We start from the raw sequence: 56,926 nt of genomic DNA, 5'->3' as shown, positions 1-56,926 counted from the left end.
CATGCGCAGATCGAGCTTGGTCAGGCCGAGCAGGTCGATGCGGCCATCGGCACGGGGCTTCAATTCGCGCGGGACGGGCACGGGATCGATATGCCCCGGGATGGGCATCAGGGTCGTCGCGGTGTTGGGCATGGGAACCATGTAGTCGAAAACGCGTGGCTTTTCCAGTTCAGCGTATGCACCCCAGGGACGCCGCGTCGATCGCCGTCGCCGCACCGCGCAGCGTATAGACGTCGGCGAACGGCACGCCTGCTTTGCTGAGCGATTCGACGCTCATGCTGCGGCCCGAGCGGATCGCCGCGACCACCGCGGCATCGGTCCGCCGGTCCGGCGACCAGGCGTCGATGCTGCCGGCGACCAAAGCGAAGCGGCGCTCGCCGACCGACAGCGTCACCCGCGCCCGCGAATCGCGTTCACGGCTCAGGCGGATGTTGAGCTGGTTGCGCGCCCCCTGCCCCGGCCAGGTGGCGATGCTGGCGAACGGGCGCCAGCGCGCGGCACCGGCAGCACGCACCGGCTGGGCAATGGCATAGCAGCGCCTGGGCGCCGCATCGGCGAACGCGCCCCAGCGGTCGAACACGCCGAGCGACGTCTTCGACGAAGGTTCCGCCACGGCCGGCGCGGCGAGCAAGGCGGCCGGCAGCAGCAGGCGGATCATGCCGGGGCGTGCCCGGTGCCGCGATGGACCACACGCTCGCGCCCGCCTTCGATCACCGTCACCGATCCTTGCGGCAACCCGGGCAGCGCCGGCGCGTCGAAGCCGGGCACGCTGGCCGCGCCGGTCATCACCCCGCGCATGACGCGGCTGGAGATGCCGTGCATGATCACCAGCCGGTCGCCCGCGTCGCTCGCGGTATCGCGCAACCAGCCCGACACGCGCGCGGCGATCGCCGGATAGTGCTCGCCGTCCGGCGCGCATCGCAGCAGGCCGCTGGCGGGATCGATCACCGGCCCCGCCTCGGCGACGACATCGGCATAATAACGCCCGCCCCAGCCGCCCATGCCGATCTCGACCAAGCGCGGATCGGTGTGCGCATCATGCCAGTCGAGTTCGAGATGCTCGGCGATCACGCTCAGCGTCTGCAATGCCCGGCCGGTCGGCGATGCCCACAGGGTCAATGCCGGTCTTGCCCCCAGTTCGATGCGCAGCGCCCGGCCCATTTCGTCGGCCTGGGCAAAGCCCGCGCGCGTCAATGGTGTGTGCGGCGCATCCCCCTGCAACCTTTTTGCGGCGTTGAACACGGTCTCCCCGTGCCGCGCGATGAAATCCCGCCCGCACCGTGCCGAGGGGAGCGATACTGCCTTGGAAGCCATGCCCCGCCAATCAACCCCGTGTGGCGCAAAAGCAACGTTTTTCCCTATTTATCTGGGGTTCATGCAACGCCTTGTCCGCCCACCTATTTAGCGATCCCCGGCCGAGAACATGGCGGGGTTGACCAATGGAGTTACACAATGCGTAAGTTTGCTCTCACCGCCGCCAGCCTGCTGGCACTCGGCATTGCCGCACCGGCGTTCGCGCAGGACGTGCCCGTCGAAGCCGCGCCGTTCACCGGCCCCCGTGTCGAAGCCGTTGCCGGGTACGATCATATCGGCGGCGAGAATGGCCGTGACGGCTTCGTGTACGGCGGCGTGCTCGGCTATGACGCGCAGGTCGGCGGCGTGATCCTGGGTGTCGAAGGCGAAATCACCGACGCCACCACCAAGGGCACCGACCGCGGCCTCGTCGCAGCAGGCGACACCTTCCGCATCAGCGCAGGCCGCGATCTGTATGCCGGCGCCCGTCTCGGCTATGCGATCTCGCCGGTCGCGATGATCTACGCCAAGGCTGGTTACACCAACGCACGCATCAACTCGCACTACACGCTCGGCGCCACAAGCGTGCGCGACCATGAGGATGCCGAGGGTTACCGCGTCGGCGCCGGCATCGAGTACAAGCTCGGCACCAACGCCTATGTGAAGGGCGAGTATCGCTACTCGAACTACAGCAACATCGATGGCGCGGATGTCGACATCGATCTGGACCGTCACCAGGTCCTGGCGGGCGTAGGCTTCCGCTTCTAAACCGAACCGGCGCCGGTCCGCCGGCGCGTATATTCGGACAGCAAGGAAGGGCTGGAGCGCTTGCTCCGGCCCTTTTTTTCGTTAAGGTTAGGAGACGGTCAACACCCCCGACTCTACACGGCTGGCGGGTTATAGATTTGGCGGCAGGCTCGACATTGGGCGGCCGGCCCGGGGGAATTTTCATGAAGGCGACGATCGAACGCGCAACCCTGCTGAAGGGGCTGAGCCACGTCCAGTCGGTGGTTGAGCGGCGCAATACCATTCCCATCCTCAGCAACGTGCTGATCGAGGCGACGGCCGAAGGCGGGCTGAAGCTGATGGCGACCGATCTCGATCTGCAGATCAACGAGACGATCGCGGCCGCGGTCGACCAGCCGGGTGCCACCACCGTGTCGGCACACACCCTGTTCGACATCGCGCGCAAGCTGCCCGAAGGCAGCCAGGTCAGCCTGGCCGCAGCGGACGGCAAGCTGACGATCATGGCCGGCCGCGCGCGCTTCCAGCTCGGCACGCTGCCGCGCGACGACTTCCCGGTGATCGCCGAGGGCGAATTGCCGGTGTCGTTCGAACTGCCGGCCGAGACGCTCAAGCAGATCATCGACAAGACGCGCTTCGCCATCTCGACCGAAGAGACGCGTTATTATCTGAACGGCATCTTCCTGCACGTCTCGGACGATCCGCTGCCCGTCCTGAAGGCCGCCGCGACCGACGGCCACCGCCTCGCCCGCGTGACGATGCCGCGGCCGGACGGCGCCGAAAAGATGCCCGACGTGATCATCCCGCGCAAATGCATCGCCGAGCTGCGCAAGCTGCTCGACGAGATCGACGGATCGGTCGGCGTCACGCTCTCGCCGACCAAGATCCGCTTCGATCTCGGCCAGGCATTGCTCACCTCCAAGCTGATCGACGGCACGTTCCCGGATTACAGCCGCGTCATCCCGACCGGCAACGACAAGATCCTCAAGATCGATCCGCGCAGCTTCGAGGAAGGCGTCGACCGCGTGTCGACCATCGCGACTGAAAAGACGCGCGCGGTGAAGATGGCGCTGGACCGCGACAAGATCACCCTGTCGGTCACCTCGCCCGAAAACGGCACGGCGGCAGAAGAAGTGCCCGGCGAATATGTCGCCAACGGGTTCGAGATCGGCTTCAACAGCCGCTATCTCCTCGACATTTTGGGGCAGCTGGACGGCGACACGATCGAGGTCCACCTCGCCGACGCCGCCGCCCCGACGCTGATCCGCGAGAACGACAAGAGTTCGGCGCTGTACGTCCTGATGCCGATGCGGGTGTAAGGGCGATTATCGGAGCGCCTAGCGAACGGATCACGGTCAGGGTGTCGCTGCTGTTCAGCTGATTGCAGCACGCGTCACCCGGCCGGCGCCGGCACGTGGATCGTTGGTCGACCATGGCTGGCAATCGTGGATCGGTCGGCTATGATGCGCCAGAGCGGGGCAGTATAGTTCCGCCGGAAGATCGCGGTGCGAATGCGCTCCGATCAAGTCGTCCGATGCACGAGTGGGAGTCGATCTTGGCCACTGTTCCAGACATCACGGTCTCCGGCCGCCGCCCGGATGGCTGGATCGACAAGACCATGATCATCTATTCGGCGCCAGCACAGCCGGGCCAGGCGATAGCGGCGAACATGCTGATCGCACGCGATGCGCTGGGCGGCCAGGAAACCTTCCGCGAATATTGCAATCGCCAGATCGACGGGTTCCGCACCACCCTGCCGCAGTTCCACCGCGAGACGGAGGGGCCGGGCCGCGTACAGGATCGCGACGCGTTCCAGATCCTGTTCACCTGGATGTCCGGCGCGGGCACGCTGCGCCAGCGCGTATTCTTCATCTCTGCCGGTTCTGGCGTGGTAGTGACCTTCACGGCGACTGCTGCGCTGGACGATTACGCCGCACACGAAGCGGCGTTCGACCGAGGGCTCGCCGACCTAGTCATCGCGCCTGCGCGAGACCTGCAGCATTGATCGACCCATGACGCCCGGACCCCATCGATGACGATGCAGCCCGCGGCCCGCGTCGGCGACGATATCGCGCACAGTAACGCCGGCATCGGCATGCTGCGCGGCGTGCTCGTCGGCGCAGCGGTGGGCGCGGTGCTGATCGGCGCGACGATCGCCACTGGCGGGCTCGCGCTGGTCGCAGCGGCGGGGGCGGCAGCGGGCATGGTCTCCGCCGGCGGCCTGGGCGGCATGTATATCGGCGAAGCATCAATGGGGCCGGCGTGCGGCAAGTTCGTCACCGGCTCGCCCAACGTGTTCATCAATGGCCGCCCGGCGACCTTCACCGCGGGATCGACAGCGTCGTGCAGCAAGGATGGCGGCAGCCCGATCCCGCTCGCCACCGGCTCCTCCACCGTGTTCATCAATTTCGGCATGGCCGGGCGGCAGACCGAGAAGATCGGCTGCAGCGCGCAATCCGTGCCGCAAGTCTCCCCCAACGTGTTCATCGGTGGTGCCAGCGCGCAGGATCCCCGCGTCGCGATCCAGCCCGAAGTGCCGGCCTGGGCAGTCACGACGCTGAAGGTGCTCGGCATCGCCGGCGCGGTCGCCGCCTTGCCGTTTGCCGTCGCGACGGCGGGCGTGGCGGCGACGTTGGCGATCGGAGCGGCATCGACAATCGGCAGCATCGGCCTGGCGATCGGCGGTCGTGCTTTGGGGGAAGCGCTGGGCCTGTCGGAGGCGAATACCCGCGCGCTCGAGGTCGGCGGGGGACTGGTTGGTGGCATGCTCGGCGGCAGGGCGGGTGTCGGCGCCGTGCGCGGCCAACGTGCAGCGGTCGCACAACGCTTCTACGAGGACCAAGGATTTGCACAGAAAGACATTCCTGGCCACATAAAGGGGATCAACTTGGACCGGCCGGTGAGCGTCGCGACGATCCCGAAGGACACTCCAGTAACCCAGTATCAGGTGCCCGGTGGCCGGCAGGGCAACTATTACGCGCCGCCGGGCACGCCGGCTTCGAAGCTTGGCATTTCGCCGGAAGGCGTCTCGCGCACCACCGGCGCCGTAGTCAATAAGACGCCGCTGACCTACACGACGACACGCGATGTCCAGGTACTGCGATCCACCGCTGCATCTGTCGACGACACTTGGTCGGTCCCGGGAACCACTTATCGCGCCGAAGGTGGCGGAACGCAGTATTTTGTCACTGACAAGGGAGCATTTGCACCATGACCAGCGATCTCAGTTTTACCCAAGCGCTGGATCTTGCGCGTGAGCACGCGGCTCGGGGACTGGAGACGTACCCATTCGATGCCATTTACCGGACGACGCTGGACAAAGTCCGTCTGATCGATGCGGTTCTGGCGGGGGGCGGGAGCTTGGCCGAAGTCCCGCGGGATCCTGATCTCGGCCTCATGGCAGCGAAGGAATTGGGCAATGACGAGGCGGCCTTTGCCCATGCCTTGCACGTGATCCAATACGAGATCGAACATTCAGCGCCGAGCCCGAGCTAAACGCGCCATGCGCACCGGCACAGTAAGCTCCGGGTGACGCAAGCCCATCCCCCGTGGCGATCAGATGGGATGGACAATAACAGACGCTCGAACAATTGCCGGCGCCGTACAACCAGGAAACTACGGCCATGGAATTAACGGAGAGGATTCTTCACGAGATCCAGCAGCATTGCTCCAAGGGAGACATATTGCTCGAGCGCAACGATGCGACCGCCGCGATCGCCGCTTACAACATGGCATGGGAATTGGTGGCCGAACCCAAGAACGAGTGGGAAGCCTCGACATGGATTTTGGCGGCGATCGCCGACGCCTCGTTCAAGGGCGGGTATCTGACATCGGCACGCAAGGCGATCGACTATGCGATGACGTGCCCTGGGGCGATCGGCAATCCCTTCCTGCACCTGCGCCGCGGTGAAATATTGTTGGACCAGGGCGAGAACGACGCCGCCGCCGACGAATTGATGCGCGCCTATATGGCCGAGGGCGACCATATCTTCGCCGACGAGGACCCTAAATACTTGAGCTTCCTGCGCACGCGGGCAGATCTTTAGCCGGATGGAATACGTCGATGCTGCTCCATCCATCCTTTCGCATCTTCCAATACGGTCCGCCCGCGCGGCCGGAAGATGTGCAGCGCGTGACCGAGCGCTACCCGGCATTGCCCGCCGGATATCGATCCGCGGTCGAGGAAGCGACGGCGGTGACGTTGCTGTGGAACGGTCGTGGCGAGCTGCGGCTGTGGGGACCGGAGGAAGTGCTGGCGATGGATGCGGCATACGGTGTTTCGGCGATGATCCCAGGCGCCATGCCGTTTGGCGACAATGGCGGCGGCGAGATCCTGGTCTATGGTGATGGGCTGCGCGGGCCAGGCCTGTACCTGCTGGAGGCGGGATCCTTGTTTCTCGATGAGGACGCCGAGTGGTTGGCGACCGATGTTGATACATTGCTGACGTCGGCCGAGGGCGCCGCAAAGATCTTCAAATCCGATCCGATCGACCCGGCCGACCTTGGCCCCCCGATATACCGCGACGGCGAGTTCCGCTGAGGGCCAGCAACAGCCGCATTCCGCTACAGTGCCACGAAAAACGACGCTCACGCTGGCGACAAGCGGTACATAGCCATGAGGACCATGATGAACTATCTTCCCCTGCTCGCAACACGCGCCGAGCCGGCGCCCGACGGCGACCGCGCCAGGCTAGAGGCGATGGTCGCAGCGGCCGTGCCGGAAAGCTATTGGTCGTTCCTGAGCCAGAGCAATGGCGGGCATTTCCGCGACAACATCGTGACCATTCCGGGCGACGACACGGTCCTCAGCTACATGTATTCGACGACGGCGCGGAGCTACAATATCTTCGATGATTACGAGATGCTGCGCGGCATGGACCGCATTCCGGTACAAGCCCTGCCGATCGCAGACGATCCGGCGGGCAATGTGTTCATCGTCAGCGTCGAACCGGACACGCATGGCCAGATCTTCTTTTGGGATCACGAACGAGAGCCCGAAAATGGCGGCACGCGCCTGGCCGATTTTCCCAACATGACGTTCGTCGCCGATGATTTCGCCACCTTCATCGCCAACCTGAAGCCGGACCAAACCGAACCATGACGCATCGCTCTGTCGCGCAAAGACGAGCGCGTCATCGTCATGTATCGGTAGCGACGAACAGACACTGGCGACAACAACCCATATGGCACGGACCATGATCGAGACGCTTGGAGAATTGCCGGCACTTTCCGCCAGCTGGCTTGCGCCGCTCGAGGCCGCCGATCCGGACCTGTATGCAGAACTCGCCGAATCGATCGTGATAGAATTGTCCCGTGACCGCTTTTCTGAGCCGCTGCCAGCGGACGCTGCAGCGGTGCTTTCGACCGTCGACCTGCGCGGCAAGGAGATTGGCGCGTTCCGTTTCGCGCCGGCCGCCGGCACTACCCCGGCCGAACAAATCGCGCATTACGATCGCGCTATCCGCCAGCGGTTCGAGGCGAGCGATGACATCCTCTTCATCGGCGATTATGGTGCCGGAAGCATCTTTGTGTCGCCGCAGGGCGTTGGTCTGCTCGACCCGACGGACGACCCCCCAGGCATTATCGCCCTGGCCGCTACCTTCTACTCGTTCGTCCTCGCGCAGGCCAATGCGTACGACGCGTACAAGATGTTCATCGTCAAGAACGACGATATCGGGGCGTATCGGTCGGCCCCGACCGCCTGCTCCCAATTGCCGGCCTTAGCGGATGCCGATGTCGGCCTGATATTCGACGCACAGCTCAAGGCGTGATCGGCGCATATTGCTCGCAGCGGGCCGCCGGCGCCCACGGAGGACCTCGATGGATTATCTCAGCCTGCTTGATACGCACGCGGCCCCGATATCGGACGCGGACGTCGCGAAACTCGAAGCGCTGATCGAGGCACCACTACCCGAAAGCTATGTCGAATATCTTCGTCAGAGCAATGGCGGCACGTTCCGGATCAACACGGTCGATCTGCCGCAGTTGGGCGATGAAACGGTGCTCAACTACATGTTCACGACGATCGACCCGAGCTACGATATCGTCGAGCAGTATCGCATGCTGCGCGGCATGGACCGCATCCCGGTCCAGTCTCTGCCGATCGCGGACGACCCGGGCGGCAACAAGTTCCTGATCAGCCTGGAGCCCGCCACGTATGGGCAGGTGTTTTTCTGGGATCATGAGGACGAGCCCGAGGATGGCGGCGCGCGCGTCGCGGATTTCCCCAACATGACCCATCTGGCCGATGACTTCGCCACCTTCATCGCCAACCTGAAGCCGGACGAGACCGGATCATGACGCTGCTCGACCGCTTGAACACGGTGCGCACCGCAATGGATCGGTCGATCACGCGGCCCGACAAGGCTCCTCTCCCATCGGTTGAACGCTCATGACATGGCAGGCCAGCATCAAGGATCACTATCGGAACGCCTGGCACGGCACGCCCGAACCATGCGACTTCACCGCCGGCCCGGCCCGTGATCTGCCGGACGGGTTCACGGTGCTGCGCTTTGCGCCGCATGGCGAGCGGACGATGTGGACCTATGCCACGCGGTGCATGTCCTCGCCTGCCGACGAGAATCCCATCGAACTGCACCTGTTCAGTCCGTGGCGGGCGGATGAACTGGTCGAGTTGCTTGTCGTCACCGCCCATTTCCATCGCACCGGCGCCACGCTCGATGTCGGCCATTCGGTCAATTACGGGCGCCCGTGGATCGCAGAGTCCGATTGCAGCTACGGGCTGATCTCGCTGCCCTATCTGGATGGCCCCATGCTGGAGACGCTGACCGTGGAGAGCCGCGAGATCAAAATCTATTGGCTTGTTCCGGTCACGTTCGCCGAAATAGCCTACAAAAAGGCGCATGGCGTGGAGGCTTTAGAGGAGGCATTCGAACAAGCCGCCTTCGACTATCTCGATCCGCAGCGGCGCAGCGTGATCTGAACACGAGCCGCTCGAGGCATCACGGTGCCGGCACAATGCCAGTCCGGCGTACGGGCTCCCCCGCGTAACACCACGCGACGGCGCGACGATCCGCCGCTAAAGGGGCGCGTTCATGCTCGCGCGCCTCGTCCTGACCGATTTCCGCAACCATGCCGACACGGTGATCGCGCCGGGGCCGGGCTTCGTCGTGCTGACCGGCGAGAATGGCGCGGGCAAGACCAATGTACTGGAGGCGGTGTCGCTGCTCGCGCCGGGGCGCGGGTTGCGGCGCGCGGCGCTTGGCGAGATGGCGCGGCAAGGCGGGCCTGGTGGTTTTGGCGTCGCAGCCTCTCTTATCCCCTCCCGCTCGCGGGAGGGGTCGGGGGAGGGCCTGTCGAACATACCCGACGCGATCGATGGACCGCCGATCCCACAAGCGGGTGCGGAGTTGGTCGAGTTCGCCACCGGCACCCTCCCCTCGGCGCCCGAACGGCGCATCGTCCGCATCCAGGGCGCGCCCGTTGCCGCCACCGGCCTCGCCGAATGGCTCACCATCCTGTGGCTCACCCCGGCAATGGATCGCCTGTTCGCCGAACCGGCCAGCGAACGCCGCCGCTTCCTCGATCGGCTGACGCTCGCGCTCAGCCCCGGCCATGCCGTGCACAGCAACCGCTACGAGGCGGCGATGCGCGCGCGCAACCGCTTGCTGGCCGAGGAGACGCCGCCCGATCCCGACTGGCTGACCGCGCTGGAAGCGCAGATGGCGGAACATGGCGCCGCGATCGATGCCGCGCGGCGCGACACCGTGGCGACGCTCGCCGATGCCATGGCGGACCAGCCGGAAGGCCCGTTTGCCCGCGCCGGGCTGGCGCTCGACGGGTGGCACGGCGGCGGCGACACGCTGGCCGCCGATCTCGCGGGCGGCCGACGCCGCGATGCCGCGGCCGGTCGCACGCTGGTCGGCCCGCATCGCACCGATCTGGCGGTCACCCATCTCGGCAAGGGCCAGGCGGCGGCGCTCTGCTCGACGGGCGAACAAAAGGCATTGCTGCTCGGCATCGTGCTCGCCCATGCCGATCTCGTCGCGCAGCGCACCGGCCGCGCGCCGATCCTGCTGCTCGACGAGGTTGCCGCGCATCTCGATCCGGTGCGCCGCGCGGCCTTGTTCGCGCGGCTGGCCGGCAAGGGCCAGGTGTGGATGACCGGCACCGAGGAGAGCCTGTTCGCCGCGATCGGCGATGATGCGTTCCGCCTGACCCTAGGCCGGCCGCCTGCCTGAACCTCAGCTCCCGGCAGGCGGCCTGAACCTCAGCTGTCGGCGCAACTCACCGGGCGTTCAAGCGTCTGGTGGCACCTCGCCGCCATCGGGCGGGGGCCTTGAGGAGATACGATCATGAAACGCAATGCCATCCTGCTCGCCACGTTGCTGGCGGCCACCGCCACGAGCGTCGCCGGAACCGCCTCGGCGCAGTCGCGCTGGGATTATGACGGCGGGCGCCAGGGCGACCGCGAATATCGCCTGGTCGGGGCCGGCGTCCCCACCCTCTACCGCGAGCTGCGCGCCACCAATCGCGGTCGTGCCTTCGTGATGCGCAATTTCGACGACAATCGCGATGGCCGCATTTCCCCGCGCGAGGCACAGGCCGCCAACCGCGCCTTTGCCGATGTCGCCGGCCCCCGCCGCGATCGCTTCGATTGGGATCGTCGTGACGGCATCCGCGGTGGTGGCACGACCATCGTCGAGACGACCACCTGGGATCGTGGCGCGATGCGCAACTATGGTTTCCGCCAGACCTCGCGCGGCGCGACGCTGAACCTGCAGGAAGACGTGCTGTTCAAGACCGACAGCGACGTGCTGCGCCCCGGCGCGATCGATAAATTGCGCCCGCTGGCCAATTATCTGCGGGCCGAGCCCGGCGTGCGCGTGGCGATCGACGGCTATACCGACGCGCGCGGCACCGACGCCCATAACCAGGATCTGTCGGAGCGGCGCGCCGCCAGCGTCCGCGCCGCGTTCGACACGATGGGCGTGACGCGCGCCCGCTTTGCGGTCGTCGGGCATGGCGAGGCCGATCCGGTCGCCAGCAACACCACGCCCGCCGGCATGCGGCAGAACCGGCGTGTCGAAGTGACCCTGCTCGGCCAGCGCGCCGACCGCTTCTGACGGTCATCCGTTTCTCCCTGGCGCGACGCGGAACAAGCGTCGCACAGGGTTCGTTATGCTGCCGTTCCAGAAATCCAGGAGTAAGATCATGCGCACTTTAGGACCAATCGTGCGGGCGTTGTGCGTCTCTGCACTGCTCGCAACCTCGGCCACGCCGGCGCTCGCCCGCGGCAAGATGGATCGCGCGCGCGAAGCCGTCGCTGCCGCACGCGCCAAGGTCGAGGCTGCCAACAAGCTCGGCGCATCGGGCGATGTGCCGCGCCTGCAGGCAGAAGCACAGGCAGCATTGCGCACGGCCGAAGAGGATGTCGCCAGCAGCCGCAAGGACCAGGCGATCGCCGAGGCCAACCGCGCATCGCAGCTTGCCGATACCGCGATCGGCATTTCCGAGCGTAACCGCAACGTAGAGGCGAACGTCAATGCAGCCGACGCCGCCAATGCACAGGCCGCTGCCGCCGACGCCAATGCCCGCGCCGCCGCCGCCGAACAGGCTGCTGCCTCGGCCCAGGCCGATGCCGCCGCTGCACGCTCGGCGCCGCCGATCGTCGTCGCAGCCCCGCCCGCCCCGCCGGTGACGACGATCACCACGGAAACGGTGAAGACCGCCGCCACCCCGGCACCGGCACGCAGCGCGGCCCCCAAGCGCGTCGTGAAGAAGACGACCCGCGCGCCGGCGCGTGCGCGCACCGCGGTCAGCGAAAAGACCACCACGACGGTGACGACTGCCCCGCAATAAGCGGACCGATCACGGCCGCGCGGCATAGGCGCTGCGCGGCCGTCATCAAACTGACCATTTCGCTTCCGTTTTCAGCCCTCAAACCCTATATGCTGGGCATGGCTGAAGACCCCAACACCAACGATTACGGCGCAGATTCCATCAAGGTCCTGAAGGGCCTGGATGCGGTGCGCAAGCGCCCCGGCATGTATATTGGCGATACCGACGACGGCTCCGGCCTGCACCACATGGTGTTCGAGGTATCCGACAATGCGATCGACGAGGCGCTGGCCGGGCATTGCGACCGGATCGACATCACGCTCAACGCCGACGGCTCCGTGTCGGTCACCGACAATGGCCGCGGCATCCCGACCGGCATCCATAGCGAGGAAGGCGTCTCGGCGGCCGAGGTCATCATGACCCAGCTCCACGCCGGCGGTAAGTTCGAGAACACGTCGGACGATAACGCCTACAAGGTGTCGGGCGGCCTGCACGGCGTCGGCGTCTCCGTCGTCAACGCACTGTCCGAATGGCTGGACCTCACCATCTGGCGCGACGGCCAGGAGCATTACATGCGCTTCGCATTCGGCGATGCGGTCGCCCCGCTCAAGATCGTCGGCCCCGCCGCGATCGGCCAGAAGGGCACGCGCGTCACCTTCTTCCCGTCGCCTGCCACGTTCAAGATCACCGAGTTCGATTTCGACAAGCTCGAACATCGTTACCGCGAGCTCGCTTTCCTCAATTCGGGTGTGCGGCTGTTCCTCAACGACGAACGGCATGAGGAAGTGAAGACGACCGAGCTCTATTACGAAGGCGGTATCGCGGCGTTCGTGAAATATCTCGATCGCAACAAGATTCCGCTCATGCCCGAGCCGGTGGCGATCAGCGGCACGCGCGACGACGTCACGATCGACGTCGCGCTGGAGTGGAACGACTCCTATTACGAGAACGTCCTCGCCTTTACCAACAACATCCCGCAGCGCGACGGCGGCACGCACATGGCCGCGTTCCGCGCCGCGATGACGCGCACGCTCAACAATTATGCCGAGAAGTCCGGGCTCCTGAAGAAGGAGAAGGTCACGCTCACCGGCGACGACATGCGCGAAGGCCTGACCGCGATCGTCTCGGTCAAGCTGCCCGATCCGAAGTTCAGCAGCCAGACCAAGGACAAGCTCGTCTCGTCCGAAGTGCGCCAGCCGCTCGAAAGCCTGATGGCCGACAAGCTCGCCGAATGGCTCGAGGAGAACCCGGCGCACGGCAAGGCGATCGTCGGCAAGATCATCGATGCCGCCGCCGCGCGCGAAGCCGCCAAGAAGGCGCGCGAACTGACCCGGCGCAAGGGCGTGATGGATATCGCCTCGCTGCCCGGCAAGCTCGCCGATTGCCAGGAACGCGACCCCGCCAAGTCCGAGCTGTTTCTGGTCGAGGGTGACTCGGCCGGCGGCTCGGCAAAGCAGGGCCGCGATCGCCACTATCAAGCCATTCTGCCGTTGCGCGGGAAAATCCTCAACGTCGAACGTGCGCGCTTCGATCGCATGCTCTCCAGCCGCGAAATCGGCACGCTGATCCAGGCGATGGGCACCGGCATCGGCCGCGACGACTTCAAGATCGATAAATTACGCTACCACAAGATCGTCATCATGACCGACGCAGACGTCGATGGCGCGCATATCCGCACGCTGCTGCTAACCTTCTTCTACCGCCAGATGCCCGAGATCATCACCGGCGGCTATCTCTACATCGCCCAGCCGCCGCTCTACAAAGCGAACCGCGGCCGCTCGGAGGTCTATCTCAAGGACGACAACGCCCTCGACGACTATCTGATCGAGAACGGCGTTGCCGCCACCGTGTTGGAAGGTCCGGGCGGCGCGCGCTCCGGCGCCGATCTGCGCTCGCTGGTCGATCATGCCCGCCGCATGCGCACGCTGATGCGCTACGTCCCCCGCCGCTACGATCCAACAATAGTCGAGGCGCTGGCCATGGGCGGCGCGCTCGATCCCAATGCCGCGCGCGGTGACCGCTTGCGCGAGGTTAGTGAAGTTACACGCGGCCTGATGGCCGCCGATCCCGAAGCGAAATGGACCGTCAGCCTGACCGAGGATGGCAGCGTGCACTTCGAACGCGCCTGGCGCGGCGTAACCGATCACCACATCATCGAAGCGGCGTTCTTGGCCTCGGCCGAGGCACGCAAGCTGCACGCCCTCGCGCTAGAGCAGAACGAAAGCTACACGCAGACCGCGCGGCTGGTCTCGACCAAAGCCGCGACGGCACAGGCCGAAGCGGAAGAAGCCGCAGCGGATGCCGCCGACGATGACACGCCCGTGATCGTCTCGAAGGGACAGACGATGGTCGCCCGCCCCAGCCAGTTGCTCGACGCGGTATTAGCGGCCGGCCGCAAGGGCCTCGCCATCTCGCGCTACAAGGGCCTGGGCGAAATGAACGCGGAGCAATTGTGGGAAACCACGCTCGACCCGCAAAACCGTTCGCTGCTCCGCGTCGAGGTCGAACAAGCCGACATCGCCGACGAGATCTTCACCCGCCTGATGGGCGACGTCGTCGAACCACGCCGCGAATTCATCCAGGAGAATGCACTGAGCGTCGCCAATCTCGACGTTTGAGCGCGAATCTGGAGCGAACCGATTGCCTGGATTCAGAACCGATTGAGTGGACACGAGAGCCGATTGGATGTTCGAAATCACCCTAGCTTGTCCTAGATTGGTTAGAACTTGAGGGCTGATAAAGCCGTCAAGGAGCTTCGTGCCCTTGCCGTTGCGCGGCGAGAGCGGAACGTTCGAGAGATCTCCGCCCTCGATTCCTTTCTTGAAACTTGCGAGTCCTTAATTTCACCAGACCCGGAAATCGTGTCGGATCCCCTTTGGATTGCATTGAAGGAAATCCACGGTTTAGCCGCGAGAGCGACGGCCACCGATGTTATCGTGGACGCTGCGGGCAAGATCCTTCGACAAGCAAATGAGCCACTAGCTCGCAATGAGATCCTCCGGCGGTTGCTTACCGCCGGAGTTGTTGTTGGCGGTGATGAGCCTGGAAAGCATCTCGGAACTATCCTTTGGAGATCGGGCGTCTTCGAATCAAAAGAGCGCCGCTATTGGTTCAAACACGAGGATCGCCCAAACGTCCCTTCTTACTGATCTAGAATGAGCCGGCTGCGTGTCCAACTTAATCGATTGCATGTCTGACCACCCCGATTGGGTGTCCATACGGCGTTGGAACGGCGTTATGGGACTCGACGGAGCGGACGAGCTTCGGGCAGAACTCGCCGGCGACGGCGTAACTTATATCGTCGGCTATCCGGGAACGATGATCCTGCAGGCAAACGCATAAGCGCATTCAGATACAGCGGTATCCCGACCAGATCGCGGACATGCGGGGTCCGCCAGGCTCGATCAAGTAATGCGGCACCCTCGTCACCACGTATGGCCTCCGCGATCGCGAGCTGTTGACGATCATCGAGCGGTGAGATGTCGACGCGGGTCCCGGAAAGCGGGACGTCCATCGCTTGCTGGCGGGTCGACAGGATCAGCGCCAGTTCGGGAATTTCCGACTTGAGACGCTCAATTTCTACACGTGCGCGCTCGCGACTATTGGGGTCTAGCTCGTTCCAGCCGTCGAGCAGCAACACGGACCGTCCTCGTGCCGCCGCATCGCGCAGCTGTACATCGGTGGCGTCGCGCCATGTCGAACGCTCAAGAACTGATCCCAAGAGCGTGCTATTTCCCGTGACCCAGTCGGCAAGCGCGACATAGATTGGAAAGCTCTGCTCGCCGTCGAGAACGCTCTGGCAAATTTGCAGCAGCGTCGTCGTCTTTCCCATACCCGGCGCTGCTACAAGGATCAGGTCATCAAGTTCCTGAGCGGCGGCGGCGAGCGCGAAGCTGGACAGCGGCGCTTCCATCCCATCGACTGTGACTGTCAATCCGACTGCACTTTGTGGCCAGCGGGACGTCTGCCGAATAGTCCCAAGGTCGGCTCGCGCACGTTCACGCAAGTCCGCATATTCGAGCGACACGCTGTGGAATATGAGCGGTCTGCTCTGGCTGACCCGCCTCCAGGACGCCCGCTCAGCGTCCCACTTCAGCTGGCGGAGGCGATCAACAGTGTAATGTTTCTCGTCATCATCCACCTCGTCGCCGTGATTGCGACAGAGCCAGATGCCATTGTCCGCGGCTTTGCGTTGCTCGCTCGACATCTTCTCGTCGTAGCGAGGACCGCCGATCGCCGCCGCGCAGATATGGGCTGCAGTGCCGACTGTGATTTCGCCGGAACCGTCGGCGTTGGCTCCCGAAGTGGGAACGCCGCAAATCGAACAGACATGCCCGGCCAGTCGCTCTAACTTGCGCTTCACGGCGGCCGGAAACTCGTCGCGACGCCTGGTCACGCCCTTTTTTCCAAACTTGATGAAACTCCCAAGTTGAACATGTTCATCACAAGAATACTTAGTCGAGCGCGCAATCAATCAAGTGGCTTGAGCAACTCTTCGATGCCGTCATCCCAGCATCAAGCATGAGATCAACGGTGCTCATCGATGATCGCATGAAGGCATTTGTCGGCGTTAGCAGTTCTCCCAGAGGCAGTCTCTCCAACGTCTCAAAACTCCTAGCTTGGGCACGTATGGCGCACCCGATGGGATTCCAACCTTTCCTCTCCCTTTGGAGGGCAGCGGCCTGAATGTCCGCTTTTGTGAGCGCAAAAGCTAGCGATGAACGACCGAAAGGGGCTGCTTAGCAGACATCTGAGTTCAAGATGAACGAGTGTCTGCTGCTGGGAGGCTGCTGGCGGTCGTATGCCGGCTCTCGGCCGGGTTTGCCAGCATCCAGCACGCTACGATTGACCTTGCCAGGTCAAGTTGAACGGACGTCCGCTCCTGGCGAGCGGCAAATGCGGACTGAGCGGCAGCTTCTGGGTCTTTGCGCCCATTTCGGGAGGCTTGAACGGCTAGTTGAGGGGTGATTGATACGACATCGACAGGTCCGATGCGTCCGCCAGCGCCCTAAGACGTCATGTGGGCTCCGTCACAGAACAAGTCGTGTTGTCTCGTTATCTGATCACTGAAAGCGAACCGCCTGATGAACGGGCTGCCCGCGGCGGACCGGCCGAGAAGAGCTCAGGTGAAAGCTACGCTGCCACCCTGTCACAGATGGTGCCGACGCCCGCGGTGACAATCGTTGCGCGTGCAGACGACGATGCCGAGCCTATGCGGCGCAAAAGTTCGGTGTGTTCGATGCAGTGTTCCTGACAGGTGCATCTGCAGCATCAGCAGCTTGTAGAGGTCTGTGTCGAGCAGGCTGCGGACGACCGGATCGAGGCGGAAGCCGTAGGTATAAGACCCGTGTTGCGATGTCGGTGAAGGCCGTTGCCGATTACTGGGGTAGGAGGCGCGGGAACTCGTCGGGCAGTTCGCGCGCGAGAAAGCCGATCGGGCCGCTCGTCGTGGCGACCCGCCGGCCGCTCTGCCCATGCAGCCAGACGCCCCAGCCGGCGGCGACCAGCGGGGGTGTGCCGCGCGAGATGAGGCCGGCGATCGCCCCTGCCAGGACGTCGCCCGACCCGCCGGTCGCAAGACCTGTCCCGCCGCCCGCATAGTGCAGCAGGGCACCCTCTGGATCGGCGATCACCGTACTGCTGCCCTTGAGCACGACGACAGCGCCGAACTTGACCGCAGCATCGTGCGCGACGGCTGCCGGATTGGCGGCGATGGCGTCTTCATCCCGGCCTGACAGCACGGCCATCTCGCCATAATGCGGGGTCAGCACAAGGCGGCCGGAAAAATGCGCCGCCTCGCTGCGAAGGTCGCGCAGGCCGCCGATCGCCATGGCGTCGATTACCAGCACGAGATCGTCGCGCTGCTGAGACATCACCTGTCGCAAGAGCTCCGCGGCGACATCGGCGTCGCCGATGCCTGGACCGATCACCGCCGCATCGCATTCGGACAATGCTTTTTCGAGCGCTGGGCCCAGCGTGGGAGCAATTTCACCACCAGTACCTTCGTCAACCGCGATCGACGCCGCCTCCGGCACGAGCAGGCCGAGCATTACCGCCGCGGAGCCCACCGTTGCCATCTGCAGTTTGCCCGCACCGACGCGCAGCGCCGCTTCCCCGGTGAGACGAAGCGCGCCGGGCACCATCCGCGATCCGCCGATCGCGAGCACGCGGCCACGACTGTTCTTGGTGGTGCCGCTGCTGTGGACGGGCACGGGATTGGCCGCGATCCAGGCGCTGTCGATCGGGGTAGCTTCGTGTGTCATCCTCGGACTCCGGCGGCTGCATCGGACTCGGCGGTGACGGTCGAGGGGCTGCTTTCCTCGAGATGCGTCACGACATTGTAGCTCTCCAAGACCAGCTTCCCTTCGCGTCCGCTGCCGGGGTCGAAGCGGTATTCTGTCACCGAGCAATTGGCGACGTCGCCCTCCCGATCGATCGCAAGGATCTCTTCCTCGGAGAGGTTCTCAATGATGTAGCGCAGGCACAGCACGACAACCTGGTGCGCGACGATCATAACGCGGCGCTCGGCATAATGAAGCGTGATCGTGTCGATGAGCGAGCGCAGCCGGAAGATGACATCGCACCAGCTCTCGCCGCCGGGCGGGCGATGGTAGAATTTGCCGAGGATGCGTCGGAACTCAGCCTGTTCGGGGAAGACCGATGCGATGCCGCTTGTCGTCAAGCCATCGAGAATGCCGAACTCCTTCTCGCGCAGGCGCTCGTCGATGCATATCGGCTCGTTGCCGGCGGTGCCGCGGCTGTCGCGGAACACGCGCGCAGTGTCCTGCGCACGGGCATAGGGTGATGCGAGCAAGATCTCGGGACGATCATCCGCGTTCCGCGCGGCGAACCATTCGCCGAGCAAGCGCGCTTGCGTCTTACCGCGCGGCGACAAGGCGATGTCAACGTCCCGCGCGGATAGCTCGATGCGCTCGGCGCCGCGGGCGTGCGCCTCGTCGCGCGCCACATTGCCCGCACTTTCCCCATGCCGAACGATCCAAAGCGTGCTCGGCCAGCGCGGCGCGCTCATGCGCTATGCCGTGCGACGTTCCGTCGCAGCAGCGTTGCCAGATCGCATGCTTTGCATTTCAAGACGATCATCCGGACGGCTCCCTGCTTTGCGCGAAGAACCCAATGACCGGCGATGCTGTTCCATGCGTTTGCAGATACAAGCACAATCAAGGTCCCGTTTGGAACCCTCTTCGGGAAGGCCGTCGTCTTGAGTATCGCGAGGGGGAGACCGCTACAACCGCTGGTTAAGCGTCTCCGCTGGGCACCGTCGATGATGGCTCCAGCTCGGAATTGAAGCCGACGTTGCAGCCGAGTGCCGCGGGACTAACCCTTTGCGAGCGGTGCCGCTCAGGAGGGGATGTCGCTCCTCGGGACGCCTGGCTCGGAGTAAAACTCAGTGCGTTTAAGCGCGATTACGAAAGGAGCGGCGCGATGCGCATACGCTAACCTAGGTTACTGAAAGATCCCTGACTTGTGCCCACGAAGCAACAACCTACCGCCCGCGAAGGGGGCGCGCGAACGCCGCGACGAACTCACCGTCACGTGCGCGCATGATCCGATCGAGTTGGAACGCTGCCAGGCGGGGCAGCCTTTGTGATGCCTCGAGCTATCCCACACTAAGAGTGAGCACTAGGTTCGCGATCCGGATCGGCGCGGCGACGGAGGTTGCCGCGCCAATTTTCTCCACAACCTTGTGCTATCGACTTGCAAGAATTTCATTCAACCGCAGCCGCGCGCCCGGATTCGGCTCAAGGTGTGGAAACCGATGCCCTCCTCGATAGTCCACATTGACTTCCCGGGTCCGAGACTGCGATCGTGCTTTCACCGTCAGTAGCAACGGACCACCGTTCTGCGCGGCCTGGATCGCGTCGCCGATCGCTTGCTCGCTATAATCCAGTCCGTTAACGGACTGGATCAGCGCCCCTGATGTCAATCCCGCGTCGAACGCCGGGCTTCCCCACATCACTTCCTGCACCGTCCCACTCGTGGCGATGTTCAGCCCGACCGAGAAGCGTAGATCGAGCTGGGCCGCCTGCGCGTCGAAGCTCTTGCAGAAATCAGTACGATAATCACGGTAGACTAGACGGTAACCGCCGCGCCCCAGTCCTTCAAGCGGTGCGCCTTCTTCGCGGCGGTGCAACTGCTTATCTAGAAAATCGGCCCAGTCATGCTCGACGACACCATTGAGGGTGTCCACGACATCGTCTAGATCATAGGTTCGCGTTACCATGCTACCCTCGTCGATGCCAAAGAAAGCGCTCGCGAAGTCGTCGAGCGAGCGCTGATCCTCTGAGGCTTCGCGGATGAGCGTGTCCACCGCCAGCCACATCAGTTGGCCTTCCGAATAATAATCCTCATTGCGCTGCCAGCTTGGCCACGGCAGTGGCGCGCGGCCGTTGATCACGGGATCCTCGGTGGTGTCGGCCATCGTCCGCCACAGGCCTCCGGGACGCACATCGTAGGTCGCTGAAATTTTGGCGAGCAATTCAAGCGACGCTTTGGTCGACCACATTCCAGCGCGCGTCGTCAGCACATGTCCCCAGTACTGAGTTTGACCTTCGTACAGCCACATGAGGCTGTTGCGGATGGGAACTTCAAAGCTGGGCGTCCATTAGTCCGCGCCCCGGCGAAACTTTCCGTTCCAGCTATGGGTGAACTCGTGCGCGAACACGTCGCGCTTGGTACGGTTGGCTTCCCACTGCGTGAAGTAAGTTGGCGGCACGATAATCTCAGCCGACCGATGGTGCTCGATCCCCCCGCCGCCCAATTCCTCACTGAGGGCCACCAGGAAACGGTAGGTGTCGAAGTGACGCGCGGCAAAGAGCGTGTCCGCTTGCTTTACCAGAGCGGCGTGCAGCGCGACCTGCTCAGTCGTGAGCTCCAGGTCATCTGCCTGGTGCGCGAACAGATTCATGCGAACGGCGCCATCGTCGGCAATCACCAGTTCGCGGCAATGTACCCCCGCCATCAAGGGTGAATCGACCAGTACGTCCAAGGCTACCGGAGCGAAGCGAACGGTGTCCCCATCTCGCCTTTCTACCTCCAGCACAGTCGCATACTGCCATCCCTTCGGTAGCGTCATGCTGGCCTGTACCTCAACCCGGCGTGCGAAATAGCCGGCGGGGTAGAGCAGCACCCGCCCCCATTGCAGGTTCAGCATGTCTTCTGTCACGACGACATCGCCTTGGTTCGATGTCGTCGGAGAAAGGAATTGGAAGCTCACGTCGAGCGTCGACGTTCCGGCCGGAACGTCGATGTGGAACGCATAGACTTCAACCGGATCGCGTATCCAGTCGAGCACGAGATCGCCTGCCTTGATCTCAAGCCCGGCGAAGAGCTCGATCGGGTTCTGCGGCGAATGATAGCCTGGCATCCATTTGGGGTAGAGCAACGTCATCCGCCCGCTATTAGCGACCGGCACCACGAGCCTCGCGGAAACTATGCCTCGCATTGTGTCCGTGGCATCGATTTCCAGCACAAGCACGCCGCAATAATCCACGTCCTGCGGTGCCGAAATTGCCTCGGGCTGCATCGCCGGGCGTGGCAGATGCCCTCGGTCCACTTTCGCATCCGACATAGCCATACCGCTCGCTGGCGCCAGCAAGTCTTCCGTTTCGGACTGAATGATCATGCCAACTTCCTAATTTGCTTACCAAATCATTTTCCGGACGGCGTCCGCACTTCGCTGCCGCGACCATGACGCTCTGGGGAATTGTCGGTTCCACGCTCGAGGATTTTGGCTGGACACCAGGCCTCGGCGCTAATTGATGCTCAAGCAGGAGGCTGGTGGCTTTGGCAGGAAGCTCAGCCGCCGCCGTAGGCAATTATGAATGAATGGTCGAGGTTGGGAAGCCGGAAACCGCTCACGAACGTCTGGCAATTGGGTCGTCGCGACCGCAAGTTCAGCAGACTTCGCTACGCGGTGTTAGATGCGCGTTGCGGCTGTCCCGCGGTGCTTGCGCGCGCGCGAACATGCCGTAGTCGCGGGACACCTCGGCAACGCGCAGTCGGTAATCCGAGAACACGCCGGCCCGACCGCGCGCCTGCGTGGCTCGATGGGCGGCCGTATTGCGCCAGGCCATCACAGCTTGCTCGTCTCGGAAGAACGAGAGCGACAGCATCTTGCCCGGATCGCTCAAGCTCTGAAACCGCTCGACCGATATGAAGCCGTCGACAACACTAAGCTCGAGCTTCAACGCGGCGGCGAGATCGAGGTAGCGCTGCTTGCAATTGGGGGCGGGAACAACCTCGAAGATGACGGCGATCACGCTGGCACCGACCGCGAATGCCGTGTGGATGCCAGTCGCAGGAAGATGCGTTCCTCGCGCGTGATGAACCGCTCTCGCCTGGCAAACTCATAGTTTTCCCGGCCCAGTGGGTCGTCGCACAGGCGTGCGCGATAGGCTTCGTACGCCGCCAAGTCTTCAATCGAGTAGACGCCATAAGCGGTTGTCGCCGAGCCTTCATGTGGCGCGAAGTATCCAATCAGGTCGGCACCGCAGCGTGGGATGGCCTCGCCCCAATTACGGGCGTACTGCTCGAAGGCATCTACGCGGTAGGGATCGATTTCGTATCGTATGAAGCATGTGATCATCAGTGTGTCTCCGTTTGCTGCCGCGTTGTAGCCGGGGAAGCGGCTGCGAAGCTTCGATCTCGATCGAAGCGTCCCGGCGGAACATGTGATAGCGCGCAGGCAATTAGATGGAGGGCCGCATGCTCACGACTAACGCCTTCGCCGGGATCGGCGCGCTCGTTGGCGACCCGGCGCGGGCGAGCATGCTGGTCGCCCTGATGGATGGCCGGGCGCTCACCGCTACGGAACTCGCTACTGTCGCTGGCGTGTCGCCGCAGACCGCCAGTAGCCATCTCGCGCAACTCGTCGCCGGGGAATTGGTCGCAGTGGAGCGCCAAGGTCGCCATCGCTACCACCGCGTGGCGACGCCCGCGATCGCACAGATGATCGAGGGCATGATGGCGGTCGCCGCCACCGGTTCTGCCAATCGTCGCGCGGCGACTCCAACCGGCCCGAAGGACCTGGCGATGCGTCGGGCAAGGACGTGCTACGACCATTTGGCCGGGCGCGTAGCCGTGGCGATCGCCGATAGTATGGTCGTGCGCGGTGAGATCAGGTTCGGTGTCGATGGTGGCGAATTGACCGGGCTGGGCGCACGTCTGTTGGTCAACGCTGGGTTCTACCTCCCTCAAGAAGATGGCCGGCGCGGTAGGAGAGCATTCTGTCGGCCATGCCTCGACTGGAGCGAGCGCCGCCCCCACATCGCGGGGCTGGTCGGGAGAGCATTGCTCCACCATTCCCTCGAATGGGCGTGGCTTCGCACTGTGGCCGGGTCACGAGCGGTCATCGTCACCCCGCTTGGCCGCCGGATGTTGGCAAGTCTGTTCGAACTGTCACCTGACTTATGGGAGGATGTGGTCTGAACGCTGTGGAGCGGCGCGGAAATGCGAAACCTAGCTCAGATTAACGAACATGGGGTAATTGCGGGAGCGAGTTACCTCGATCAGCGATGGCGCGGAAGGTGGCTGTTCCCCGATAGATGAAGGCGCGGGCTCACGACTGGTAGCCGGGCCCATACATCGCACGGAGAACAACCATGGGTGAGTATATCGGGTTAGATGTTTCGCTGAAAGAGACAGCGGTATCCATTCGACGTAGGGGCAAGCGTGTTTGGCGTGGCAAGTGCTTGTCGGACCCAGCGGCGATCGCCGCGTTGATCCGCAGGCATGCTCCATCAGTCGAGCGGGTGGTGTTCGAGACGGGGCCGCTCTCGGTCTGGTTCTACCATGCTTTGAGCGCGGCCGGACTGCCAGCGATCTGCATCGATGCTCGCCATGCCAAGGCCGCGCTCGACATGGCCGCCAACAAAACGGACGCCAATGATGCGGACGGCTTGGCGCACCTAGCCGAGGTCGGCTTCTACCGTGAAGTCCGGGTCAAGGGCTTCGACAGCATGCTCTCGCGTACGCTGGTTGGGGCACGCACCAAGCTCGTTCGGGCGACGCTGGACGTAGCGAACCAGATCCGTGGGTTGATGAAGACGTTCGGGCTGATCGTACCACGTGGCATAGGCGGCAAGTTCGAGGCGAACGTCCGCTCGCTGCTCGCCGAGCATGTCGATCTCGCGCGGATCATCCTGCCTCTGCTAGAGGCGTGGCGGAGCCTGCGCATCCAGGCGACCGAGCTAGGGCGCCAACTCCTCGCAGAGGCACGCAGGAACCAACAGTGTCAGTTGCTGATGTCGATCCCCGGCGTCGGTGCGATCACCGCTACTGCTTACCTGACCGCAGTCGAGGATCCCGCCAACTTCAGCCGATCGCGCTCGGTGGGCGCCTGGCTCGGGCTGACCACGCGGCGCTATCAATCAGGCGAAGTGGATTACGATGGCCACATCTCCCGACGTGGCGATGCACATGTCCGCTCGCTGCTGTATGAGGCGGCTGTCGTGATCCTTACCCGCTGCCACGCCGATAGTGATCTGCGGGTCTGGGGTATGAAGCTCCGCGAGAAGGTCGGCTTCAAGCGTGCCGCGGTCGCCGTTGCCCGCAAGCTCGCGGTCATCATGCATGCGATGCTTCGCTCCGGCGAACTGTTCACCAGGACGGCCGCGGCCGCCTGACCCAAGAGCTCGACAGCGCCAGATGGCGTAACGAGGCGTCCCTGCCGGGACGTAGGCTGGTCCATTCCGCTTCGGACGTTGCATCACGAGCCCGGCTCGGAGCGTGCGTAACGAACATTGGAAGATCCATCCCGCGAAGCCCCATGATGCGGCGGCTCATGCCGACCGCGAAGACGACCGTGCCCCGGCAAACACGTCCGACACCAAAAGGCGCTTGCAAAGCCCGCCATTAGACGACGTCTGGTTTTGGGAAGCGGCGAAGACAGCGTGCACGACCGGATGTGGGTCATCCGGTAATTAGCGCATCCAATCATAACCAACCGTTTTCGCGCGCGAGGCGGCTCGCCTCGACTCTGTTGGCGGCACCAAGCTTGCCAGCAGCCTCAGACAGATAATTGCGGACCGTTCCCGGTGCCAGCGCGAGGGCTCGGCCGATCTCCTTGTTCGAACGCCCCTCGTCGGCGAGCCGCAATACTGCGCGTTCGCGGTCACTCAGCGGATCGACAGGAGCGAAGGCCGTGGCGGCGGCGAGCTCCGGGTCGATCACCCGCGCGCCGCGTGCGACGCGACGGATGGCGTCGGCCAATTGGTCGGCGGGACTGTCCTTGAGAATATAGCCGCGCACGCCGGCATCGATCGCGCGGCGCAGATAACCGGCACGGCCGAACGTCGTGACGATCAGCACATGCGTGGCGAGCTGCAGGTGACGAACGCGCGCCGCGACTTCGATCCCGGTGAGGCCCGGCATCTCGATGTCGGACAAAAGCACGTCGGGTGCGAGCGCGTTCACCAACGCGACTGCCGTTTCGCCATCCGGCGCGCGGCCAACGACCTCGAAGTCGGGCTCGAGCGACAGCAGCGATGCGATGGCGCCGAGCACCAGCGCCTGGTCTTCGGCGACGACGATCCGGATCATCCGGTGGCGCCCGGCAAAAGCGCACAGACGCGCGTGCCGCTCGTATCGGCATGAATGGTCAAGGCGCCGCCCGCCGCTGGCAGGCGGGCGCGCATTCCGGCTAGCCCCGCGCCTTCGCGGAAATGTCCGCCTTGGCCATCGTCGCGAACGGTCACGCTGGTCACGCCACGATCCTCGTCCACGCTGATCCGGCAGTGGCGCGCGCCCGCGTGGCGGATCACGTTGGTCACCGCCTCGCGCAATGCCATTGCCAGCACCGCGCTGTCGGATTGCGCGATCGCCCGCTCGGCGCCGTCGACCTCGCACGCAACGCCACCTGCCGCGAGCGCGACGCGTGACGCCTGGAGCTCGCGCGCAAGACTCGCATGCGCCATGCCCGCAACCGCGGCGCGAACATCGGCGAGCCCGGTCCGCGCGGCGTCGGCGATGTCAACCATCTCGGCGCGCGCTTTTTCCGGATCCGGGCCGGTCAGCTTGACCGCCAGATCGGCCTTGAGCGCGATCAGCGTCAGCGTGCGCCCGAGCAGATCATGCAGGTCGCGCGCGATCCGCTCGCGTTCGGCGTCGCGGCTCAAGCGTCGAACCTCTTCTTGCGCGCGTACCAAGTCGGCATTTTTCTCGCCCAGGTTCAGGCCAAAGATCTTGCTGATCGCGACCATGCATTGGAACACGCCCATCATGACGATGAAATACCAGCTGAGCCCGATCAGCGTCGCGACCATCATCGATGCCGCGACGAAGAGAGCGACCATCCGCCATGCCGCGCGCGCAGGCCGCAACTCCACGGCAATCGACACCGCATAGACGGTCAGCACCGTCCAATTGCCGTGAAACGGGATCAGCGCAAACGAGAGCAAGAGAGCGAGAATCGCTGGCAGGATCACCGCACGCCCCTTGCGGCCGTCTGCCCAAATATACAGCGCGAGAAAGACGATCAGCCCAGCCAGCGACACTGCAAGATGGATTGCGCTCGGCCTATGGTTGATCCAAGGCGCGCCGAACAGCGGCAGATAGGCAAGCCAAACCCAGGGGCCCCGCACGTCGACGATACGACGCAGCCAGCTTTCGGTCTGATCAGTCGGGGCGGACTTTGTCATCGCAGCGATGCTGCTCACCGTGGCACGCTCGGTCAAGCGGCGCTGCGGCGCCAGCCGCTTGCGGCCGACCATGCCGCGACCAGCGTGATCATCCCCAACGCTGCGAGGTGCGCGCCGATCGACCCGCTGACAGGCATGGCGATCGTCCCGAGCGCCAATTGCCCGAGGTGGAACGAGGGCGTGATCCAGGCGGCGTGCTGGATCCAGCCGGGCAACACCGTGATCGGCATCCACAGCCCGCCGAGGATCGAGAAGCCCAGATAGAGCGCGTTGGCGGCCGCGATCGCGCCCTTCGCGCTCAGCCGCATGCCGACCGCAAAGCCGATCAAGGCATAGGGTATTACCGAGCCGAGATGGATGAGCACGAGCGCCGACCATTGGCCCGCGTTCAGCCGGACGCCGCCGATCAGCGCCAGTGCGTAGATCAGCAGCAAGGCGATCGCCGCCATCGCACCGGCCGAGACGAGCTTGGCAGTGAGATAGGCTCCGCCCGGCAGCGGCGAGACGCGCTTGAGTTCGATCAGCCCGTTCTCCCGCTCGATCGCGACCCCGGCGCCGAAGCCGAACAGCGCGGGGCCGGTTGCCGCGAACACCCCGAAGGTGGCGAGCGAATAGGCAGCGGCATCGGCACTGCCTTTGGCAAGGCCGATCGCGAACAAGGCATAGAAGACCGCCGGGGTGATGATCGTCGGTAGCGCGAACTGCGGCAGCCGCAGGTTCTTCTTGAGCTCGGCGATGCTCTCGCGGGCGAACACGCCGACTGGCGGGGCGATAGCGATTTCCATCAGGCGGCCCTTCGAAGATCGGTGGAGAGGTTGGCGAGCGCATCCTCGAGCGACGCGGCGCTGATCGTCAGGTCGGCGACATGGGCATCCGCCGCCAGAAGCGCGCGCGCGGTCGTGGCGCCATCGCGCCCGACCAACGTGACCGTACCGCCGCTGCGCGCGACGCTGTGCACCCCCGGCAACGTCGCCAGCACGCGATCGGGCAACTCGGTCCGGCAGCGGATGGTCGAACCGGCGACGCTCGCCTTGATCGCGGCAGGCGTGCCGTCGGCGATGATCCGGCCGGAGTCGATCACCACGATGCGATCGGCCAGTGCATCGGCCTCTTCGAGGTAGTGCGTCGTCAGCAGCACCGCGACGCCCGCATCGGCTTCGTCGCGCACCGTGGACCAGAGCCGGCGGCGCGCATCATGGTCTAGCCCGGTGGTCGGTTCGTCAAGGACGAGCAGGTCGGGCTTGCCGCAGATCGCGAGCGCATAGAGCAGGCGGCGGGCCTGCCCGCCCGAAAGCGCACTGGCGCGGCGCGTTTCGAGACCGTCGAGTCCCGCGAGCGCGATCGTATCCCCGACCTCACGCGGGCGTCGATAATAGCCCGCTTGCAGCGTGATCAGCTCCCGTACGCTCAGCACGTCCGGCAACCCCGCGCTCTGCAACATTACCCCCATCCGCGCGCGCGCCGCCGGACGGCTCGGATCGATCCCGAACAGCATGGCCTGGCCGGCATCGGCTTTCAGCCGGCCGGTGAGGATGCCGACGCTGGTGGTCTTGCCGGCGCCGTTCGGCCCCAGCAAGGCCGTCACTTCGCCGGCGTGCAGATCGAGCGAAAGGCCGTCGAGCACTGCGCGCCCGTCATAGCGCTTCGTCACCGCGCGCAATCGCGCGACCGCCGCCAAGTCTCCGCTTTCCATCGTCCGTCTCCTCTAAGATGCAGCGGTAGTGCAGCAGCGGTCGCAGCCCTGGCAGTGTTGCGCGTCATGCTGGCGAGATGACACATGTCACCTCGCAACCGGCCAGGGACGACCGACCTATAGCGCCGCGAGGAAGCGCTTGCTCGCCGCCCAAGCCTCGGCGCGCGCCTTGATCGTGCCTTCCGCTGTTCCGCCGAAATCGATCGAGAAGGTCGTGCCGGGGATCTGAAGCTTGGTCATCGCCGGGCCGGTGCCCATCAGCAAATGGCTGGCATCGGCATAGTGGAGGTTCTGCATTGTTGCCCGGCCTGATCGCTTCCCAAGGCGCGCGGCGGCCTCATCGGCATAGACGTCAGAAGGCCATAGCGCATCGGCGGTGCTCGACTGTAGCAGGACGGCCCCGCGAATGCGCTCGACGGGAATGCGCGCAGGCTCGGATGCAGGCGCGCGCAGGAACGCCTCGCGCATCGAGGTGCCGGGTGTGAAGCTCATCTGGCGAAAGGCGAGGGGACGGCCGCCGAGCGTCCACGCAGGCTTGACCGGCGCGTTCGCCACTCTGGGTGCGCTGGCGGCCGGTATCCCGCCCCACACCCAGTCACTTGGCGAGTAAGCGATCACGCCCGCCAGATCGGGACGCAGCGACCCGAGCAGCAACGCAAGCTCGCCGCCGCGCGACAGGCCCATGACGACGATGCGCGTAGGATCGACCTCGGGGCGCCGCTTGAGCCAGTCGATCGCGCCGAAGAAATATTCAAGCGGGATTTGCTCGAGGCTCGCGGGCACGCCCTCGGGTTGTGCGCGCCAGTCCTTGAAATAGGCTAGCGCCAGCACCGGATAACCGGCTTGTGCGAGGTCGTCCGCATCGCGCGCCGATGGCAGGCCGCCGTCGGACCCGTTGAGCATGATGACGGTCGTGCGGCGTTGGGCATCCGGGAGCGCGTGGAGGCGCCCCACCAGCCCCGCCTCCCGCACGTCCGAGCGTATGACCGCCTGTTGGGCGAAGGATGGCATCGGCATGCCGGTGATCGCGCCGACAGTGGCGGCGGCAAACCCGGCCTTGAGGAAGCGGCGGCGGTCGAGCATCGGATTTCCTTCAGCAATCTCTGAGATTGATTTCTGAAGCGCCTACGCCCGGCTGAGTAGTGACGAATGTCATGGAAGTTCTGTTATGATGTCACTGGTTAGACGGTAGAGGGGCTGACACATACCCGAGCTTCCCACGATCTCCTCATCCTGCTGCCTTGCCCTCGGCAAGCCGAAGACCAGCGGGTGGCGCCGGACCGCTTAAGCTGGCTACTGTTGGGTCCACGTCCCGGGGGCAGCTTACACGGTCGCAAGGAGGGCGCGGCATTGCACTAGATCGCGGAGCCTGTCGCCCGTGCGTTCGCCATTTCGAATGAGCGCGATCGAGGTGAAGCTCTTCGTCGAGAAGTAGTCGCCGAAATATGGGACGCGATCAGCCAACTTCGTGAGCTTGCGAGCTCACGGCAACTGGCAATCTCCTGACGTGATCGCAAAATTGCGATCCGCAGCATTATGAACGGGCGTCTGAAGTTGGAAGGACGGCGGAACGCTCTGAGTGTCGCCTATTGGGTCTCGTCGGACGCCTAAGGGGTGCCAGCCGTGCCTCTTCACTAGGTCATCGTTCTTTGCCGCAAGTGCGCGCTGTGTCGCTCGCCGGCGGCGATCGAATGAGGCCATACTCAAATGCGTGAAGCCTCAATCCTTTCGAAATGCCTCAGGATCGATGCCGTGTCGTTCGAGCTTGTCGTACAAGGTTCGTCGCGAGGTTTTGAGCAGGCCCAGCGCCTTGACTACGTTCCCGCCAGTCGCGGTCAGCGCGTCAATGATGATGCTTGCCTCGAACGTCGCCACGCGCGCGCGCAGATCGATCGGCTCTGACGAAACGCCACTTTGCGCTGAATTACACACCGCGAAGGCAAAGTTGCGCAGCTCGCGCACGTTGCCCGGCCAGTCGTGCGCCAGAAGGTGACGCCGATCCTGGTCAGTCATCGCGTATGGCGGCAGCCCTAGCTGCTCGCGCGCTTGATCAACGAAAACTGCAAACAGCATTAGCTGGTCCTGCTCACGCTCGCGTAACGGCGGGGGGCGGAGGCATGTCGCGGCAAGGCGGTGGTAGAGGTCGGCGCGGAATCGACCGTCGCGCACCGCACTCGAGAGGTCGCTGGCCGTAGCAACAAGGCGCAGATTGACCGCCTCGGCACGGACCGCGCCGACCGGTTGCACCTCGCGGTCCTCGATCACGCGCAGTAACCGCGCCTGCAGCGGGAGTGGCAATGCATCGATCGCGTCAAGCAGCAGCGTGCCGCCACTCGACGCGACGATCTGCCCAACGCGTGCGAGACGGGTGTGTGGGACGCTGTCCGCGGCGTGGCCGAACAGTTCGATCGCGGCCTGTTCGTCGGAGAGAGCCTCGCACGGTACAACGATCAGAGAACGCGCACAGCGGGACGACCCGCGGTGGAGCATCGTCGCGATAAGATCTTTTCCCGTGCCGGGTTCGCCCTCGATCAAGACGTCCATATCGGTGTCGGCAAATTGTCGGACCTGTTCCCGTAGCCGGGCCATCGCTCCACTCTCGTCGAGTAGCGGGCCAGCCGCCTCGCTGATCGCGGCGGCGGCGCGCAACCGGCGGTTCTCGATCAACAGTCCGCGACGTTCGAGCGCGCGGGTGACAGTGAGCGCGAGGTGATCCGCGGCGAACGGCTTAGTCAGGAAATCGAACGCGCCATCTTTAAGCGCCGCGACCGCCATCGGCACGTCGCCGTGGCCAGTGACCAGGATCACCGGCAGGTCGGGATCCCGCGCGCGAACTTGGGCAAGTAGCTGCAGGCCGTCCATCCGCGGCATGCGAATGTCAGAGACGATTACACCGTCGAAATTAGGCGGGATCGCTGTTAGCGCCGCTTCCGCACCTGAGAAGGCGCGCACCGCGAACCCAGCAAGTTCCAGCGCCTGCACGGTCGCTTGGCGCAATGTGTCGTCGTCTTCGACGAACAGGACGGTCTGCCCGGTCATGCGCGCTGTAGCGTCATGACGAACGCCGCTCCCGCTTCGCTGTCGACGAGGATGAGATCGCCGCCAAATTCACGCGCGATGGTCTGTGCGATGGCCAGGCCCAGCCCGAGCCCGTCGGCCTTCGACGACACGAATGGTGAGAACAATGTGTCGGTAAGGACTGGATCAATCCCGCCGCCATTGTCCGACACGCGAACCTGCACCATTTCGCCGATCGTTGCGGCGATCGTAATGCGGCCGTCAGGTCGATTGGCCAACGAGTCGAGCGCGTTGGTGACGAGATTAACCAATATCTGCTCGATGCGGATGCGATCCCCGACGATGCGCACACCGCGCTGTTCGGCGCTGACGCGGCTGTCAAGCGCGCGCCGCGCGGGTGCACCTATCAGCAGCATCAAGCCGTCGAGTACCGCGCCGAGCTCCGTCGTGCCAGTCGCCGGAGCCTTGCGGCGAGCAAAAGCACGTAGTTCGGCAGTGATCGCGCCGATGCGCTCGGTTAGGCCGACTATATGCGCCAAATTCTCTCGTGCGGTCTCGATCCGCCCGCGGTCGAGCAGCACGCCACCATTTTCGGCGAGGGTGCGTATTGCGGCGACCGGCTGGTTGATTTCGTGCGCAACCCCGGCAGTGATCTGTCCGATTGACCCAAGCCGGTTGGCCTGTGCCAGTTCCTCGCGTGCCTCGCGGTAGCGCAGATCGGCAGCCAGGCGATCCTCCGATAGGATGGTGAGTTCGCTATTGGCCGCGCTCAGTTCGGCGGTCCGTCGTACGACCTCAAGTTCCAATGCTTCCCGGCCGACACGCTGCAACCGTCGCGTCTCGGCAGCACGGATCGCCAGGCCGCCGGCGCTTCCAACGACCAGCAATGTCCCCAACGCCCACAGCAGCGCACGCGATCGCGCCGCGACCAGTGCCGGTTCAAGCGGCGACAGATGCAGCAGCCGCCCGCCGGCCACCGGTGCTGGCAACGTGGCGACGCGGTACCGAGCGTCGTCTACCACCGCCTCCGCACCGTCAAACGCGATTGGTGCGGCGGCGGGCGGGGAATGGCCAAACTGCAGGGTCCGACGCGTTTCGGCAAGTGTCGCGGCGTCGAGAGGGTGGGTTGTGCGGAAGCGCCATGCAGGTACGCCGGTGACCAGCACCACGCCGTGCGCGTCAGTAACCAGGCTTATTCCCGCCGCACGTCGCCAAGTCGCCTCGACGCGATCGAACTCGACCTTGACGACGACCACGCCGAGCACATGGCGGCCAGCATCGACCCGCCGTGCGAGATACAGGCCGGGGCGGCCGCTGACCGTACCGAGCGCGAATAGTTCCGATGCACCATTGCGCATAGCTTCTGCGAAATAGGGGCGGAAAGCGTAATTCTGGCCAACGAAGCTAGTCGGCAGCCGCCAGTTGCTTGCCGCCACGGCGCGGCCGCCGCGATCGAGCGCGTAGATCGCCGCCGCGTCGGTGCGCCGAGCGAACAATTCCAGTGTGTTATTTAGCCGAGTGGCCGCCGCAGCGTCATTGCCCAGCGCTTGCGCCACATCAGGATAATCGACGAGCACCAGCGGCAGCAGGCGGAACTTCTGCAATTCGCTCGTCAGCAGCCCGACATGCCCCTGCGCCAACGACAGTGCGGACTCGTCCGCCGCAGTGCGCGCCTGCCCCGATGCCCAGCGAATGCCGAGCAGCGCCAGGGTCAGCCCGAGCAAGGTGAGGCACAGGAGCGGCCAGACGAGTTTGCGGGTCATCATCTGTGCGGAATATCGCACATAATGCGCCCAGTGTCGGTGGCGGAAATGGCGCACGCATCAGTCAACTTGACAACTCACCGATCTATTATTGTTGATTCACAGCTAGATAAAAGAAGCCGACCTGAATCTGGCCTTGCCCCTCCCGACCTCGATACAACGGCACGAACAAGCCCTGCATACAAGGGCGTGAGAGGTTTCATGAAGGTCACCGCTGCCCCATTGCCTCCGGGCAAACCAATCCCGCTATGGCGGCATCTGTACGTGCAGGTGCTCTTCGCGATCGTCGCCGGAGTAGTGCTTGGCCATTTCTGGCCTACGACCGGCGAGGCACTAAAGCCGCTCGGCGACGGCTTCATCAAGCTGGTTAAGATGGTCATCGCACCGGTGATCTTCCTGACCGTTGTCACGGGGATCGCCGGGATGCGCGAGCTTGCCGCGGTCGGGCGCGTCGCGGGCAAGGCGTTCGCCTATTTCCTGTTCTTCTCGACGCTCGCGCTGATCGTCGGGCTGATCGTGGCCAATGTCGTGCAGCCTGGCGCAGGGATGAATGTCGATCCGGGGACGCTGGATGCCGGCGCCATCGCTGATTACGCTCACAAAGCTCAGGAGAGCACGCTGACGGGTTTCCTGATGTCGGTAATCCCGACGACGATGGTTTCAGCGCTGACCGACGGATCGATCCTGCAGACCCTGTTCGTTGCGATTCTCTTCGGTGTGTCGCTGAGCTTGGTCGGCAAGCCAGCCGAACCGATATTCGAACTGCTCGAGCGATTGACGCTCGTCGTGTTCCGCCTTGTCGGTATCCTGATGAAGGCGGCGCCGATCGGCGCGTTCGGCGCGATGGCATTCACAGTCGGCAAATACGGCGTCGGTACGCTGGTCAATCTCGGTGCCCTGGTCGCGACCTTTTATCTCACCTCGTTGATCTTCGTGCTTGGCGTGCTCGGCACGGTGGCTTGGTTACATGGTTTCTCTATCTTCAAGCTGATCGCTTACCTAAAGGCTGAACTGCTTTTGGTGCTCGGCACTTCCTCGTCCGAAGCGGCGTTGCCGAGCCTGATCGGAAAGCTCGAGCGAGCGGGCTGCGACAAGGGTGTGGTCGGGCTCGTCGTGCCGACCGGTTATTCGTTCAACCTGGACGGCACAAATATATACATGACGCTCGCCGCCCTGTTCATCGCGCAGGCAACCGGCATCGAACTAAGCTGGGGCCAACAGGCAGCGCTGCTTGGCGTGGCAATGCTATCGTCTAAGGGAGCCGCCGGGGTCACCGGTGCGGGGTTCATTACGCTCGCCGCGACGCTGTCGATCGTGCCCTCGGTCCCGGTCGCGGGCATGGCACTGATCCTCGGCGTAGACCGCTTCATGAGCGAATGTCGCAGCCTCACCAACTTCATCGGCAATGCAGTCGCGACGATCGTCGTCGCGCGCTGGGAAGGCAAACTAGACCGAACGCGCCTCGACGAGGTGCTCAACCACCGCGCCGCTTCTGACGACCGACCAATCGATGAAGACGACGCACACATGACGGTGAACCCGGCCTGAGAGCCTGGACGCCTACTTTTTAGGGGATTGTGAATGAAGAAAATTGCACTGGGCGCAAGCTGCGCCATAGCGGCCCTGATCGCCGCTCAAGCTTCGGCACAGACCGCAGCGCCTGCACCGGCACAGAGTGAGAGTGTGCCGGGGATCGAGGCATCGACCCAAGCCGATGCCAGCAGCGAGCCGGCCCAACAGGACATTGTTGTGGTCGGATCACAGATCAAGGGCAGCAGCGTATCTGCGGCGCTCCCGGTCACGGTGATCGACGCCAACCAGATCGACGCGACCGGCGCAGTATCGGGCGACGACCTGTTCCGCTCGATCCCGCAAGCAGGAGACGTGACATTTAACGAATCCAACAACGCGCAAACCTCAAACGCCGCGCGAGGTGACGTCAACTCGATCAATCTCCGCAATCTCGGCATCGGCAACACGCTGGTGCTTTTGAACGGCCGCCGGCTCGTACAGCATCCGACATCTCAGGCAGGCGACGGCAATGTGCCGGTACTCGGGTACAACAGCAACGCCTTGCCTGTTGCAGGCATCGAGCGGCTCGAGATCCTGCGTGACGGGGCGGCCGCTATTTATGGCGCCGACGCTGTGGCAGGCGTGGTCAACACCGTCACTAAATCCAATTACGACGGCGGGCAGATCGACTTCCGCTATGGCGGCGCGGAAGGCACGCATCGCCGCGAATTTCAGGCGACCGGTCTGCTCGGCACCGACTTCGCTGAAGGGCGCGGCAACGTCTCCCTATACCTGGATTATACGCGCCGCACCGCGCAGCTCGCCGAGGACCAGGATTACACCGCCAGCGACAATCTGCTGCAATACTTTGCCAACGATCCGCGCTTCGCCGGTAACCTCACCGCGGATGGCCGTGCGACACAAAGCCCGTGGGCCAATTTCGCGATTGTCGGCGGACCCGGCACGATCCGCCGGGGCAACACCGCCGTGACCTCTTCGGCCGGCGCGTTCCATACCCAGTCGATCCTCAACCCCGGCTGCATACAGACGTTAAACGCCGACACCTGCCTTGGGACAGGGGCGCGCGCAACCGGGACGACGTTGCGGTCGGAGCGGTTCGACACGCGGCTGGGGACCACAGTCACTCCGCGCATCAACCGTTACAACACTTTCCTGTCCGCCCATTACGATGTGTCGGACAGCTTCACGCTCTACACCGAATTGGGTTACTACCGGGCCGACACAACGCGTATCCAGCCGCCGACGATCAATCTAAACAGCATTGTCGTGCCCACGACCAACTACTGGAACCCGTTCGGTGCGACGACGATCAACGGCGTCGCCAACCCCAACCGGATCGCTGGCCTGACCAACGTTCCCGCCGCTGGTCTGCCCGTACGTCTCTCTACCTACCGCTTCGTCGATGTCGGCAAGCAGGTGGTGAAGGTCGATAACTGGCAGTCCCGCTTCCTCGCCGGTGCGCGGGGCAAGCTAGCCGGGTTCGATTTCGACACTGCCCTACTTTATTCCGAAGCGCAGGCGACCGACCGTTCGAACGCGATCGACATGACCAAACTACAGGCCAATCTGGCGCTGTCGACGCCCGATGCCTACAACCCGTTCAGTGGCGGCTGTTCGGCGACGCCAAGCTTGAACGACTGCTCGCCGGCCTCTCAGGCGACGATCGACTCGTTCACCTTTGATCTCGTGCGCCGTTCGAAGACCACGCTGGGTCTCGCTGATTTCAAGCTGTCCAAGGCTGATCTTTTTTCGCTACCCGGCGGCGATCTTGGCATCGCCTTCGGCATCGAGGGTCGACGCGAGACGCAGCAGGACATCCGCAGCGACAACGTCAACGGCACCAATCAGTTCGTTGACAGCGTGACCGGAGAGCGCAATCTGTCGAACACCGCAGCGGTAAGCCCGACGCCCTCTACCAGTGGCCGGCGTACCGTGTTCTCAGCCTTCGGCGAGCTTGCCGTGCCGGTAATCTCGCCCGAAATGAACATCCCCGGGATCCGCCGGATCGAGGTGCAGCTTGCCGGGCGCTACGAGCATTACAGTGATTTCGGCTCGATCGCGAAGCCCAAGATCGCCGCAGCATGGGATGTGATCGATGGCTTCCGCTTCCGCGGATCCTACTCGAAAGGCTTCCGCGCGCCGAACCTCGAACAGACCAACACGGTGCAATATTCGCGCTTGGGCTCGAATACCGATTTCGTTCGCTGCGAGGCCGATCTGCGCGCTGGGCGGATCACCAGCTTCGGCGCGTGCGGGCGTGCGACAAGTTACTCGATCTCCGTTTCAGGGAATCCTGACCTAAAACCGGAAAAGAGCACGAACTATACGTTCGGTGTCGTCGTGCAGCCAAACTTCATCGATCCCGCCTTTGGTCGCCTGACGCTGACCGCGGATTACTGGTCGATCCACCAAACCGGTATCGTCGGGCAGTTCGGGCCTCAGAACGCGCTGATCCTAGACTACCTGCTACGCCAGGGCGGATCGTCAAACCCCAACGTGGTGCGCGCCGCGGTTACGGCCGACGACACGCCGGTCTTTGCCGGCACGGGCCTCAATCCGGCGGGTGCCGTGACGCAGATCAACGACCAGTTCACCAACCTGCTGCCGCAGACCGTGACCGGGCTCGATCTCGCGCTGCTCTACAACGTGCGGACCGGCATCGGTAAGTTTGATGTGGCGCTGAACGCCGCGCACCTCATCAAGTTCAGCCGTGATACCCCGTCCGCAGTCCAAGCCTTGTTCGACGCGCGTGCTGCCGGGCAGATCAACACCGCGACACCACTGACTGACGCCAGCGACCTGATCGAGCAGCGCGGGCGCCCAAAGTGGCGTCTTTCCGGCTCGCTCACCTGGAGTCTCGAAGGCTTCCAGATCGGGAGCTTCGTCAACTACACCGCTGACGTTCAGGACACCTCGTTCCTGGACGTCAATGGCCGGCCTTACACGGTCGAGGGACAGGCTACCGTCAATCTGTATGCGCAATACCGCTTCAAGGGCGGGGTGCTTGACGACACGCGGTTCCGCATCGGCGCGCGCAACCTGTTCGACAAGGACCCGCCGATCACCGCGGATGGCTATCTCGGTTCGCTTTACGTGCCCTATGGCCGCTATCTGTACGCCAGCGTGAGCAAGAGGTTCTAACATGAAATACTGGTTCGCCACTCTCACTCTGCTCGCTGCCGTTCCGGTGGCGGGACAGGTTTCCCCGGTCCCGGTGCGCAGCAGCGCGCCGCGCACGATCCTGTTCATCGGCAACAGCTTCACGCAGGGAGCGCATTCGGCAGTGCGTAACTGGCGCGCGAACACTGTGACCGACCTCAACAATGCCGGCTATGGCGGCGTGCCGGCACTGTTCAAGCGGTTTACCGAAGAGGCCGGGCTGAACTGGAACGTCAGCCTGGAGACGCAAGGCGGCAAGTCGCTTGGCTTCCATTACGATGAGCGCCGTTCGCTGATTGATCGCGCTTGGGACGTTGTCGTGCTGCAGGAATTTAGCACACTCGATCGCGAACGACCGGGTGATCCCGGCCGCTACATAGCCGATATAGGGCGTATTGTGCCGATGCTACGCGCGCGCAACTCTAGGGTCGACGTGCAACTGATGGCAACATGGAGCCGCGCTGACCTCGCGTATCGGGGGCGTGGCGGTCCGTGGGGCAACCGCCCGATTGCCACGATGGCCGAGGATTTGCGAGCCGCTGCCGATCGCGCACGGGCCGCCGTGCCGGGCGTCCGCGGCGTGCTTCCGGTCGGCCAGGCGTGGAACCGCGCCTTTGCCAGCCGCGTCGCGGATCCCGATCCCTATGACGGCACCACGTTCGGCGAGATGAACCTTTGGGCGTACGACCAATATCACGCGAGTACGTACGGCTATTACCTTGAGGCGCTGGTCGTATTTGGGCGCATTGCCGGGATCGACCCGCGCACTTTGGGCAAGGACGAAACTGCCGCCGACGAGCTTGGCCTTTCTGGCGAAGAAGCGACCGCACTGCAGCGGATCGCTGCCGAACAACTCGCTGCCGAGCCTGGCTTTGAGCGCCGCTGACCATGTCGGTTTGGCACGACGATCCCACAATGAACGAATGTCTTATTTGGGAAGGTCCAGATTACGTTTGAGTGACCGGGTTTGGGTCATGACCGCCGACGCCGAGTCGCTGATGATGACCTGGCCTGTCTGGCAACAGAATGGCGGTCATTTGCGCAGACGGCGTGTCGGCAAAATCTAACCTGATCGCTTTCGGAAGTGATTGCTGATGTCGTCGACTGATCCGCTGCAGAGTTGGTCGGAAAATTTAGGCGTCACTTCGGCCCAGATCGCCGCGAAGGGCGAGCCATAATATCGTTGCTCGACCTGCCCAGCCTGCTGCTTCAGTCCCAGGCGAGCGATTGTGAAGTAGAGCGGCACGTCCTCTCTCGAGCGCCCATGGCTGGCTTCCCTTCACTCGGCGCGCGCTTGTGCCACAGGCTCAACAGCCGCCGCTTCGCGTCCTCTGGTGTCGCCGCACCCATCCGGCAGAACGAAGACAGCAGGGCGGCCTCCAAGTCGCCCCGCCGGGTCTCGAGCCGGTCGAGCAGAATCTCGGCTTCGACCGGAACGGTGCCGTCAAGGCGCGCGTAGATGTCACCGGTCTGCTGCGTCTAGCCGCGCGCCTGTCCAGGCTGGAGCATGTCGATCATATCGGCTCGATGCGACGCGAGTGCGCCCGGCGGCAGCGCAGCCGCCAGTCGCCACAGGTTGCGACCATTCTCGCTCGCCGAAAGATCGGACGTCTGGAGCGCGCGCAGGGCGGCGAAGATCCGGCCCGCAAGCGGAGCGATGACCTCGGGCCGGTTCGGGAGGTGGCTTAACCAGCCGTCCGGCTGATGCTGCGGCGGGTCGGCCAACATCCTTTCGAGGACGGCCATCTCCTTGCCGATTAGCTCGGCGTCGGCGGCTCGGGCGAGAGCTTCGACGAAGCCCACGTCCGATGCGACCAACGCAAGATCGTCCGATCGTGTGAGGCCCAGGGCGGTCGCGAGTATGCCTACGGTTGGATCTATGGAGAATGGCTTGCCGTTGACGATGCCACTGCAATGCACGTCCGCCCGATTGTCTATGCACATGCTGTAAGACACGGCCTCATGGCCGCGGATGAAGCCCGACTGGGCAATGCTGCGCCGAGAACTGTGAGCGCGACGCAGGTCGCCCGGTCGCTCGGCTACGGATATGAGCGCACGCGCGCGCTGCTCGAAGCTACTGACCGGATCCCAACGGGATCCAGACGCGGCGTAGCTTTCGCTATCAAGCCTGATGCGGTGCGGGTCATAGCTGCCCGCAACGCGTCCACCATGACGGTGAAGGCTGCAGCCATGGAGCCGTTGCCTCATCCGGTCGTCGATACAATGTCGCCAGAGCTCGGGTCCAAGTTCTGCTTTGCCATCGGTATGGCGTTGGAGCGTCGGACCCTCCCGTTCAAGTCATGGAAGGTTAGTTCAGAGGAAGAGGCAGTGGTTCGTTCGGCCGGGTGGCATGCATCACTATGCTGGCCGAATGGATTTGAGAATCTCCTGGATAGCCTGCTGGCCGAACGGACCAGCGAAGCACCGATCCGTGGACCTCGAGGAGGCCTGTATGGCGGCATCTCTGCATTCCTGGTTCAAGAGAAAGCGCCGGAGCTTGATGTTTACCGCGACATCCTCTTGGAGCATATTCGTCGCAACGCACCTGTGAGCCCGAAGACTAAGATCTTCGATCAGCAGGTGCAAAATGCCGAATGGATAAGCCTAGAGAATACTTCAAAGATCATTGGCTATGGGCAGGATATCATCATCTTGGTGCTCACAGAGCTTGGGCTGACGAGAAGGTCCTGTTCACCATCGGACAGGTATCGTGCTCACATGTTCTGCACCGCGGATCTAAAGCCTGTCTCCGATTTCCTCGGGAGAACGGAATCGGTGCAGGGCCTATCCGCGAAGTTGGGCTGCACCTTCCGCACGATCTACCAATTTGTGGCTACCGGGATATTGCCAGAGATGGTCCCTGGCATTTCGGAACGCCGCAAGCTGGTGTCAAAGCAGAGTGTGACTGAGATGGTAGACAATCTTGCCCGCCTCGATGAGGTACATTGGCAGCGCCGTGGTGCGCTGATCGATATCCGCGAACTGAGGTACATGACACGTATTAGCGAGGACCGGATATTCTCCGCGGTTGTGACCGGAGAGCTATTGCCCCGCGCCCGGAAATACGGATCTGATAGGTTCAGAGATGTGTTGTTTGATAGGAATTCGGTACCGCAAATCCTTGCTGATTTGTGCGGACGCCTGACCATTGCGCAGGCCACGAGGCAGTGCGGCTGGAAGAGGAACACGATTTCGGTAGCGAAGATTGCCGGACTGTTGGAATACGAAACCGGAAATCGGTTCTTGGAATGCGAGACCATTGAAATGCTAAGGGCTAGGTGCATTGACCTCAACGAGCTCGGAGCCGTCGCGCGAGGGCTGCGCCGTAAGGACGTCCGCGCGGCTCTGGATTCTGCCGGAATCAAACCTATGGTTCCAGAAGGTGCGGCAGTCTCATCGCTATGGTCTCGGCCCGAAGCCCTTGCAGTGATTCAGGCACATCTGGCCGCCTGATATTCGCAGATGATACTTACCCAGTCAGCCCGAGCCGGCGATGCCCCTGTGCTGATACCGTAAGCGCGCAGACAGTTCACCACCGTTGGCAATCACTGCATTTCGGCCGACCGCTTTCGACTCTTGGTACCCGCTCATATCGACCCCGCAGGGATTGGGAGGCCCCGTATCGTGGTCATGCAGGATCCTATGTAGCTGTGGTCGGAAAGCGCTTGGCCGCCGGGCGGCGCGATCAAGTCGCCTGTCCCTACTGGTCAATCCGGCCGCTAGCTGATCCAGGGCGATGATGCCGGGCATCCGCGGTGCCCCGCAGGTGAAGCGCTAGCCGACGCTCCCTTGGCTCGCGTCCCGTGGAAAGGAAGAATCCGACCAGGCAATCGGTTCTGATCGTCGAAGCCGTCCATCCAATTGGGTTGGGCCTACAGGCAACCTCTTTTCAGATTGCACGGAATTTGGGAGAAATGCGTTGGGCCTGTTTCAAACAATCAGTTTGTTGCAGAGCGAACGAGGGAGCAAGAACATGAAGGCAATGACGAGCGTTGCGATTGTTGCACTGATCGCCAGCGGGACGGCGGCATCCGGGCGCGTTCATCCCACTGCTGAGACCCGCAAGGCGATCGCCACCGCGCTAGCCGATCCGGCGCGGGCCGATCAAGCGGGTGACGACGCGCGGCGCAAGGCGGCCGACGTGCTGGAATTTTCAGGCGTCGGGCCAGGCGACCGGGTGGTCGATCTGATCCCCGGCCAAGGCTATTGGACGCGGATCTTCTCGGGGATCGTCGGCAAGCGCGGTCAGGTGATCGCGATGTGGCCGGCCGGCGCGACCGAACATGCCGACCAGGCGGCACCGGCCCTGTCGGCGCGCGGCTTGAGCAACGTGGTCGTCGACGTACAGACGTCCGGCCCGGCGAGCGTGGCCAAGCCGGTTGACCTGGTTTGGACCGTGCAGAACTATCATGACGTGAACAATGCGGGTGGCGAGGCGGCATTGGCGGCGTTCGATGCCGCGGCGTTCAAGATGCTCAAGCGCGGCGGCATCTACATGGTGATCGACCATGCCGACGCGCCTGGCAGCGGGCTTGCCGGCACCGCGGCCACGCACCGGATCGATCCCGCGGCGGTCAAGGCGCAGGTCATCAAGGCCGGCTTCACATTCATCGGGCAGACGGCGGTGCTCGCCAATCCGGCGGACGATCACAGCAAGAAGGTGTTCGATCCCGCGATCCGCGGGCATACCGATCAGTTCGTGTTCAAGTTTCGCAAGTGAGTTGCGGGAGTAGCCGCTCCAGATGCCGCTGATCCGCCGCTAGCCGATCAGCAGCATCGCGGCGGCCAGCGCGAGCAGAAAGGCGACCAAGGTCGCTGCCAGGATCACGAGCAAGGGCTTTGGCCCCGCCTCCAGCAGTTGCGACAGCGGCGAACGGATCGCGGTTGCCGTGACTGCCGCCGCGAGCAAGCCCCCGGCGACCTGCTCGGCACCTCGGGCGACGAGCACCGGGATCACGCCGAAGGAGTTGATCCCGGCGAGCACGAAGAATCCGACGACGAACCACGGAATGCCCGGGCCCTTCGTGCGTGTGCCGTCGCCGCGCAGGAACAGCGCGACGATCGCCAGTACCGGCGCGAGCAAGGCGACCCGCGTCAGCTTGACGATCGCGGCGATGCCGCCCGCTGCATCCGAATAGGAATAGCCCGCGCCCAGCGCCTGCGCGACGTCGTGGATTGCGGCACCCAGCAGGAAACCGGCCTTGAGGTCGTTCAGGTGCAGCGCGTGCGCGGCGATCGGGTAGAGGACCATGGCGAGTGCGCTGAGCGCCGAGATGCCGACCAGCACCATCGTCAGTTGCGCCTGGCTGACGCGCCGCTCGCCGAGCGTAGTGGCCAGCGCCATCGCCGCCGATGCGCCGCAGATCGCCACCGCGCCGCCCGCCAGCGTTCCAAAGGCGGTGTCGAAGCCGAAGCGCCGCGCGCCCAGGATGCCCGCGCCGATCGTCAGCGCAACGATCGTCAGCACGCAGAGCAAAGCGACCGGGCCGAGATCGACGATCTGCCCGAAGGTGATGCGCACGCCGACCAGCACGATCCCCCAACGCAGCAGCGACCGCGAGGCAAAGGCAAGGCCGGGGGTCAGCCGCATGTCCGCGCTGAGGAAGTTGAGCGCAAGCCCGATCAGCAATGCCATCAGCGTCAGCGGCGCGCCGTAATGATCGGAGATGAATGCCGCGGCGAGCGTGCCAGCGGCGACGATCGCCAGGCCGGGGAAGTGCGTCTGCCACGTCCCTTTGGGCGAGGGCTCGATATCGCCGTACAGGTCTGCGGCCATTGGCAGAGGTCGTTTCACTGTTGCCAATTCTACCCCCATCGTCACCGGACTTGTTCCGGGGTGACGGCCAGAGATTAGGCTGTAGCCGAGTGCGCTGGAGTATGACAACGTTATCGGAAAGCAAATGGGAGCGGAGATGATGGCGGGCCAGGCACAGGAGCGGCGACGGTGGATCATCGTCGCGTTGGTGTTCTTCGCGATCATGCTCAATTATGTCGATCGACAGATCCTGGCGTTGCTGAAGCCGACGCTGGAGGCGGAGTTTCGCTGGAGCGACGGCGATTACGCCAACATGATATCGGCTTTCCAATTCGCCGCCGCGGTGGCGTTTCTCGGCACTGGATGGTTCATCGACCGGGTGGGGCTGCGTCTGGGTTTCGCGCTCGGCGTCGGCATCTGGAGCCTGGCGGGGATGGCGCATGCGTTGGTCGGTACGGTCGGTGGGTTTGTCGCCTCGCGTGTCGTGCTTGGCGCGGCTGAATCGGTAGGAACCCCCGCCGCGGTCAAGACGGCTGCTACGTATTTCGGGCCCAAGGAGCGGTCGATGGCGCTCGGCATCGGCAACACCGCGCCCAATATCGGCGCGATCGTCACGCCGCTGGTGATACCGGCGCTGGCCGTCGCGTTCGGCTGGAAGGCGGCGTTCCTGGTCGCGGGCGGGCTCGGGCTCGTCTGGGTCGCGGTGTGGCTGGCGGTGAAGGTGGAGCCGGTCGCCGCCGATGCGGTGAAGCCGGCGCCGATCAAGTGGCTGAGCCTAGTGCGCGACCGCAAGACGCTGGCCATCGCGCTGGCCAAGGTCCTGTCCGATCAGGTGTGGTTCTTCATGCTCGCCTGGCTGCCCGATCTGTTCCACCGCATGTTCGGCCTGCCGCAGGGCACGGTGGGGCTGCCGGTCGCGCTCGTCTATGTCATGGCGGCCTGCGGCGCGCTGACCGGCGGCTGGCTGCCGACGCGGCTGATGGCGGTCGGATGGAGCGTCAACCGGGCGCGTAAATCGACCTTGCTGCTCTACGCCTTGCTGATCCTGCCGGTTACGCTGGTGCTGTTCGTGGACAGCGCATGGGTGGCGGCGTTGCTGCTCGGGCTCGGGCTGTTTGCGCATCAGGGGTTTTCCACCAACGTCTTCGCGCTCACCACCGACGTGTTTCCGGCGCGCGCGGTCGGCTCGACGATCGGGATCGCCGCATTTTGCGGCAATATGTGGTCGATCGTGCTGATCCAGCTCGCAGCGGTGTCGCTGGCGCATGGCTATGGTTATGGGCCGTTGCTGGCGATCTGTTCGTGCTCGTACCTGCTGGCCCTGGGCTGCGTGCAGTTGCTGATTCCGGTGATCGTACTGGTCGAGCAGGAGGAGGGTACTGCAATTGCCATGGCGCACTGAGCCGCCACACCGATCTCAGACCTTAGGACATGCTTGCGTCCGCCCCACAATTGCGCATCTTGCGCACCACCATATCCGAAGGAACCCCGGCCGTTGCGCTTTGCCCTTGCGATCCTGATCCTCGCCGCGACGCCGGCGGCCGCTCAGCAACCATCCACGCCGCCGGCCGACGCGCCGAGCCGCAGCTTCACCGGCAGCGACCTGTTCGGCCTGTCGATCGCCGCCGATCCGCAGATCAGCCCGGACGGGCGCTCGATCGTATATGTCCGGCGCACCGGCGACGTGATGACCGATCGGCTGCAATCGTCGCTATGGCTGATCGACGTGGCAAGCGGCCGGCAAACGCCGTTTGCCACCCAGGGTAGCAACCCGCGCTGGTCGCCGGATGGCACGCGGATCGCTTATTCGGCGTCCGACGGCGATCACGCGCAATTGTTCGTGCGCTGGATCGCCAGCGGGGCGAGCGCGCGCGTGACGAGTTTTCCGGGCGATCCGCAGGCGCTGGCCTGGTCGCCGGACGGCACCAAGCTCGCGTATATCGCCACCGTCGCTGGCGAGGCGACGAAGCTCGGCACCAGCCCGGCCAAGCCGGAGGGCGCGAAATGGGCCGAGCCGCTGACCGTCATCGACCGGGTCAATTACCGCAATGATGGCCCCGGCTATGTAAAGCCTGGTTACGATCACCTGTTCGTGGTCGCCGCGGATGGCGGTGGAGCACGGCAGCTGACATTCGGCAAGTTCGACGATGGCGGGCCGCTATCGTGGACGCCGGACGGGCGCGGCATCGTGTTCGCGGCGATCCGCTCGCCAGATGCCGACCGGCAGGTGATGAATTCGGACGTGATCGCGGTGGACGTGGCGAGCGGCGCACTTCGCACGCTTACCTCGCGTGACGGTCCGGATGCGCAGCCACGCGTGTCGCCGGACGGCGCGCGGATCGCCTGGCTCGGCTTCGACGACAAGCGTCGGAGCTATGAGAATACGCAATTGTATGTCGGCGACCGCGATGCGGCGGGTCCACGCTCGCTGACCGGCAACCTGGATCGCGCGATTGAGGACGCGCAATGGTCGGCCGATGGTCGCAGCCTGTATGCGAGCTATGACGATCACGGCCAGCGCCACGTTGGGCGGATCGGGATGGACGGGCGAATGACGCCGCTGATCGACAATGTCGCCGGCGGCGGGCTCGACCGGCCCTATACCGGTGGTGAGTTCACTGTCTCGCGTGGCGGCACGATCGCCTATACCGGCGGCGACGCGAATGCGCCGGCCGACGTGTGGGTGCTGGCAGGCGGACGCAGGCGGCGGTTGACAAATCTTAACGCCGTGCTGACCGAATCGAAGGCATTGGCGCAGGTGCGCAAGATCGCTGTCACCGCCCCCGATGGCAGAGCGATCGACGCTTGGCTGGCGGTGCCTCCGGGGCGCGCACCCGCACAGCGGCTGCCGCTGGTGCTGGAAATCCACGGCGGACCGAACAGTGCCTATGGGCCGGGCTTTTCGAGCGACGTGCAATTGTATGCCGCGGCAGGCTATGCCGTGCTGTGGACCAATCCGCGCGGCTCGACCTCTTACGGCGCCGAGTTCGCCAACCTGATCGACAAGAACTACCCCTCGGCCGACTATGACGACCTGATCGCCGCCGTCGATGCGACGATCGCCGACGGTACCGCGGACCCCGACAATCTGTTCGTCACTGGCGGCTCGGGCGGCGGCGTGCTGACCGCATGGATCGTCGGCAAAACCAACCGCTTCAAGGCGGCGGCGACACAGAAGCCGGTGATCAATTGGGTAAGCGAGGCGCTGACGATGGACAATACGCTGTTCACGTCACGCTATTGGTTCGCCAAGCTGCCGTGGGAAGACCCAATGAGCTATTGGCAGCGCTCGCCGCTAAGCCTGGTCGGCAACGTCAAGACGCCGACCCTCGTCGTGGTCGGCAGCGACGATTACCGCACGCCGGTAAGCGAATCCGAGCAGTATTACGCCGCGCTGCAGATTGCCGGCGTGCCGACGGCGTTGGTGAAGGTGCCCGGCGCGAGCCATGGCGGCCTCGCGGCGCGCCCGTCGCAGTCGGCGGCCAAGGCATCAGCAATCATCGCCTGGTTCGATCGCTATCGGACGCGGCGGTAGGCGGATCAAGCGGCGAGCGTCTTGCGGCGATATACTCTGGCGGTTCCCCGGCGCTGACCGGGGCCCACTTGCGTAGGTGGTCATGATCATGCGTAGCGCCAGTTACCTTCTCGCCCCTACTGGACCCCGGCTGCGCCGAGGAACTGTAAACGAGCGCCGCTGCTGGACGTCAGTACCGCGCACCCGTCGCTACCACCGCGATCGGAGAACGAGATGATGCTCGCAACCTTGGCACTGCTGCTCGTTTCGCCGCAACGGTGCACCGACATCAAGCGGGAATGCCGTGCCTGCACGGCGGCCAGCGGCAAGCAGCGCTGCTCGAACATCGGCATCGCCTGCCAGCCTGTCGCCCGCCTCTGCCATCCCAAGGATGCAAAAACGCCCGTGGGTAGGCCAAGAGCAGCAAAGCCCCGCGAGCGCTGACCAAACCGGAAACCCCGGCGTCGGGTTCTGTGGGTCCCACGGCTTCAACGATCATTGGACCCGTCTGCGCGGTCGATCGTTGCTGTTGCAGAGGAGACAGATGATGATCGACGAACCGCGCAAGGACGACGAGGACAGCGAAGCAGAAGCGATGGAAGAGGTACAAGAAGAAGCGGCGCATGAGCGCGAGGACGAAGGCGGCTACCAATAGCCGAACTGCCCGTTGCCCCCCGCGCATATTTATGCGCGGGGGCGGGTGGATCAGAAGTTCACGCGGCCGGTGATGCCGTAATAGCGATCGGCGTCGCGCGGGATGAGGTAGCGATAGCTGCCCCCAGGACCGCCGCTGGTGATCGCGCTGGCAAAGCTCTGGTCGAACAGGTTCTTGACCTGGAGGCTGACGCGGAAGCGATCGGCATTATCGACGATGCCGGCCGAGAGATCGACCAGACCATAGCTCTTGATCGTCGTCGCATCGCGGACAGCCGCCGACGCATCGAGCTGAGACAGCTGCTTTGACTGATAAGAGCCCTGCGCGCCGAGCGTTAAATCGACCACGCCGCCGGTGCGGATGCGGTAATCGGCGCCGAGCGAGCCCTTCCATTTGGGCGCATAGCCGAGCGTCGTACCATCGGGCACCACGCCGGTCACAACACCGTTGGTCGGCACCTTGAAGCGATCGATATGCGCATCGGTATAGGCCAGGCCACCACTGAACGAGAGATCGGGGACCGGGCGGAATACCAGATCGAGCTCGCCACCGCGTGTCGAGATTTCACCGGCATTGGTGAAGCGCGTGACGAGCACTCCGGCGACCAGATCAGGGTTGTTGGCCTGGAAATTATGATACTTGGCATAATAAGCGGCCAGGTTGAGCACGAGCTTGCCGCCGAAGAACGTGTTCTTGAGACCGACCTCGTAGGCGTCGGCGGTCTCCGGCTCGACCACGTTGGTGCCCGTGGCAGTCAGGTTGTAGAACACGTTGAACGCGGGCCCTTTATAGCCGCGTGAATAGGTCGCGTAGGCAACGGATTGCGGCGCCACGTCATATTGCAGTCCGGCCTTGCCCGACCAATTGCTGTTGGTGGTCTTGCCAGTGAATGGGCCGAAGCTCGGGTTGATGCCGGGACCAGCGAGCGTAGTCACGCGGTTGTGGAAGACGTCGAGTTGATCGCTGGTGTAGCGAAAACCGGCGATGGCACGGAAACGGTCCGTGAGGTTGAACGTCCCCTGACCGAAAAAGGCGAGGTTCTTGAACACCGAGCCGAACACGGCGGTTCCGGTCGGGCGTGTCACGGTAGCGCCGGTCGTCGAGCAGGGCGTCAGCACCGTCGGCGTTGGCGTCAGCGTGCAGACGACATCGTCACGTCGGAATGTGCGTTCGGTTTCGGCGCGCGAGTAGAAAGCACCGACGACATAGCTGAAGAACTGGTTCGACGGCGAGGTGAGACGTAGCTCCTGCGTAAAGGTATTCGATGTTTGCGGGCCAAAATCGTGCAGCTGGTTGAAGCCGACATAGGCCTGGGGCAGCCAGTCGCCGTCACGGATCTCCTCGTTGTCGTATTCGCGATACGAGCCAATATAGGTAACCGTCTGGGTGCCGAGGGTGGCGTCGGCCTGTAGCGACACGCCCCAGCTCGTCTCGTTGCTGCGGGTGACGAGATCCTGGTTGACGGTGCGCGACTTGTCGCCGCGGATGTCCGGTAGCACGCTGGCGGTGGCGTTGGTCGGCGTCGTGCCGATCACCTCGGCGCAGCAATCGTCCTTCGACTTGCGGTAGTCGGCGATCAGCGTGAAGGTCAGGTCCGGCGTCGGATCGGCCACGATCATGCCGCGTACGCCATAATGTTCGTAACCGTTCACCCGGTCGTTATCGTGCGCGATGTTGCGGATGTTGCCGTCGTAATTGCCGTAAAAGCCGGTGAAGCGGCTCTTCACATTTTCCCCGAGCGGCACATCCACCGCACCGCGCACGCGATATTCGTTGCCGTTTGTATAATAGCCGCCCTCCAGGAAGCCACCGAAATCGTTGCCCGGCCGCTTGGTGACGATGTTGATCACGCCGGCAGACGTGTTCTTGCCGAACAACGTGCCTTGCGGCCCGCGCAGCACTTCGATGCGGTCGATGTCGATCAGGTCGCTGAACGCCTCGCCCGCGCGGCTATAGACGACGCCGTCGACGACGGTGGAGATCGAAGGCTCGCCGGCGATCGAAAAGGTCGAGGTGCCGACACCGCGCAGGAACAGCGACTGGTTGATGGCGGTGCCGGATTTGCGGAAGTTCAAGGTCGGCACGAGATATTGCGCACCCTCGAGGTTCATCGCGCCCTTGGCGGCAAGCTGGTCGCCCGAGATGACCGAAATGGCGACCGGCACGTCCTGCAACCGTTCGCTACGCTTCTGCGCGGTGACGATGATGTCGCCGGTCGTGGCATCGTCCGTGTCGTTGGGCTCGGTGCCTGCGGATACGCCGGATTGATCGCTGACGACGCCGCCGACCGAATTGTCCTGCGCGTGGGCCGGCGCGGCAATCAGCGCGAGCGCCGCGACGCCAGTCAGGTAGAAGCTTTTCATCTATCGTCCTCCCTCAAATCCCATTCGAGCGATGGGTTATTCAGTTATGCCGGCTCTGACAGCGCAATCATGCTTGGCCGAGGCCAAGCGCGGCTTGTCAGAACCCCAATTCGCGCATCGTCACCACGCGGTGCTCGCGCGCGCTGATTTCCGCCGCGGTGCCGATCGCGACCGCCATCAAGCCGTCATGCGCAGTGACCTCGACCGGCCCTTGCCCGCGCACGGCGGCGTTGAACTTCTGGTGTTCGTAGAAGGTCGAGCCGTGATGGCTCCCCGCATTCAGCGCCGTCGCGTCGGTATGCACCACCCGGCGCGTGACCTTCTTGGGATTGCGGAAGCCGACGCGTGGCGCATGGACCAGCGCGCCTTCCGGGATCAGCACGTCAAGCCGTGCGTCCGAGCCGACCGCGGCGATTTCCTCCTGGTTCTCGGCGCCATCGGCGAACATCGACAGATCGAGCATCGCCCTCACCCCATTGGCGAAATCGACCACGGTGTAGCTGTTGTCGATGATGTCGGGCGTCTCGCCATCATAGCGTTCGTCGAGATGATTGACGTCCATCGCGCCCGAGCAATAGACGCGCACGGCCTCGCTCCGCACGATCAGCCGCATCAGATCGAAGAAATGACAGCATTTCTCGACCATCGTGCCACCGGTGTTGCGGCTGAAGCGGTTCCAGTCACCGACCTTCTCGAGGAACGGGAAGCGATGCTCGCGGATCGACAGCATCTGCAGCCGGCCAATGTCGCCATCATGGATCGCGCGGATGAACTCGGCGGCGGGCGGCATGTAGCGATATTCCATCGCCGTCCAGAACACGCGGTCACTCTGCCCGGCGCGATAGGCGACCCAGCGCGCATCCTCGATCGTCGTGGCCAATGGCTTTTCGCACAGAATGTGTAGCCCCGCGTCGAACAACGGCTCCAGCACCGTGCGGTGCGTATGATTGGGGCTGGCGACGATCACCGCATCGCACAGGCCGCTTGCCGCAAGCGCCGCGGCGCTGTCGAACGTCGCGACAGACCGGCCGAGCGCAGCCTGGCTGTGGTCGAGCGAGCTTTGCGTGGGATCCGCAAGCGCGGTCACCACGGCGCCGGGCGTGATGGCAAGGTTTGTGATATGTTCGATGCCCATCATGCCGGCACCGACCAATCCATAACGTACTTGCTCTACCACGCCTCTCGCCCTTATGTATGACAGCGATGTCTGACACCGATCTTAAGCCCGAAATGCGCCCGCTCGGCAAGAGCGGATTGCTCGTCTCACCAATAGCTTGGGGGATGTGGCGCTTTGCCGGCGTGCCGGTAGCGGAAGGACGCGCGCTGATCGAGGCAGCGTTCGATGCGGGAGTCACCCTGTTCGATACCGCCGACATTTACGGCTTCGATGGCGCTGGCGGATTCGGCGATGCCGAGGCGCTGTTGGGTCAGGTATTCGCCGAGTCGCCGGGCTTGCGCGAGCGCATGGTGCTGGCAACCAAGGGTGGCATCACCCCGCCCGTGCCGTACGATTCGAGTAGTTCGTATCTAGAGCAGGCACTGGACGCGTCGCTGCGCCGGATGCGCACCGATCATGTTGACCTGTACCAGATCCACCGCCCCGACATCCTGGCACACCCGCAGGAAGTCGCCGCCTGCCTCGAGAAGATGGTCGCCAGCGGCAAGGTGCGCGCCGTTGGCGTGTCGAACTACACGCTGGCGCAGACCAGGGCGCTGGCCAGCTATCTGACGATCCCGCTTGCCACCGCGCAGCCGGAATTCTCGCCGCTGGAGCTGGAGCCGATCACCAGCGGGCTGCTCGATCTGGCGATGGAGCGCGACATCGCCGTGCTCGCCTGGTCGCCGCTCGGCGGTGGGCGGATCGCGCAGCCGGGCACGCCGCAGGAACAGGCGGTCGCCGCCGCACTGGACATCAAGGCGGCAAGCAGCGGAGTCAGCCGGACGACTGCGGCCTATAGCTGGATCATGGCGCATCCGGCTCGGGTAATCCCGATCGTAGGCACGCAGAATGTCGGCCGCATCGCCGAGATCGCCCACGTGGCCGGCGTTCGGTGGACGCGCACCGAATGGTACGACGTGCTGGTTGCGGCGCGTGGGGAGAAACTGCCGTGACCAATCCTCCTTGCGAAGTCAGCTGGTTCTCCGCGCTGTGCGACGACGATTACGAGTTTCTGGGCGTTCCCGATGACAAGCTGAAATCCAGTTGGGCGCATTGCCGCGACATCGTGCTGCAGGCCGAAAGCGGCGGTTTCGACAATATCCTGCTGCCCTCGGGCTATGCGCTGGGCATCGACACCACCGCGTTTGCCGCGGCGATCGCACCGATGCTGCGGCGCATGGCGCTGCTGATGGCGGTGCGTGTCGGCGAAAGCTGGCCGCCGCAGCTCGCACGGCAGATCGCGACGATCGACCAGTTGCTCGGCGGGCGGCTGACGATCAACATCATTTCATCCGACCTGCCGGGCGAAACGCTGGGCTCGGCGCCGCGTTATGCGCGCACGGTCGAGGCGATGAACATCCTGAAGACGCTGCTGAACGGCGAGTCGCTCGACCATGACGGCGAATTCTGGAAGCTGAAGGTCGATCCGCCGCGGATCGGCATGATCGGCGGCAAGGCGCCGTTGCTGTATTTCGGTGGGCTGTCGCCGGATGCACGCGAGGCGGCCGCCAAGGGCGCGGACGTATTCCTGATGTGGCCCAATCGCCAGGAGACGGTGGCGGCGATCATCGCCGACATGACCGCGCGTGCCGCCGCGCATGGCCGCACGCTGAGATTTGGTTACCGGGCGCATGTCATCGTGCGCGACAGCGAGGCCGAGGCACGCACCGCCGCTGACCGGCTGCTCTCGAAGCTCGACGATGCCGAAGGTGCGGCGATCCGCGCCAAGTCGCTCGATTCGACCTCCGCCGGCGTGGCGGCACAGGCGGCGTTGCGCGAGAATGCCGCGGATGACGGCTATGCCGAGGCGAACCTGTGGACCGGCGTCGGCCGGGCGCGCTCCGGCTGCGGCGCGGCGATCGTCGGCGATCCGGATCAAGTGCTGGCCAAGATCAACGCTTACCGGGACATGGGAATCGAGGCGTTCATCCTGTCGGGCTATCCGCATGCCGCCGAGGCGGATCTGTTCGCCCGCCACGTGCTGCCGCACATCGACCATGCGCCGCTTACTCGTTGATCCAAACATTGCGGGTCGTGCCAAGTAGACGCTGAGCTTGTCGACGGCCGCCTAACGATGCGTGTCGTCCGATCCACCGTTTCGACAAGCTCAATGGCTACTCAGAACGAACCAGCGTGGTAGAACGAGGCATGACAACAATCGCACCAGACCGGCCGCCCATCGATCAGCCCCTCGTCGTTGGGATTGGCGGCACGATCGGCGGCACCTCCTCGACCGAGCGGGCGCTGCGGATCGCGCTCGATTCTGCCGGGCGCGAGGGCTTCCGCACGCGCATCTTCGGCGGGGCGGAGATGGGGCGACTGCCGCTCTACGATCCGCGCGCCGCGACGCGTACGCCCGAAGAGCGCGAGTTCGTCGATACCGTACGCCAGGCATCGGCGTTGATCATCGCCTCGCCCGGGTATCACGGCAGCATATCGGGTGTGGTCAAGAACGCGCTCGACCTGCTGGAGGAGACCGCGCGCGATACGGAGCGCCCCTATCTGGCCGACATGCCGGTCGGGCTGATCGCCACTGCCTATGGCTGGCAGGCGACCGGCAGCACGATCGCGGCGCTGCGCTCGATCGTCCATGCGCTGCGCGGCTGGCCGACGCCGTTTGCCGCGGCGATCAACACGCAGATCACCAAGTTCGACGATGAGGGCGGCGCAAGCGACCCGGCGGTGGTCGAGCAATTGTGCATGGTCGGCAAGCAGGTCGCGCGGTTCGCACCGCTGTCGATACACACCAATGGCTGACGCGCTCGACCAGTTGTGGGATCGCCGCCATGCGCTCGGGCTGATCGGGGTGGGCGCAGGTCTTGCGAGCGCGCCGGCCTGGGCACAGGCGCTGGTCGATCTTGGCCTGCCTGGGGGCAACGGCGCACGGCCGAGCACCAGCAATTTCCCCGGCAAGGGCAACATGATCCTGCAGCGCGGCCGCGCGCCGTTGCTGGAGACGCCAATGGACGCGCTGGACGGTCAGGTCTTCACGCCCAACGACCGCTTCTTCGTGCGCTGGCATTACAGCGATATTCCGACCGCGGTGGATGTGCGCACCTTTCGGCTGAACGTCGGCGGCGCGGTGCGGCGGCGCCTGAGCCTGTCGCTGGCCGAATTGCTGGCCATGCCGCGCATCGAGATCGCCGCGGTCAACCAGTGTTCGGGCAATTCGCGCGGCCTGTTCAGCCCGCGCGTGCCGGGCGCCCAATGGGGCAATGGCGCGATCGGCAACGCCAAGTGGGTCGGTGTGCGCTTGCGCGACGTGCTGGACCGGGCCGGTGTCGCACCGGGCGCCGTCGCGGTGAAGTTCGGCGGGCTGGACAAGCCGCCGCCTGGCGCACCTGCATTCGAGAAATCGCTCGCGCTGGATCATGCGCGCGGCGGCGAGGTGATGATCGCCTATCTGATGAACGGTGCGCAATTGCCGATGCTCAACGGCTTTCCGCTGCGCCTGATCGTGCCGGGCTGGTATTCGACCTATTGGGTGAAGGCGCTCGACCGGATCGAGGTGCTCAGCGCGCCGGATACCGGTTACTGGATGGAAAAGGCGTATCGCATTCCCGACACGCCCGGTGCGAACGTGCGGCCTGGCGCAAAGGATTTCCCGACCGTGCCGATCAACGGCATGGTGCCACGCGCCTTCTTCACCAACATCGCCAATGGCGCGAACGTGACGGCGCGGTCGCCTTTCTACATCCGCGGCCTGGCAATGGGTGGCACGAGCGGCGTGGCGCGGGTCGAGCTGTCGATGAACGGCGGACGTAGCTGGCACGCCGCGCCGCTTGGCCCCGATCAGGGGCGCTACGGCTTCCGACTATGGGAGGCGACGGTGCCGGGTGTCGCGCCGGGCCGGTACAAACTGGCGGTACGCTGCACGAACAGCACCGGCCAGACGCAGGTGGCGCAGGCGATCTGGAACCCGGCCGGCTTCATGCGCAACCCGATCGAGACGATCGCGGTGACCGCGGCATGAGCAAGCGGACGATCGCGCTGTCGGTGCTGGGGCTGATCGCGGTACTGGCAGTGGTTTGGGTCGTGCTGCTTCGTTCAGGTCCGACTGAGACCGCGGCGGCTGCGGGTGTATCCGGCGGCGGAGTTACGCTGGTGTCGGACCAGATCACGCTGCCTGAGGAAACCGCCGCGTTGCCGGCGGGTAGCGACCTTATCACCGCCAACTGCACCGCCTGCCATTCCGCCGAGATGATCGCCACGCAGCCGGTGTTGGGCGCGGAGCAGTGGCAGGCGACGATCGACAAGATGCGCACCGTCTACAAGGCACCGATCGCACCGAACGACGACAAGGCGCTGATCGCGGCGCTTACTGCCCTGCCCTCGCAGCGCGCGGCGGCACCAGCGGCGAGATAGAGCCGATCGCGTCTTGTGCGTGTCATGATCGTTCGGCACTCTCCGGATTATGAAACGCGCTCTTATCGGACTTTGCCTGCCACTGGTCGCGGCAGCCCAAACACCGCCGCCGATCATCGACATCGCGCCCCACGTGCGAAGCATCCCTAAGGCAGCGATGTCGCAGCGGTTGCTACTGACCTGGCGCCCGCAGGCGCAGTGCGACGGCGTGGCGCTCGAGGCCGCAGCGTTTCGCCAGCCGTCGGTAGGCATGATCTGGGGCGCGATGACCTCGCTGAAGCCGGTCGAGTATCGCTTCGACATCGGCGGCGATGGCCGCACCGTCGGTATCCGGCGCGACGGCGGCGACTATGTTCCATTCACCGACGATATCGGCCCGGCGCTGTCGGCGAGCCGCTTTGCCGCCGGCGCGCCGCGCACGGGCTGCACCGTACGGTTCGTGCCGCAACAGGCGCCGCTCGCCTCGGCGGCGCTCGACGATCTCGCCGCCTATTCGCTCGCGCCGACCGCGGGTGCATTGCCCAGGGAAGCCTGGGACCGCATCTATGCCGCCGGCACCTGCCTTCGTGCGCCGCGAGCGCGGCCGTTGACGCAGGTCTATCCGGACTTCGACAAGATCGAGGGCACACCGGGCGCCCGTGACTGGTCGATGGTCGGCTACGACACGGATGCCGCGGGGCGCCCGACCAACGTGCGGATCGTTTATGGCACGCACGATGCCGCACTGGACGCCGCGGCGGTGAAGGCACTACGCGAATCGCGTTATAGCGGTGGTGCCCGCGCCGGCTGCCTCTACCCGTATTGGCATGCTCCCGAGAAGCTCGTGGCACCGCCAATCCCGGACGAAGCCGGGTTTCGCTCGGCTCAGGCCACGTGCCCCGAAAAGCGCGACTGGGTGACGCCGCCGGTGCTGCGCTTCCCCGAGCCGTATCGTCGCCGATCGATCGAGGGCTGGGCGGTGGTCGCCTACGACATCGCCCCGTGGGGCGAGATCGGCAACGTTCGGGTGCTCGCAGCCGAGCCGTCGGACGATTTCGGCAAGCAGGCGATCCAGGTGATGCGCAGCGCCAAGGTCGCTCCGGCGGGCACGGGCGCGGTCGGCTGCACTGACCGGGTCAAATTCGTGATGGGCCCGGTCGGCGGCATGCAGAGCGATGAGGTCGAGGCGCCACCGCGGCCGTTCTGAGCCGATACGGAACGCTACCGCGTCGGCACCGGCTCTTCGCCCGAATAATCGTAAAAGCCGCGCCCGGTCTTGCGCCCGAACCAGCCGGCCTCGACATATTTGACGAGCAGCGGCGCGGGGCGGAACTTGGGATCGCCGGTGCCCTCGAACAGGACGCGCGTGATTTCCAGGCACGTGTCGAGCCCGATGAAATCGGCGAGCGTCAGCGGGCCCATCGGGTGATTGAGGCCGAGCTGACAGGCCAGATCGATGTCCGGGATCGTTGCCA

54 protein-coding genes (2 of these 54 only partly in view) are annotated in these 56,926 nt (G+C 64.3%); 31 read left to right on the top strand and 23 right to left on the bottom strand.

Annotation, left to right across the window (positions count from 1 at the left end):
- The 3 genes in view from rlmN to NV382_RS15460 are tightly spaced (at most 37 nt apart) and all read right to left on the bottom strand, a layout consistent with a single transcriptional unit that may run on beyond the window.
- Positions 1–132 carry the start of a dual-specificity RNA methyltransferase RlmN gene (gene rlmN / locus NV382_RS15470; RefSeq protein WP_260597606.1) on the bottom strand. 1,077 nt of this gene lie to the left of the window's left edge, so the window shows 132 of its 1,209 coding nt (coding positions 1–132); its start codon is at positions 130–132; the stop codon falls past the left edge of the window.
- Between the two features lie 37 nt (positions 133–169).
- A complete protein-coding gene (locus NV382_RS15465) occupies positions 170–658 on the bottom strand; it encodes a hypothetical protein (RefSeq protein WP_260597605.1) in 489 nt (162 codons plus the stop codon).
- The gene (locus NV382_RS15460) at positions 655–1,314 is read right to left on the bottom strand and encodes a histidine phosphatase family protein (protein WP_260597604.1); all 660 of its coding nucleotides are present in this window, start codon (positions 1,312–1,314) and stop codon (positions 655–657) included. The genes NV382_RS15465 and NV382_RS15460 overlap by 4 nt, the downstream gene beginning before the upstream one ends.
- Before the next feature lie 138 nt (positions 1,315–1,452).
- On the opposite strand from NV382_RS15460, the gene NV382_RS15455 reads away from it, so the two are divergent.
- The 16 genes from NV382_RS15455 (at position 1,453) to NV382_RS15380 (ending at position 14,987) form a co-directional block, all read left to right on the top strand.
- Positions 1,453–2,061, top strand: coding sequence for an outer membrane protein (locus tag NV382_RS15455; RefSeq protein ID WP_260597603.1), 609 nt, complete (start codon positions 1,453–1,455; stop codon positions 2,059–2,061).
- Between the two features lie 182 nt (positions 2,062–2,243).
- A complete protein-coding gene (gene dnaN, locus NV382_RS15450) occupies positions 2,244–3,356 on the top strand; it encodes a DNA polymerase III subunit beta (RefSeq protein WP_260597602.1) in 1,113 nt (370 codons plus the stop codon).
- A gap of 236 nt (positions 3,357–3,592) precedes the next feature.
- On the top strand, positions 3,593–4,042 hold the full coding sequence (locus NV382_RS15445) for a DUF1795 domain-containing protein (RefSeq protein ID WP_260597601.1): 450 nt from the start codon (positions 3,593–3,595) through the stop codon (positions 4,040–4,042).
- Positions 4,043–4,069: 27 nt separating this feature from the next.
- A complete protein-coding gene (locus NV382_RS15440; protein ID WP_260597600.1) occupies positions 4,070–5,251 on the top strand; it encodes a polymorphic toxin type 46 domain-containing protein in 1,182 nt (393 codons plus the stop codon).
- Positions 5,248–5,532, top strand: a complete 285-nt coding sequence (locus tag NV382_RS15435) for a hypothetical protein (protein ID WP_260597599.1) — start codon at positions 5,248–5,250, stop codon at positions 5,530–5,532. Before NV382_RS15440 ends, NV382_RS15435 begins: the two co-directional genes overlap by 4 nt.
- Before the next feature lie 128 nt (positions 5,533–5,660).
- Positions 5,661–6,083: a hypothetical protein gene (locus NV382_RS15430; protein WP_260597598.1), complete on the top strand. Its 423-nt coding sequence runs from the start codon at positions 5,661–5,663 to the stop codon at positions 6,081–6,083.
- A gap of 17 nt (positions 6,084–6,100) precedes the next feature.
- Positions 6,101–6,577: a hypothetical protein gene (locus NV382_RS15425; RefSeq protein WP_260597597.1), complete on the top strand. Its 477-nt coding sequence runs from the start codon at positions 6,101–6,103 to the stop codon at positions 6,575–6,577.
- A gap of 87 nt (positions 6,578–6,664) precedes the next feature.
- Positions 6,665–7,138, top strand: coding sequence for an SMI1/KNR4 family protein (locus NV382_RS15420; protein ID WP_260597596.1), 474 nt, complete (start codon positions 6,665–6,667; stop codon positions 7,136–7,138).
- Between the two features lie 94 nt (positions 7,139–7,232).
- Positions 7,233–7,808 (top strand): hypothetical protein, encoded by a 576-nt coding sequence (locus NV382_RS15415; protein WP_260597595.1) that lies wholly within the window; start codon positions 7,233–7,235, stop codon positions 7,806–7,808.
- A 49-nt stretch (positions 7,809–7,857) separates the two neighbouring features.
- Positions 7,858–8,337, top strand: coding sequence for an SMI1/KNR4 family protein (locus NV382_RS15410; protein ID WP_260597594.1), 480 nt, complete (start codon positions 7,858–7,860; stop codon positions 8,335–8,337).
- Positions 8,338–8,428: 91 nt separating this feature from the next.
- Entirely contained in the window at positions 8,429–8,980 is a 552-nt protein-coding gene (locus NV382_RS15405; protein ID WP_260597593.1) for a suppressor of fused domain protein, read from the top strand.
- 112 nt (positions 8,981–9,092) lie between these two features.
- Positions 9,093–10,238: a DNA replication/repair protein RecF gene (locus NV382_RS15400; protein ID WP_260597592.1), complete on the top strand. Its 1,146-nt coding sequence runs from the start codon at positions 9,093–9,095 to the stop codon at positions 10,236–10,238.
- 114 nt (positions 10,239–10,352) lie between these two features.
- A complete protein-coding gene (locus NV382_RS15395) occupies positions 10,353–11,123 on the top strand; it encodes an OmpA family protein (protein ID WP_260597591.1) in 771 nt (256 codons plus the stop codon).
- 88 nt (positions 11,124–11,211) lie between these two features.
- Entirely contained in the window at positions 11,212–11,859 is a 648-nt protein-coding gene (locus NV382_RS15390; protein ID WP_260597590.1) for a hypothetical protein, read from the top strand.
- Between the two features lie 98 nt (positions 11,860–11,957).
- Positions 11,958–14,456 carry a DNA topoisomerase (ATP-hydrolyzing) subunit B gene (gyrB, locus tag NV382_RS15385; protein WP_260597589.1) on the top strand — a complete coding sequence of 833 codons (2,499 nt, stop codon included), beginning with the start codon at positions 11,958–11,960 and terminating at the stop codon, positions 14,454–14,456.
- Between the two features lie 108 nt (positions 14,457–14,564).
- Positions 14,565–14,987 carry a hypothetical protein gene (locus NV382_RS15380; RefSeq protein ID WP_260597588.1) on the top strand — a complete coding sequence of 141 codons (423 nt, stop codon included), beginning with the start codon at positions 14,565–14,567 and terminating at the stop codon, positions 14,985–14,987.
- An 86-nt stretch (positions 14,988–15,073) separates the two neighbouring features.
- Here the strand turns inward: NV382_RS15380 and NV382_RS15375 are convergent, their stop codons facing one another.
- The 7 genes from NV382_RS15375 to NV382_RS15345 form a co-directional block, all read right to left on the bottom strand.
- Entirely contained in the window at positions 15,074–16,312 is a 1,239-nt protein-coding gene (locus tag NV382_RS15375; protein WP_260597587.1) for an NACHT domain-containing protein, read from the bottom strand.
- 904 nt (positions 16,313–17,216) lie between these two features.
- Positions 17,217–18,101: an NAD(P)H-hydrate dehydratase gene (locus NV382_RS15370; RefSeq protein ID WP_260597586.1), complete on the bottom strand. Its 885-nt coding sequence runs from the start codon at positions 18,099–18,101 to the stop codon at positions 17,217–17,219.
- Positions 18,098–18,868: a histidine phosphatase family protein gene (locus tag NV382_RS15365; RefSeq protein WP_260597585.1), complete on the bottom strand. Its 771-nt coding sequence runs from the start codon at positions 18,866–18,868 to the stop codon at positions 18,098–18,100. The genes NV382_RS15370 and NV382_RS15365 overlap by 4 nt, the downstream gene beginning before the upstream one ends.
- A 678-nt stretch (positions 18,869–19,546) precedes the next feature.
- Positions 19,547–20,422 carry a M61 family metallopeptidase gene (locus NV382_RS15360; protein ID WP_260597584.1) on the bottom strand — a complete coding sequence of 292 codons (876 nt, stop codon included), beginning with the start codon at positions 20,420–20,422 and terminating at the stop codon, positions 19,547–19,549.
- A gap of 39 nt (positions 20,423–20,461) precedes the next feature.
- On the bottom strand, positions 20,462–21,481 hold the full coding sequence (locus NV382_RS15355) for a M61 family metallopeptidase (RefSeq protein WP_260597583.1): 1,020 nt from the start codon (positions 21,479–21,481) through the stop codon (positions 20,462–20,464).
- A gap of 271 nt (positions 21,482–21,752) precedes the next feature.
- The gene (locus NV382_RS15350; RefSeq protein WP_260597582.1) at positions 21,753–22,118 is read right to left on the bottom strand and encodes an antibiotic biosynthesis monooxygenase family protein; all 366 of its coding nucleotides are present in this window, start codon (positions 22,116–22,118) and stop codon (positions 21,753–21,755) included.
- Positions 22,115–22,444, bottom strand: a complete 330-nt coding sequence (locus NV382_RS15345; protein WP_260597581.1) for an NIPSNAP family protein — start codon at positions 22,442–22,444, stop codon at positions 22,115–22,117. Before NV382_RS15345 ends, NV382_RS15350 begins: the two co-directional genes overlap by 4 nt.
- Positions 22,445–22,563: 119 nt before the next feature.
- Here NV382_RS15345 and NV382_RS15340 point away from each other — a divergent pair, with 119 nt between their 5' ends.
- Positions 22,564–23,286 (top strand): ArsR/SmtB family transcription factor, encoded by a 723-nt coding sequence (locus tag NV382_RS15340; protein ID WP_260597580.1) that lies wholly within the window; start codon positions 22,564–22,566, stop codon positions 23,284–23,286.
- 173 nt (positions 23,287–23,459) lie between these two features.
- Entirely contained in the window at positions 23,460–24,482 is a 1,023-nt protein-coding gene (locus NV382_RS15335) for an IS110 family RNA-guided transposase (protein WP_260597420.1), read from the top strand.
- A gap of 310 nt (positions 24,483–24,792) precedes the next feature.
- Here NV382_RS15335 and NV382_RS15330 read toward each other — a convergent pair whose 3' ends face one another.
- From NV382_RS15330 to NV382_RS15300, 7 genes are all read right to left on the bottom strand, one after another.
- Positions 24,793–25,398 (bottom strand): response regulator transcription factor, encoded by a 606-nt coding sequence (locus NV382_RS15330; protein ID WP_260597579.1) that lies wholly within the window; start codon positions 25,396–25,398, stop codon positions 24,793–24,795.
- Positions 25,395–26,495, bottom strand: a complete 1,101-nt coding sequence (locus tag NV382_RS15325) for a sensor histidine kinase (protein WP_260597578.1) — start codon at positions 26,493–26,495, stop codon at positions 25,395–25,397. Before NV382_RS15325 ends, NV382_RS15330 begins: the two co-directional genes overlap by 4 nt.
- Before the next feature lie 32 nt (positions 26,496–26,527).
- A complete protein-coding gene (locus NV382_RS15320; protein WP_260597577.1) occupies positions 26,528–27,280 on the bottom strand; it encodes an ABC transporter permease in 753 nt (250 codons plus the stop codon).
- Complete coding sequence (locus NV382_RS15315; protein ID WP_260597576.1) at positions 27,280–28,188, bottom strand: ABC transporter ATP-binding protein; 909 nt, start codon at positions 28,186–28,188, stop codon at positions 27,280–27,282. The genes NV382_RS15320 and NV382_RS15315 overlap by 1 nt, the downstream gene beginning before the upstream one ends.
- A gap of 117 nt (positions 28,189–28,305) precedes the next feature.
- Positions 28,306–29,271: an acyl-CoA thioester hydrolase/BAAT C-terminal domain-containing protein gene (locus tag NV382_RS15310; RefSeq protein WP_260597575.1), complete on the bottom strand. Its 966-nt coding sequence runs from the start codon at positions 29,269–29,271 to the stop codon at positions 28,306–28,308.
- 636 nt (positions 29,272–29,907) lie between these two features.
- Entirely contained in the window at positions 29,908–31,227 is a 1,320-nt protein-coding gene (locus NV382_RS15305; protein WP_260597574.1) for a sigma-54-dependent transcriptional regulator, read from the bottom strand.
- A complete protein-coding gene (locus tag NV382_RS15300; protein ID WP_260597573.1) occupies positions 31,224–32,969 on the bottom strand; it encodes a sensor histidine kinase in 1,746 nt (581 codons plus the stop codon). Before NV382_RS15300 ends, NV382_RS15305 begins: the two co-directional genes overlap by 4 nt.
- 201 nt (positions 32,970–33,170) lie before the next feature.
- On the opposite strand from NV382_RS15300, the gene NV382_RS15295 reads away from it, so the two are divergent.
- The 3 genes from NV382_RS15295 to NV382_RS15285 are packed head-to-tail and all read left to right on the top strand — an operon-like array spanning position 33,171 to position 38,547.
- On the top strand, positions 33,171–34,517 hold the full coding sequence (locus tag NV382_RS15295; RefSeq protein WP_260597572.1) for a dicarboxylate/amino acid:cation symporter: 1,347 nt from the start codon (positions 33,171–33,173) through the stop codon (positions 34,515–34,517).
- Between the two features lie 33 nt (positions 34,518–34,550).
- A complete protein-coding gene (locus NV382_RS15290) occupies positions 34,551–37,643 on the top strand; it encodes a TonB-dependent receptor domain-containing protein (RefSeq protein WP_260597571.1) in 3,093 nt (1,030 codons plus the stop codon).
- Between the two features lies 1 nt (position 37,644).
- Entirely contained in the window at positions 37,645–38,547 is a 903-nt protein-coding gene (locus NV382_RS15285; protein ID WP_260597570.1) for a PEP-CTERM sorting domain-containing protein, read from the top strand.
- A gap of 593 nt (positions 38,548–39,140) precedes the next feature.
- On the opposite strand, the gene NV382_RS15280 is transcribed toward NV382_RS15285, so the two are convergent.
- Entirely contained in the window at positions 39,141–39,617 is a 477-nt protein-coding gene (locus NV382_RS15280) for a hypothetical protein (protein WP_260597569.1), read from the bottom strand.
- Between the two features lie 6 nt (positions 39,618–39,623).
- Between NV382_RS15280 and NV382_RS15275 the strand changes: the two genes are divergently transcribed.
- The gene (locus NV382_RS15275) at positions 39,624–41,114 is read left to right on the top strand and encodes a hypothetical protein (protein ID WP_260597568.1); all 1,491 of its coding nucleotides are present in this window, start codon (positions 39,624–39,626) and stop codon (positions 41,112–41,114) included.
- Positions 41,115–41,634: 520 nt separating this feature from the next.
- Positions 41,635–42,381 carry a class I SAM-dependent methyltransferase gene (locus NV382_RS15270; RefSeq protein WP_260597567.1) on the top strand — a complete coding sequence of 249 codons (747 nt, stop codon included), beginning with the start codon at positions 41,635–41,637 and terminating at the stop codon, positions 42,379–42,381.
- Positions 42,382–42,420: 39 nt separating this feature from the next.
- Here the strand turns inward: NV382_RS15270 and NV382_RS15265 are convergent, their stop codons facing one another.
- A complete protein-coding gene (locus NV382_RS15265; protein WP_260597566.1) occupies positions 42,421–43,437 on the bottom strand; it encodes a YeiH family protein in 1,017 nt (338 codons plus the stop codon).
- Between the two features lie 139 nt (positions 43,438–43,576).
- On the opposite strand from NV382_RS15265, the gene NV382_RS15260 reads away from it, so the two are divergent.
- Both NV382_RS15260 and NV382_RS15255 read left to right on the top strand, forming a co-directional pair.
- Positions 43,577–44,818: an MFS transporter gene (locus tag NV382_RS15260; RefSeq protein ID WP_260597565.1), complete on the top strand. Its 1,242-nt coding sequence runs from the start codon at positions 43,577–43,579 to the stop codon at positions 44,816–44,818.
- 93 nt (positions 44,819–44,911) lie between these two features.
- Positions 44,912–46,951 carry a S9 family peptidase gene (locus NV382_RS15255; RefSeq protein WP_260597564.1) on the top strand — a complete coding sequence of 680 codons (2,040 nt, stop codon included), beginning with the start codon at positions 44,912–44,914 and terminating at the stop codon, positions 46,949–46,951.
- 116 nt (positions 46,952–47,067) lie between these two features.
- Here NV382_RS15255 and NV382_RS15250 read toward each other — a convergent pair whose 3' ends face one another.
- The 3 genes from NV382_RS15250 to NV382_RS15240 all read right to left on the bottom strand — a co-directional run bounded on the left by NV382_RS15250 (position 47,068) and on the right by NV382_RS15240 (position 51,086).
- Positions 47,068–47,277, bottom strand: a complete 210-nt coding sequence (locus tag NV382_RS15250) for a hypothetical protein (RefSeq protein ID WP_260597563.1) — start codon at positions 47,275–47,277, stop codon at positions 47,068–47,070.
- Between the two features lie 358 nt (positions 47,278–47,635).
- On the bottom strand, positions 47,636–49,948 hold the full coding sequence (locus tag NV382_RS15245; protein ID WP_260597562.1) for a TonB-dependent receptor: 2,313 nt from the start codon (positions 49,946–49,948) through the stop codon (positions 47,636–47,638).
- A gap of 97 nt (positions 49,949–50,045) precedes the next feature.
- Positions 50,046–51,086, bottom strand: coding sequence for a Gfo/Idh/MocA family protein (locus NV382_RS15240; RefSeq protein ID WP_260600441.1), 1,041 nt, complete (start codon positions 51,084–51,086; stop codon positions 50,046–50,048).
- Positions 51,087–51,151: 65 nt separating this feature from the next.
- Between NV382_RS15240 and NV382_RS15235 the strand changes: the two genes are divergently transcribed.
- The 6 genes from NV382_RS15235 (at position 51,152) to NV382_RS15210 (ending at position 56,658) form a co-directional block, all read left to right on the top strand.
- Positions 51,152–52,060, top strand: a complete 909-nt coding sequence (locus NV382_RS15235; protein WP_260597561.1) for an aldo/keto reductase — start codon at positions 51,152–51,154, stop codon at positions 52,058–52,060.
- Entirely contained in the window at positions 52,057–53,124 is a 1,068-nt protein-coding gene (locus NV382_RS15230; protein ID WP_260597560.1) for an LLM class flavin-dependent oxidoreductase, read from the top strand. Before NV382_RS15235 ends, NV382_RS15230 begins: the two co-directional genes overlap by 4 nt.
- 131 nt (positions 53,125–53,255) lie before the next feature.
- Positions 53,256–53,864 (top strand): NADPH-dependent FMN reductase, encoded by a 609-nt coding sequence (locus NV382_RS15225; protein WP_260597559.1) that lies wholly within the window; start codon positions 53,256–53,258, stop codon positions 53,862–53,864.
- Positions 53,857–55,080, top strand: a complete 1,224-nt coding sequence (locus NV382_RS15220; RefSeq protein WP_260597558.1) for a molybdopterin-dependent oxidoreductase — start codon at positions 53,857–53,859, stop codon at positions 55,078–55,080. The genes NV382_RS15225 and NV382_RS15220 overlap by 8 nt, the downstream gene beginning before the upstream one ends.
- Positions 55,077–55,472, top strand: a complete 396-nt coding sequence (locus tag NV382_RS15215) for a cytochrome C nitrite reductase (protein ID WP_260597557.1) — start codon at positions 55,077–55,079, stop codon at positions 55,470–55,472. The genes NV382_RS15220 and NV382_RS15215 overlap by 4 nt, the downstream gene beginning before the upstream one ends.
- 133 nt (positions 55,473–55,605) lie before the next feature.
- Complete coding sequence (locus NV382_RS15210) at positions 55,606–56,658, top strand: energy transducer TonB (protein WP_260597556.1); 1,053 nt, start codon at positions 55,606–55,608, stop codon at positions 56,656–56,658.
- 14 nt (positions 56,659–56,672) lie between these two features.
- Here the strand turns inward: NV382_RS15210 and NV382_RS15205 are convergent, their stop codons facing one another.
- Positions 56,673–56,926, bottom strand: partial view of a 3-hydroxyacyl-CoA dehydrogenase NAD-binding domain-containing protein gene (locus tag NV382_RS15205; protein ID WP_260597555.1) — the end only. 616 nt of this gene lie beyond the right edge of the window; the window shows 254 of its 870 coding nt (coding positions 617–870); its start codon lies off the right edge, out of view; the stop codon is at positions 56,673–56,675.

The sequence above is a fragment of the Sphingomonas endolithica genome (assembly GCF_025231525.1).
GTDB lineage: Bacteria > Pseudomonadota > Alphaproteobacteria > Sphingomonadales > Sphingomonadaceae > Sphingomonas > Sphingomonas endolithica.
Note: the sequence above shows the minus strand (reverse complement) of the source record. Positions and strands in the feature narration are given on the sequence as shown.

What these genes read in the sequence shown, in the direction of transcription:
- NV382_RS15235 (WP_260597561.1), top strand. Translation starts at nt 51,152, where the DNA reads ATGTCTGACACCGATCTTAAGCCCGAAATGCGCCCGCTCGGCAAGAGC.
- gyrB (WP_260597589.1), top strand. Translation starts at nt 11,958, where the DNA reads ATGGCTGAAGACCCCAACACCAACGATTACGGCGCAGATTCCATCAAG.
- NV382_RS15365 (WP_260597585.1), bottom strand. Translation starts at nt 18,868, where the DNA reads ATGAGCGCGCCGCGCTGGCCGAGCACGCTTTGGATCGTTCGGCATGGG.
- NV382_RS15240 (WP_260600441.1), bottom strand. Translation starts at nt 51,086, where the DNA reads ATGATGGGCATCGAACATATCACAAACCTTGCCATCACGCCCGGCGCC.
- NV382_RS15305 (WP_260597574.1), bottom strand. Translation starts at nt 31,227, where the DNA reads ATGACCGGGCAGACCGTCCTGTTCGTCGAAGACGACGACACATTGCGC.
- NV382_RS15270 (WP_260597567.1), top strand. Translation starts at nt 41,635, where the DNA reads ATGAAGGCAATGACGAGCGTTGCGATTGTTGCACTGATCGCCAGCGGG.
- NV382_RS15465 (WP_260597605.1), bottom strand. Translation starts at nt 658, where the DNA reads ATGATCCGCCTGCTGCTGCCGGCCGCCTTGCTCGCCGCGCCGGCCGTG.
- NV382_RS15460 (WP_260597604.1), bottom strand. Translation starts at nt 1,314, where the DNA reads ATGGCTTCCAAGGCAGTATCGCTCCCCTCGGCACGGTGCGGGCGGGAT.
- NV382_RS15330 (WP_260597579.1), bottom strand. Translation starts at nt 25,398, where the DNA reads ATGATCCGGATCGTCGTCGCCGAAGACCAGGCGCTGGTGCTCGGCGCC.
- NV382_RS15415 (WP_260597595.1), top strand. Translation starts at nt 7,233, where the DNA reads ATGATCGAGACGCTTGGAGAATTGCCGGCACTTTCCGCCAGCTGGCTT.
- NV382_RS15400 (WP_260597592.1), top strand. Translation starts at nt 9,093, where the DNA reads ATGCTCGCGCGCCTCGTCCTGACCGATTTCCGCAACCATGCCGACACG.
- NV382_RS15430 (WP_260597598.1), top strand. Translation starts at nt 5,661, where the DNA reads ATGGAATTAACGGAGAGGATTCTTCACGAGATCCAGCAGCATTGCTCC.
- NV382_RS15425 (WP_260597597.1), top strand. Translation starts at nt 6,101, where the DNA reads ATGCTGCTCCATCCATCCTTTCGCATCTTCCAATACGGTCCGCCCGCG.
- NV382_RS15260 (WP_260597565.1), top strand. Translation starts at nt 43,577, where the DNA reads ATGGCGGGCCAGGCACAGGAGCGGCGACGGTGGATCATCGTCGCGTTG.
- NV382_RS15325 (WP_260597578.1), bottom strand. Translation starts at nt 26,495, where the DNA reads ATGACAAAGTCCGCCCCGACTGATCAGACCGAAAGCTGGCTGCGTCGT.
- NV382_RS15395 (WP_260597591.1), top strand. Translation starts at nt 10,353, where the DNA reads ATGAAACGCAATGCCATCCTGCTCGCCACGTTGCTGGCGGCCACCGCC.
- NV382_RS15370 (WP_260597586.1), bottom strand. Translation starts at nt 18,101, where the DNA reads ATGACACACGAAGCTACCCCGATCGACAGCGCCTGGATCGCGGCCAAT.
- NV382_RS15300 (WP_260597573.1), bottom strand. Translation starts at nt 32,969, where the DNA reads ATGACCCGCAAACTCGTCTGGCCGCTCCTGTGCCTCACCTTGCTCGGG.
- NV382_RS15250 (WP_260597563.1), bottom strand. Translation starts at nt 47,277, where the DNA reads ATGTTCGAGCAGCGCTGCTTGCCGCTGGCCGCCGTGCAGGCACGGCAT.
- NV382_RS15215 (WP_260597557.1), top strand. Translation starts at nt 55,077, where the DNA reads ATGAGCAAGCGGACGATCGCGCTGTCGGTGCTGGGGCTGATCGCGGTA.
- NV382_RS15315 (WP_260597576.1), bottom strand. Translation starts at nt 28,188, where the DNA reads ATGGAAAGCGGAGACTTGGCGGCGGTCGCGCGATTGCGCGCGGTGACG.
- dnaN (WP_260597602.1), top strand. Translation starts at nt 2,244, where the DNA reads ATGAAGGCGACGATCGAACGCGCAACCCTGCTGAAGGGGCTGAGCCAC.
- NV382_RS15360 (WP_260597584.1), bottom strand. Translation starts at nt 20,422, where the DNA reads ATGTGGCTGTACGAAGGTCAAACTCAGTACTGGGGACATGTGCTGACG.
- NV382_RS15440 (WP_260597600.1), top strand. Translation starts at nt 4,070, where the DNA reads ATGACGATGCAGCCCGCGGCCCGCGTCGGCGACGATATCGCGCACAGT.
- NV382_RS15455 (WP_260597603.1), top strand. Translation starts at nt 1,453, where the DNA reads ATGCGTAAGTTTGCTCTCACCGCCGCCAGCCTGCTGGCACTCGGCATT.
- NV382_RS15265 (WP_260597566.1), bottom strand. Translation starts at nt 43,437, where the DNA reads ATGGCCGCAGACCTGTACGGCGATATCGAGCCCTCGCCCAAAGGGACG.
- NV382_RS15355 (WP_260597583.1), bottom strand. Translation starts at nt 21,481, where the DNA reads ATGATCATTCAGTCCGAAACGGAAGACTTGCTGGCGCCAGCGAGCGGT.
- NV382_RS15220 (WP_260597558.1), top strand. Translation starts at nt 53,857, where the DNA reads ATGGCTGACGCGCTCGACCAGTTGTGGGATCGCCGCCATGCGCTCGGG.
- NV382_RS15295 (WP_260597572.1), top strand. Translation starts at nt 33,171, where the DNA reads ATGAAGGTCACCGCTGCCCCATTGCCTCCGGGCAAACCAATCCCGCTA.
- NV382_RS15320 (WP_260597577.1), bottom strand. Translation starts at nt 27,280, where the DNA reads ATGGAAATCGCTATCGCCCCGCCAGTCGGCGTGTTCGCCCGCGAGAGC.
- NV382_RS15225 (WP_260597559.1), top strand. Translation starts at nt 53,256, where the DNA reads ATGACAACAATCGCACCAGACCGGCCGCCCATCGATCAGCCCCTCGTC.
- NV382_RS15245 (WP_260597562.1), bottom strand. Translation starts at nt 49,948, where the DNA reads ATGAAAAGCTTCTACCTGACTGGCGTCGCGGCGCTCGCGCTGATTGCC.
- NV382_RS15310 (WP_260597575.1), bottom strand. Translation starts at nt 29,271, where the DNA reads ATGCTCGACCGCCGCCGCTTCCTCAAGGCCGGGTTTGCCGCCGCCACT.
- NV382_RS15420 (WP_260597596.1), top strand. Translation starts at nt 6,665, where the DNA reads ATGAACTATCTTCCCCTGCTCGCAACACGCGCCGAGCCGGCGCCCGAC.
- NV382_RS15405 (WP_260597593.1), top strand. Translation starts at nt 8,429, where the DNA reads ATGACATGGCAGGCCAGCATCAAGGATCACTATCGGAACGCCTGGCAC.
- NV382_RS15345 (WP_260597581.1), bottom strand. Translation starts at nt 22,444, where the DNA reads ATGATCACATGCTTCATACGATACGAAATCGATCCCTACCGCGTAGAT.
- NV382_RS15340 (WP_260597580.1), top strand. Translation starts at nt 22,564, where the DNA reads ATGCTCACGACTAACGCCTTCGCCGGGATCGGCGCGCTCGTTGGCGAC.
- NV382_RS15390 (WP_260597590.1), top strand. Translation starts at nt 11,212, where the DNA reads ATGCGCACTTTAGGACCAATCGTGCGGGCGTTGTGCGTCTCTGCACTG.
- NV382_RS15275 (WP_260597568.1), top strand. Translation starts at nt 39,624, where the DNA reads ATGGCCGCGGATGAAGCCCGACTGGGCAATGCTGCGCCGAGAACTGTG.
- NV382_RS15285 (WP_260597570.1), top strand. Translation starts at nt 37,645, where the DNA reads ATGAAATACTGGTTCGCCACTCTCACTCTGCTCGCTGCCGTTCCGGTG.
- NV382_RS15410 (WP_260597594.1), top strand. Translation starts at nt 7,858, where the DNA reads ATGGATTATCTCAGCCTGCTTGATACGCACGCGGCCCCGATATCGGAC.
- NV382_RS15335 (WP_260597420.1), top strand. Translation starts at nt 23,460, where the DNA reads ATGGGTGAGTATATCGGGTTAGATGTTTCGCTGAAAGAGACAGCGGTA.
- NV382_RS15290 (WP_260597571.1), top strand. Translation starts at nt 34,551, where the DNA reads ATGAAGAAAATTGCACTGGGCGCAAGCTGCGCCATAGCGGCCCTGATC.
- NV382_RS15435 (WP_260597599.1), top strand. Translation starts at nt 5,248, where the DNA reads ATGACCAGCGATCTCAGTTTTACCCAAGCGCTGGATCTTGCGCGTGAG.